Here is a 57,671-nt window from a genome sequence, read left to right on the forward strand (position 1 = left end):
TTCTCGGGAATCGGCACACTGCTGTTCCTGATCATCACCGGCAACCGCCTGCCGAGCTACCTCGGCTCGAGCTTTGCGATCATCGCCCCGGTGCTGGCTGCGACGGCGTCGAACGGTCAGTCGTCGGCGCTCGGCGGGATCGTCGTGGTGGGTGCGTTGCTCGCGGTGATCGGCGTCATCGTGCACTTCGCGGGCATCAGGTGGATCGACCTGGTGATGCCGCCGATAGTCACCGGCACGATCGTGGCGTTGATCGGGTTGAATCTCGCGCCGTCGGCGAAGACGAACTTCGAGAAACAGCCGGTGACCGCCACCGTGGTGCTCGTGCTTCTCGTCGTGTCGATAGCGCTGCTTCGAGGACTGCTCGGACGGCTTGCGATCGTGCTCAGTGTGGTGATCGGATACGTGCTGGCACTGATCCGCAACGAGGTCGACACCAGCGCGATCCACACCGCGAGTTGGATCGGGCTCCCCGATTTCCAGACCCCGACATTCCACATCTCGGTGATACCGACGTTCCTGCCGGTGGTGCTGGTGCTGGTCGTCGAGAACATCGGACACGTGAAATCCGTTGCGATGATGACCGGTTCGAACTTCGACGACCGGATGGGCAGGGCGCTGTTCGCCGACGGTCTGTCGACGATGATCGCCGGGTCGGGCGGAGGGTCGGCGACCACGACCTACGCCGAGAACATCGGGGTCATGGCGGCCACCAAGGTGTACTCGACGGCGGCCTACTGGGTTGCGGGCGCAGCGGCCATCCTGCTGGGACTCTGTCCGAAGATCGGTGCGGTGATCGCCTCGGTGCCGCCCGGAGTGCTCGGTGGCATCACGACCGCGCTGTACGGACTCGTCGCCATCATCGGTGTGCACATCTGGGTGACCAACCGCGTCGACTTCTCCAGGCCGATCAACCAGTTCACCGCGGCCATTCCGCTCATCATCGCGATCGCCGACTTCTCGTGGAGCATCGGTGATGTGAGCTTCGGTGGCATCGCGATCGGCGCGGTCTGTGCGCTGCTGATCTATCACACGATCCGGCTCATCGGTGGCTGGCGTGGGACGGCCGGAGTTCGAGGCTCCTGACGGCCGCTACCGCGGATGTGTCGACGCCACACGCCGTCGCCATGGTTGGGATACTGCAGACCGACCGCTGCCGATCCGGACCAACGCCTCCTCGTGTTGCGGTTGCGATCAGTCACGCTCAGCCAGACCGATCGCAACCCCATCGACATGGCCACGTACACTCTGCGTGTCGGTTTTCGCCTCCGTAGCTCAGGTGGATAGAGCAAGGGCCTTCTAATCCCTAGGTCGCAGGTTCGAGTCCTGCCGGGGGCACTGTGACACCTTCGCCGGCCTCCGGCCGGTGTGCGCCCACTGTGTTTGAAGGAGATTCACGCGGGCGCACTGTGACACCTTTGCCGGCCTCCGGCCGGTGTCGACATTCTTGCCGGCCTCCGGCCGGTGTCAGCGAATGCGATGAGCCGTGTTCTGCGCCGCTGGCCGCCCGTTACTGTCGCAGCTCCCGGTGCTGATCCACGTGGCGGGTTGTCCACAGACTTCCTGCACGCGCATCCCACGGGGAAGTTGTCCACAGATCGCTGTCGCGGCCGTTTCTGCCTGTGATTCTGCGGAATGCTCACCTGCAGCCACCTCAGCCGGGTTCGAGCCCGGCTTCTGCAGAGGTATGGCTCATCACGGCAGGAGCAGACCAATGTACGAAACGTATTCGACGATCATCGGGCGCGTGATCTCCGAGCCCAGGCGTAACCGGACGGCTGCAGGCGACGAGGTGATCTCGTTCCGGGTGGCGAGCAACTCGCGACGACGTGACCGGGCGACGGGCGAGTGGATCGACGGCCACAGCCTCTATGTGACGGTCTCCTGCTGGCGGCGTCTGGTCGCCGGTGTCGCCGGGGCCATCGACAAGGGGCGACCGGTGATCGTGCACGGGGCGATCCACACGAACAACTACACGACCAGTGACGGTGAGGCACGCACCGAGTTGGAGATGGTTGCCGACTCGGTCGGGCTCGACCTCGCGCGGTGCGTCGTCGACTACCGCGGTCGCGGCGACGGCGGTGGTAACGCGACGGCAGGCGCGGAACAGTCCGGCACGACCACGGTCGAGGAGTCAGATGCTGCGGCGTGACCGGGAATCCCGTTGCGGCGAGCGACAGAGGGGTTCGCTCGCCGCGACGGGGTCAGCGGCAGTAGCCGGTCACGGTTGCGCGACACTGTCTGCCGCACAGCGGAATCCGAGATGAGAGGTCGCTGAGTCGTCGGATTGTGGTGAGCGGGCAGCGGGCCGGTAGCGTCGACAGTACTGCGGCGAGCACAGGTGGGAGCCGCCTTTGGTGACACGGCGTACGCGTGGTGACGTGGTCGGGGCGAGGAGGTCCTGTCTGCCGTCGGGGGAGACGGTCGATAGTCCGGGCGGGATATGGCGCGGTGCGAACACATTCGACGTGCGTTCCCAGACGTTGCCGATCATGTCGAGAAGGCCGAAGCCATTGGGTGGATAGCTGCCGATTTTCGACGTCCCGGCCCACCCGTCGCTGGCGTACGGGAAATCGCCGATCCACGTGTTGGCGAGGATCTCGCCGTCGGGGTGCAACTCGTCGCCCCACGCGTATTCGTGTCCCGCGACGCCTCCTCGCGCGGCGAACTCCCACTCGGCCTCGGTCGGGAGTCGTCGCCCGATCCAGTCGGCATAGGCGACCGCGTCTGCATAGGCGATCTGGGTGACGGGGTGGTCCTCGTAGCCGACGAGGTCGCTGCGGGGTCCGAGTGGGTGCTTCCACGATGCGCCCGGTTCCCACCGCCACCACTGTCGCCAGTCGGCGAGGTCGACGGGTCCAGACGTCGGCGTGAACACGAGTGCACCGGGTACGAGGCTGACTGGGTCGGCGCCCGGAAAATCGGCCGGGTCGATCTCGCGTTCGGCGACCGTCACGTAGCCGGTGGCGGCGACGAATGCCGCGTATTGGGCGTTGGTCACGGGATGACGTTCGATGGAGAAAGCGCCTATTCGACGCTCGTGCGCGGGGCGCTCCTCGGGATAGAACCGATCCGACCCCATACAGAACAGACCACCGTCGAGTGCGACGAGCTCGGTCGGCTGCGGTGAATCGGTCACCCTCTCGATGGTGCCAGTCTCACAGCGACATGTCCGCAGCCCCGGTTCGCAGCAGATCGTCCTCGACCGTGTGGGAGCGTGGCGCGTCACGTCGATAGAGTGGTACGCGACGTTGCGCCCAGAGCCTGTCCTGTCATCGGAGTGCGCCACCCCGCACGAGGTTCACGGGATCGGGGCTCCGGCGCAGATGACCACAAAACCGCAGGTGAGGACAATACGTGGCTGGCGAGTTCATATACACGATGAAGAAGGTGCGCAAGGCGCACGGTGACAAGGTCATCCTCGATGACGTCACCATGTCCTTCTATCCCGGAGCCAAGATCGGCGTCGTCGGTCCCAACGGTGCCGGCAAGTCGTCGATTCTCAAGATCATGGCCGGTATCGACCAGCCGTCGAACGGAGAGGCATTCCTCGATCCCGAGGCCACGGTCGGCATCCTCCTGCAGGAACCGCCCCTCAACGAAGAGAAGACGGTCAAGCAGAACGTCGAAGAAGGCATGGGTGAGATCAAGGAGAAGCTCGACCGGTTCAACGAGATCGCCGAGCAGCTCGCCACCGACTACTCCGACGAACTCATGGAGGAGATGGGCAAGCTCCAGGAGGACCTCGACAACGCCGATGCCTGGGATCTCGACTCCCAGATCGACCAGGCCATGGACGCGCTCCGGTGCCCGCCGGGCGATTCGCCGGTCACACATCTGTCAGGTGGTGAGCGTCGCCGCGTCGCACTGTGCAAGCTGCTGCTCTCCAAGCCCGATCTGCTGCTGCTCGACGAGCCGACCAACCATCTCGACGCCGAAAGCGTGTTGTGGCTCGAGCAGTTCCTGGCGTCGTACCCCGGCGCAGTGCTCGCCGTGACGCACGATCGCTACTTCCTCGATCACGTCGCCGAATGGATCTGTGAGGTCGATCGCGGCAAGCTCCATCCGTACGAGGGCAACTACTCGACCTATCTGGAGAAGAAGGCCGAGCGTCTCGAGGTGCAGGGCAAGAAGGATCAGAAGCTGCAGAAGCGCCTGAAGGAAGAGTTGGCGTGGGTGCGCTCCGGCGCCAAGGCCCGGCAGACGAAGAACAAGGCACGCCTGTCGCGCTACGAGGAGATGGCTGCCGAGGCCGAGAAGACGCGCAAGCTCGACTTCGAGGAGATCCAGATCCCCACCCCGCCACGCCTGGGTGACGTGGTGGTCGAGGTCTCCAACCTCGACAAGGGATTCGACGGCCGGGTGCTGATCAAGGATCTGTCGTTCACGTTGCCGCGCAACGGAATCGTGGGTGTGATCGGACCGAACGGTGTGGGTAAGACGACGCTGTTCAAGACCATCGTCGGCCTCGAGGAACCCGATTCGGGTTCGGTCAAGGTCGGCGAAACGGTCAAGCTCAGCTATGTCGATCAGAACCGCGCCAACATCGACCCGAAGAAGAACGTCTGGGAGGTCGTGTCCGACGGCAACGACTACATCGAGGTCGGCCAGAACGAGATGCCCTCACGCGCGTACGTCAGTGCGTTCGGATTCAAGGGGCCGGATCAGCAGAAGCGCGCGGAGGTTCTCTCCGGCGGTGAGCGTAATCGCCTCAATCTGGCGTTGACGCTCAAGGAGGGCGGCAACCTGATCCTGCTCGACGAGCCGACCAACGACCTGGACGTCGAAACGCTCGGCTCTCTCGAGAACGCGCTCGAGTCCTTTCCGGGCTGCGCCGTGGTCATCAGCCACGATCGGTGGTTCCTGGACCGGACCTGCACCCACATTCTCGCGTGGGAGGGCAATGTCGAAGAGGGCCAATGGTTCTGGTTCGAGGGCAACTTCGAGGCGTACGAGGCGAACAAGGTCGAGCGCCTCGGGCCCGACGCCGCGCGGCCTCACCGGGTGACTCATCGGAAACTCACTCGCGACTGAGGCACGTCACTACCATCGCTGTAGGGCGTGTCATGGAGGTCGGCCCCGGCCTCCTCAAGAGAAGGTGAGTGCGGTGTCTCAAGTGAGTGCTCTGCTGCCTGCAGCGGTGGGTTGCTATCTGAACGCAAGCAATTCTCCTGGCAATGCACACGCCCAGACGGCCGCGACGGGGACCGGTTCCGCCGTCGACTCCGGGGCCTTCCCCGGAATCGACGAGGCCGATCTCGAGCGTGTGCGTCGGCACGTCGGGTTGGCGAGCACACGCGCACCGGGACAGTGCCTCGTCGACGTCAGCGCCGGGGCGGCGGGCACCGAGATCGTCGTCGTCAACGACGACATGCCGCTGCTCGTCGAAGCGGTGTTGACCGTCGTCGAGGCGCATGGGCTCACCGTCAGTCGTATCGACCATCCGGTCATGTCGGTCTCGCGCGACGACTCCGGCACGCTCACCGAGATCGGCGCGGGACCTGACCGCAGCACCGAGTCGTGGATCTACGTGGTTGCGGTGTCCAGCAGAGGCGACGTCGACGTCGACGCCCTGCGCAGTGCACTGGTCGATGTCATCGCGCGCGTCGGCGACGTCGACCGAGATGCCCTCGACATGCGCGGACGCCTCTCATCGTGTGGCGCCGACTGCGCCGTTGCACCGACCACGACACAGTCGGGAATCGCGGCCGTCGACCGCTACGAGTACTCGCGGTTGCTCGACTGGTTCGCCGGCAACCATTTCGTGCCGCTCGGCTACTGCAGGGTCAGCATTGACAGGCAGACGACGCAGGGGCGCGGCCTGTGGCGAGCCGGCTCGCTGGCCAACGGGTTCCCCGTGCTCACCGATCCGCCGCTGCTGCCGCGGGTGTCGCGGGTCTATCTCGAAACCGGCGTGCAGCGATCCAATTATCCGATCCTGATCCAGGTGCCGGAGTTCGACGCCTCGGGTGCCCACGTGGGAGAGCACCGGTTCCTGGGCACATTCACGTCGTCGGGCCTGCATCAGACGATCCTCGACGTCCCGGTGCTGCGCGGCAAGGTGCACGAAGTGATCCGTCGCGCCGGCGTCGAGGAGGATTCGTTCGCCGGGCAGTCGATGATCGAACTGCTGCAGAACTATCCACTTGTGGAGATGTTCGCCTCGTCCGACGCTGAGTTGAGCAAACGGATCGCGGAGATGCTCGACGCCGCCGCCACGCGGACGCTTCGCGCTTTCGTCCGCGTCAATCCGCAGGGCAGCACCGCCACCGCTCTGATCTATCTGCCGCGTGACCGCTACAACACGCAGAACCGACTGGCACTGCAGAGCGTCGTGTCCGAGAAGTTGCACGGCACCGCGCTCGAGTACTCGGCGCGTGTCAGCGAGATGCCGCTCGCCCTACTCCAGGTCATGGTGCGCGTCGACCGGGACGAGGCGGCTGGGCTGGGAACGTTCGACTTCGGGACGACGGAGCAGCGCGATATCCAGAGTGCACTCTCGAGCGCGATCCGCACCTGGGATGAACGATTCCGCGAGGCAGCGGGTGGACTCGACGCCGGGTCGACTCGGCTCCCTACGGGCGGAGTCGACGCACTTCTGCGATTGCTTCCCGCGTTGCCCGACGAGTACAAGGACCAGCGCGCGCCCGCCGCGGCCGTTGCCGACCTGATCCGCGTCGCCGACCTCGGCGCAGGTGACCTCACCGTCGCGCTCGGGCCTACAGACACCGAACCCGGTGCAGTCTGGAACTTCACGCTCTATCTGTGCGGCGAGGCGGCGACGCTCACCGATGTACTTCCGGTGCTGCACAGCCTCGGTCTCGACGTCGTCGACGAACACCCGTACCGTCTGGTCCGTCCGGACGGCCAGGTCTGTCACGTCTACGAGTTCAGCGTCACGCTCGCCGACGGGATGTCCGTCGATTCCGAGTCGACGTCGGATCTCGCCGACCGGTTCACCGACGCGTTCGTCGAGATCTGGCGGCAGCGCGCCGAGATCGACGCGTACAACGAGTTGGTCATCCGGTGTGGTCTCGACTGGCGTTACGCGGCAATGCTCCGCGCGTACGGGCGATATCTGCGACAGTGCGGGTTCTCGTACAGCAACACACTCGTTGCCAGGACACTCGGCGAACACCGCGACGTCACACGGGGTCTGGTCACCTTGTTCGAGACGTCCTTCGATCCGGCGCGCGCCGACGAGCTACAGCGCGAGAACGCAGTGGCTCGGCTGGGTCAGGACATCGGCAAAGTCCTCGGTCTCGAGGCCGACCGCATCGTCTCGGCGTTCTCGGCGGTCATCCGTGCCACCTCGCGTACCAATTTCTATGTCCGAGACGACGACTCCGACCGGCCGGTCATGTCGTTCAAGGTGCGGCCCAGGGAGATCCCGCAGACTCCCGAGCCGCGCCCACTGCACGAGATCTTCGTGTACTCACCGCGCGTCGAGGGAGTCCACCTGCGTTTCGGGGCGGTGGCGCGTGGCGGCCTGCGGTGGTCGGATCGACGTGAGGACTTCCGCACGGAGATCCTCGGCTTGGTGAAGGCCCAGGCCGTGAAGAACGCCGTGATCGTGCCCGTGGGTGCGAAGGGTGGTTTCGTCGTGAAGCGTCCGCCCGCGGCGACCGGCGATGCCGCCGCCGATCGCGACGCCACGCGCGCCGAAGGCGTTGCGCGCTATCGGGATTTCATCTCTGGCCTGCTCGACGTCACCGACAACCTCGACCGTCAGACCGGCACTGTCATCCCCGCGCGCTCGGTGATCCGTCGTGACGGAGACGACTCCTATCTCGTCGTCGCGGCGGACAAGGGAACGGCCACGTTCTCCGACATCGCCAACGACGTCGCCGCCCGGTACGACTTCTGGCTCGGCGATGCGTTCGCCTCCGGTGGGTCCGCAGGTTACGACCACAAGGCGATGGGTATCACGGCGCGGGGTGCGTGGGAGTCGGTCAAGCGGCACTTCCGTGAGATGGGTGTCGACACCCAGTCGCAGGACTTCACCGTGGCGGGCATCGGCGACATGAGTGGCGATGTCTTCGGCAACGGCATGCTCTTGTCCGAGCACATCCGACTCGTCGCGGCGTTCGATCACCGGCACGTGTTCGTCGATCCGAATCCCGACGCTGCGTCGTCGTATGCCGAACGCGCACGGCTCTTCTCGTTGCCGCGCTCATCGTGGGCGGACTACGACACCTCGCTGATCAGTGAGGGGGGCGGTGTCTGGTCGCGCGAGACGAAGTCGATCCCGGTCAGTGCTCAGATGCGCACAGCCCTCGGACTCGGTGCCGAGGTCGATGCATTGTCGCCGCCCGAACTGATCCACGCGATCCTCCTGGCCCCGGTCGACCTGCTGTGGAACGGCGGCATCGGTACGTACATCAAGTCGTCGTCGGAGTCCGATGCCCAGGTGGGCGACAAGGCAAACGATGCGATCCGCGTCGACGGAGATCAATTGCGCGCCAAGGTTGTCGGAGAAGGCGGCAACCTCGGCGTCACCGAGCGGGGGCGGATCGAATTCGATCTCGCCGGAGGTCGGATCAACACCGATGCGATGGACAACTCGGCCGGCGTCGACTGTTCCGACCACGAGGTCAACATCAAGATCCTGCTCGATGCCGCGGTCTCTGCGGGCCAACTCGAGCACGCCGACCGCGATCCGCTCCTGGAGTCGATGACGGACGAGGTCGGCGACCTCGTGCTGGCGGACAACGTGTCGCAGAACTCCGAACTGGGGTTCTGCCGCGCCTATTCGCTCGACCGGGTCGACGTCCACGCTCGTCTCCTGCACGAGATCGCCGCGCGCGGCGTGGATCTGAAACTCGAAGCACTACCGACACCGCAGGAGCTGATCAAGCGTCTGCACTCCGACGTGCACCGCGGGCTCACCTCGCCCGAGCTGGCGACACTGATGTCCCATGTGAAACTCATCGCGAAGGAGGACCTCCTCGGCGGGGATCTGCCGGAGAACGATGTGTTCGAAGGCCTTCTGGCGGACTACTTCCCGGTCCCGCTTCGTGAACGGTTCGCCGACGGCATCCACGCCCACCGTCTACACCGCGAGATCGTCACCACGGTCCTCGTCAACGAAGTGGTCGACCGTGCGGGCATCACACACCTGTTCCGGCTGGGTGAATCGACCGGAGCCACGACCGAGGAGGCGGTGCGCGCCTACGTCGTCGCCGATCGTGTCTTCGGTCTCTCGGAGCTGTTCGCGCGTATCGTGCACGCCGATGCTCCGGTGGAGGCCATCGACGAGATGATGCTGTATGCGCGGCGCCTGCTGTTCCGGGCGTCGCGGTGGTTGCTCGCCTTCCGCCCGCAACCCCTGGCGATGGCCGCAGAGGTCACCCGATACGGCCAACAGGTGGCAGACCTGACCGCTCTGATCGACAGTTGGTTCGGGCCGCAATCGGCTGCCGACGTCGAGCACCGTGTGACGCACTACCGTGAGCTCGGTGTCGAGACCGATCTCGCTCACGATGTCGCGATCAGTCTTCATCGGTTCTGCCTGCTCGACATCGTCGATACCGCCGAGATCGCCGATCGGGATCCCGTGGAGGTCGGCGAGCTGTACTTCGCGATCATGGAGCACTTCGGCCTGGAGGAACTACTCACCGCCGTGTCGACACTCGAATACGGCGACCGCTGGCATGCGTTGGCGCGCTTGGCTCTTCGTGATGACATGCACGGAGCGCTCCGTGCCCTCACGCTCACGATCCTGCAGAGCAGCGAACCCGACGAAGCCGCGGGCGAGAAGATCTCCGAGTGGGAGTCGTCGCATTCGTCACGGTTGGCGCGGGTGCGAACCATGCTCTCCGACATCGAGCACGGCCCCGACCTCGACCTCGCCACACTGTCGGTTGCCGCCCGACAACTCCGCAGCCTCATCAGGTAGCGAATCTCAGACCAGCACGAAGATCGACGCCCGAAGACGAAAGGAATGTCGTGCTCCACGAGGACGAAGGAATCAGGACCGACGACGGATACGTGGTCAAGGTTCCCGTCCGGTGGTCTGACATGGACGTGTTCGCACACATCAACCATGCGCGCATGGTGACCCTGCTCGAGGAAGCGCGCATTCCCTGGCTGTTCTACGACGAACGGCCGACCGCGCACCTGCGCACGGGGTGCGTCGTGGCCGACCTGCACGTGAAGTACCGCCAACAGGTGCGCCACGACGAGGGGCCGATCGCGGTCACCATGTTCGTCGAGAAGGTGCGCGCGGTCGACTTCGTCGTCGGGTACGAGGTGCGTCCTGATGCCGCGTCGCCCAGCGACAGGCCCGCGGTCACGGCGACAACGCAACTCGTCGCGTTCGATGTCGACGCACAACGACTGCGACGGCTCACCACAGGAGAACGTGAGTATCTCGAGAGTTTCCGCCGAACCCCGAGCGTCGACGCGTGACGGCACTACCCGAACGCTTCGTCATCGCCGCGGGACCCGGCGACCGGACCGACGCCACGGCTTTCGTCTCGCGGGCCATGCGGCTCGACGACGCGGCGGTGATCCGGGTGGTCGAGCGCTCAGACGGCCTACTCGCCCTGTGGGCGCACACCGGATTCGACGTCCTCGTCACCCGCTCGATCTTCGGGAGTGTCGCGCCGGCCGATCTCGTCGCCGATGCCGCGACCTTGGCCAGCCGGCTCGCGGAGGGGCGGCCGGGCGAACCGGTCGATCCCGGGATGTCGCTGGATTCTGCGTGGCGCGGTGCCCTCCCGATCCGTACCGGTTATCGCCACCTCGACGACGTCCCCGCACGCACCGTGGTCGAGCTGACCCGCGAGGGCGCTCGCCTCGCACGCGACGAGGGAAGCAACTTTGGCCCCGCGACCGGCCTCCTCGATCAGGGCGTCCTCGACGTCTCCTCCGGAGACGGAACGCTGACGGCGACGGTATCGCTGCGATCGCTGTTCGCGCTCACCGCGATGGGCTTCGTCCGGGATGCCGACGGACACGAGATCACCGAGACGTCGCCGATCGACGCGATCGGGGAGACCGAGCCCGTGCGGGTGCGGATGTCGGCAGCGTGGATCCGCATCGATGCGCGCTATGGCGCCGTTTATCAGCGCAGGCATCGCGACCTCGAGGTCACTGTGCTCTGACCGTGTGATCGCGGCCGACAGCACCGGCTCGCCGCCGATCAGATGGTCAGGATCAGATGGGGCCGATCAGATGAGCCAGGCCGCGGCGTTGGGTGCCAGCATGCCATCGACCAGGGGCGAGCTCGTCACGATGAGTTCGCCCGGCGGCAGACCGACCGGCTCGCTTGTGGTGTTGAGCGCGCACACGAGGTGTCCCTCCGAACGGCGGAACGCCAGACACCCCGCGGGTGCGCCGTACCACTCGATGCCATCTCCGGCGAACTCAGTTCTCTCGCTGCGTAACTCGATTGCAGTGCGGTACAGCGAGAGGGTCGAGTTCACGTCCTCGAGTTCACGCTCGACCGTGTACTGCGTCCACGACTCGGGCATCGGAAGCCACGTGTCGGGGTTGGTCGAGAAGCCGAACGGCGGTTCGGTGCCCTCCCACGGAAGCGGGACACGCGAGGCGTCGCGCCCGCGTTCGGTATGACCCGAGCGCTCCCACACCGGGTCCTGGAGTGCCTCGTCGGGGAGATCGGCGTTGGGTAGCCCGAGCTCTGCGCCGTTGTAGATGAAAATCGAACCGGGAAGGGCGAATTCGACGAGCGCCATGGCTCGTGCACGCGCAGTGCCCAGTGCGATGTCGCCGATGTCGGATGTCTCGGCGTCATCTTCTCGTGTGTCACGGCCGTAGCGCGTCACCTCGCGGTCGACGTCGTGATTCGACAACGTCCACGTCGGCGTCCCGTTGACGCTGTGCACAGCATCGAGCGAGTTCTCGATGGCGTCGCGGATGGCGTCGGCGTCGAAAGGTGCCTTGGCGAGGCGGAAGTTGAAGCCGAGATGCAACTCGTCGGGGCGGAGATACTCGGCGAACCGCTCGTTGTCGTCGACCCAGATCTCACCGACGTTCGCGGCGCCGGGGTATTCGTCGATGACCGCGCGGATCTTCCTGTGGATGTCATGGACTGCGTAGTTGTTGAAACGCGGGTCGTCATCGCGATTGACGAGTAGTCCTGCGGCCTCGACATCCATGTCGGGGAGGTCTGCGGGTTTGGCCATGCCGTGCGCGACGTCGATACGGAAGCCGTCGACGCCGCGATCGAGCCAGAAGCGCAGCGTCTTCTCGAGATCCTCGAAGACCTCGGGGTTCTCCCAATTCAGATCGGGCTGCTCACGCGCGAAGATGTGCAGATACCACTGGCCGGGAGTGCCGTCGGCCTCGGTGACCCTCTCCCAGGCGGACCCGCCGAAGATACTCACCCAGTTGTTGGGTGGCTCGTCGCCGTTCTCGCCACGACCGTCGCGGAAGATGTAACGCGCGCGCTCGGGACTGTCCGGCCCGGCTGCGAGAGCGTCGATGAACCACTGGTGCTGATCGCTGGTGTGGTTGGGAACGAGATCCATGGTCACGCGTATCTCGCGTGCATGGGCCTCTTCGATCAACTCGTCGAACACCTCCAGGTCGCCGAAGAGCGGGTCGATGTCTCGCGGATCGGAGACGTCGTATCCGTGGTCGGCCATGGGGGAGCGCATGATCGGGCTCAGCCACAGTGCGTCGACGCCGAGGAGTTCGAGGTAACCGAGTTTGTCGATCACGCCGGCGAGGTCGCCGACGCCGTCACCGTTGAGATCGGAGAACGACCGAGGATAGATCTGATAGAAGATCGCCGACCGCCACCAGGTGTCGTCGGCAGGGTCCAGTTGTGCTGCGGCGAACCCGGCGACACTGTCAGCCGTGGTCACGCTCTCGTCATCTGCGGTCCCGACGACGCCGGGCTCCACGGTGTCGACTTCCGCGCTGTCGGCCTCCACGGTGTCGACTTCCGGGCTGTCGACCTCGACGACACGGGGCTCATCGGTGGCGGTGTCGGGCGCGTCGTCGACGGTGTCGGATGTGTCGTCGACGGTGTCCGGCGCGCTGTCGGGTTGCTTTTGCGCGCCGAGCGCGGCCTCGTTGACATCGTCGGGTGTCTCGTCGCTCACCGCGACAATTCTGCCCTACCTGTGTTTTCCCGTAGAAGACCAGGTGACGTCGGCGCGTCGTGTCCGATGTGCCCGACTGACCTCGATCGGATCAGAACGGCGAATTGACCATCGACTGTGCGGCCATCTCCATGTAGTCGACGAGAGCCTGCCTGTGCGGTGCGTCGAGTGTGTCGTCGTCGATCGACGCGATGGCGGTGTGCATGCAGCGCAACCAGGCGTCGCGGGCCAGGGGACCGATGGTGAAGGGCTGATGGCGCATGCGCAGTCGCGGGTGGCCACGTTCTTCGGAGTACGTGCGCGGGCCGCCCCAGTACTGCTCGAGGAACATTCGGAGTCGACGCTCGGCGGGCCCGAGGTCTTCCTCGGGATACATAGGCCGGAGGATCTCGTCGGCGGCGACCTCGCGGTAGAAGACTCTCGTCAGCTTCTCGAAGGTCTCGTGACCACCGACCTCGTCGTAGAACGACCGGTGGACTTCGGTGCTGGCCGGCTGACCGCCGACGGGGATGTTGCCGCTCACCGGATCCATTGTCCCCACGGCCGGGTGTGGTCTCAACATCGGCGCCGCAGATTGTCTACGACAGTCTGTAGGGGTCGGTGCCCGAAGGGCGGTGGTGTGGGCTAAATTGATCACACGACCTGTGCGGCGTGAATGTGCGAGCGCGTGTTCACCGGCCGTGCGCAAGAGGTTTACCGATCGGAAGGGTCTCATGGACAACTGGATTGTCTACATCGGAATGCCGGTCACGGTCCTGGTGATTTTCTTCGCTGCGGCGTGCGTGGTGTCGATGGCATTCTCAAGCGGCGTCAAGTACCCCAAACAGCAGGAATACACGCTCGACCAAGAGTGGGACCGGGCTCCGCTGCTGCTGTCGGCAACGGACATGGAACCGATTGCGTTGCCGCGTCACGCGGAACCCAACGATGTGGATGGAGGCTCGGCCAGTGCCAAGTGGTGAGATTTCGCAGTCGACCGGTACCGAGCGGACACCGGAGGTCGCCGCGACCTCCGCGCTTCCGGTCGGCACGGTCATCACGAACAGCGGGCGTGTCTCGGCCACCCGGTTTCCGGGCCAGACCGCGACGACTCCGCCGTTCTCGCGTGACGAACTGATCGCACTCGACGACGCGCTGCAGGCTGCCAGCGAGAAGGCACTCGTGCGCTTCTCTGTCTACATCGGCGAGCTCGGCCCCGACCCGGTCGCAGACGCACGCGAGGTGCTGCTCAAGTCAGCACCAGAGCCCGCATACGGAGCCCTGCTGGCAGTGTCGCCCAACACCCACGACGTCGTCGTGGTGTCGGGTAGCGAGGTCGCCGATCGCGTCAACGACCGCGTTGCCGACCTGGGCGTGACCGCGGCAATCGGAAGCTTCCGCCAGAACGAACTCATCGACGGACTGGTCTCCGCACTGCACGTGATGGCGACCGCCGCCGCACCGATCTGAACTCGTAACGAACCGAACTGCACACACGAGAATGGCCCGGGAGCAACTCCCGGGCCATTCTCGTGTGTGCAGTTGGTCCCATAGGCGACCAGCCAGCCGGCATCAGCTATGGGGCAACCAGGTCTCGGGTAGCCGGTGCCTTCTCCGCCGGCCCGGTCGCGGTCGGTCCGTCGTGCGCCTCGTCGCTTCTGACGGGCGTCTTGCCGATACCGTCGTCCACCATGTCCTTCTCGTCGAACGGGACGCGACCCGTGAGCACGTCGTCGACCCGATCCTTGTCGACGGTCCCTGTCCACGACCCGACGAGCAGCGTCGCGACCGCGTTGCCTGAGAAGTTGGTGACAGCGCGAGCCTCCGACATGAAACGGTCGATGCCCACGATGAGTCCGACTCCGTTCAGCATCGCCGGTTGATGGGCCTGTAGGCCGCCGGCCAGTGTGGCCAGGCCTGCGCCGCTCACGCCCGCGGCACCCTTCGACGCGATGATCATGAAGACGAGCAGGCTGATCTGTGCTCCGATCGACAGGGGAGCGCCCATGGCGTCCGCGATGAAGATCGATGCCATCGTCAGGTATATGGCGGTGCCGTCGAGGTTGAAGGAGTATCCCGTCGGAACGACGACGCCGACGGTGGACTTCTCCACACCGAGGTGCTCCATCTTGGCGATGAGCCGCGGCAGGGCAGACTCGGAGGACGAGGTGGCGAAGATGAGTAGGTATTCGCGAGCCAGATAGCGGACGAGTCGGAAAATGGAGACGCCCGCGACCGCCCGCAGGATCGCCCCGAGTACACCGAAGACGAACACGATGCACGTCAGATAGAAGGCGATCATCAGGATCAACAGCTGTCCGACCGCCGCCCACCCCGTCTGGCCGACGACGTTGGCGATCGCGCCGAATGCTCCGATCGGTGCCAGCCACAAAATCATGCTCAGGATCTTGAACACGAGCTTCTGGATGTAACCGACAGCGACGAGGATCGGCTCACCGCTCGAACCCATTGCCTGCAGTGCGAAGCCGACGAGAAGCGCGACGAACAGCGCCTGCAAGACGTTGCCCGACGTCAATGCAGACAGGAGCGAGTCGGGAACGATCCCCTGGATGAATGCCATCATCCCGCCGGACTCGTGGGCCTTCTCGGCCAGTTCCGAGCCCTTGCCTGCGGAGGCGCTGACGTTGAGACCCTCACCGGGTTTGATCAGATTTCCGACGACGAGCCCGATAGCGAGTGCGATGGTCGACATCACCAGGAAGTAGACGAACGCGAGACCGCCGACCTTGCCGACGGTCGCGGCCTTTCTGACCGACCCGATACCGAGCACGATGGTGCAGAAGATGACGGGCGCGATCATCATCTTGATGAGGCTGACGAAGATGGTCCCCAGTACGCCAAGGTCCTTGCCGATTCCCGGGGCGATGAGTCCGACCGCAACGCCGCCGACCACGGCGACGATGACCGCCAGGTACAGCCAGTGCGTCTTGTCTCGCTTCTTGGGCGTTGAGTTCAGGGTCTCGTCGCTCGTCGACGCGACCTCGGCGTCGTGGGATCGTCGTCTCACATTCATCGTGCTGTCCTTCCTGTCCTGCAGGCCGACGTTGACGCGCACCCGCTGTGGAAGATTGTCGGACGACCTCGTGATGTGAGTCACCATTGAGTTCATTTCGTTCATGGGGTCACCGTGATGAACTCGATGTCGATCGCGTACCGCGCGATCCTGGAAGGGTGGTGTCTACATGCTCCGATGGCGTCCTCGGACCCTTGCGGGTCAGGCCGTGGCGCTGCAATTGGCCGTCGTCCTGGTGATCGTGGTGTCCGCCGCGGCGCTCGCTTTACTGGATGCTCGATTCGATGGACTACGTGCCGCTCGCGATCAGGTGAGATCGGTGGCGGTGAGCATCGCTGACGCGCCCTCCACCGCCCGTGCGCTGGAGTCTCCTGACCCGAGCACGAGTCTGCAACCGGTGACCGAGGAGATCCGACCCGTCACCGGCGTCTCATTCATCACCATCATGAACACCGCCGGCGTGCGCTACACCCACACGACGCCCTCACTGATCGGGCAGCGATATCTAAGATCGACAAGCCAGGCGCTCCGCGGTGAGGTCTACACCGAGACCTACACGGGGACGCTCGGTCCGTCGATCCGTTCCATCGCTCCGGTCCGGAACGGCAACGGCGTGATCGTCGGGATGGTTGCCGCGGGGATCACGCAGGCCACCCTCACCGACGAGTGGTTGGAGCAACTGCCGCTGATCGCGTCGATCGGTCTGGTGGCCATCGTCGCGGCGCTGGGCGGTCTCTGGCTGATCCGGCGACGATTGTTGCGTCTCACCGGCGGTCTGGCGCCGGGAGAACTACGGGTGATGTACGACCACCACGACGCCGTGCTGCATTCGGTCACGGAAGGGCTCGTGGTGATCGACGACGGCCGGATCGTGCTGTGCAACGACGAAGCGCGACGACTGCTGGCGGGCAACCCGGCTGGCGAGAGCGTGGAATTCGACGACATGCCCGACTTCCTACTCGGCACAGAACCCCTCACGGACGTCCTCTACGTCGATCAGGGCCGGGTACTGGTGGTCAATCGTGCTCCCGTGACGTCGCGGCAGGGTAGCGCGGTCGTCACGATCCGAGACAGAACTGAATTATCCTCCGCAATAGGCGAATTGGATTCGCTCTCACGCTTCGCCGAAGCGCTCCGGTCGCAGGCACACGAGTCGGCCAACCGGCTGCACACGATGGTCGCGCTCATCGAGACGGGGCACGCGGAGCGCGCGGCCGCCCTCGCCACCGCAGATCTTGTCGTGTCACAGAGATTGGTCGACCGTGTCTCGGAGATGATCAGCGATCCCACCCTGAGCGCGTTGTTACTCGGGAAGTCGGCGCAGGCAGCCGAACGCGGGATCTCGATGACCCTCACGGAGGAGTCCGCGCTCGACGACGACGACACGTCGCCGCTGACCACTGACGAGACCATCACCGTCGTCGGGAACCTGATCGACAACGCGTTGGACGCCTGCGATCCGGCGGACGCATGGGTGGAGGTCACGGTTGCCGTGGACGACGGATCACTGCTGATCGTCGTCGCCGACAGCGGCCCGGGGATGACCGACGACGAATTCGAGAGAGCGTGCGGTCGGGGATACTCGACGAAGCCCGGCGGCGACGCCACGGGCAGAGGACTCGGTCTCGCCCTGGTTGCAAACGTGGTCAGCCGACATGGCGGCACCGTGCGAAGCGAACACACCTACGGTTCGGTCATCACCGTGGAGATCCCGAGCAGGGGGCAAGTGTGATCCGCGTGATGATCGTCGACGACGAACCGCTTCTGATCCAGGCGCACCGCGACTACCTGGCTCGGATCGGTGGCTTCGACGTGGTGGCGACGGCCGGTACTGCGCGGGAGGCGCACCGCGCGGCGATGGCTGCGGCGGCGGGCGGTGCGCCTGTCGAACTCGTGTTGCTCGATCTCGGACTGCCCGACGCAAGTGGCATCGAACTCGCGTCCGCGCTGTCGGGTCTGCGGCCCGACCCGGACATCATCGCCATCACAGCGGCCCGCGATCTGCCGACGGTTCGCCGGGCGCTCACGCACGGTGCGCTGCTCTACCTGTTGAAACCGTTCTCATACGCCGCTTTCGCTGAGAAGATCGAGCATTACCTGCGCTACCGCGAGACCGTCGCCGGCGACGGTGATGCGGTGAGCCAGCGAGACGTCGACCGTGCCCTCGCCGCGCTGCGCACCGCCGACCCGCGGCGCGGTGCGCCGAAGGGCATGGCTCCCGAGACCACAGATGCCGTCGGCAGAGCGGTGCGCGATGCACCGGGCGGGCTGACCGCCTCGGAAGTCGCTGCACGGGTCGGCAGTTCGCGGGTCACCGCTTGGCGCTACCTGGAGCGGCTCGCCGACGCCGGCACGGTGCGCAGGGTCACCGAGTACGGCGGGGCGGGCCGCCCCCAGATCCGCTACGTCTGGGCCGGGTGATCCAACGACGTCACTCGGCGTCGAAGACCCTGGCGCGCAATGACCGTTCGACGCCCGCGCGGCCCTCGACGATCAGCCTTTTGAGCGCCGTCGGATGGTCCTCGGCGAGGAAGGCGTCTGCCTTGTCGAGCGCCTCGGGCGTGATCTCCCACGAGGGATACAGTCCGTTGACCACGGTCTGTGCGACCTCGCTCGAGCGCCGCTTCCATACCTCGGGGACCGCCGCGAAGTATTTGTCGACGTAGGGCGCCAACAGCTCCGACTGGCCGGGCCGAGCGAACCCCGCCACGACCGCTCTGGTGTAGATGTTCGAGAGGGTGTCGTCGTCGAAGGCCGACCACGCGTCTGCCTTCGCTTCGGCGAGCGGGCGGGCTGCACGTGCGGTCGCGGCCTGGCGTGTGCCCGCCGCGGTGTTGTCGCGCTGAGCTTCGGCGTCGATCACAGGAGTCGACGCCGGATCGCCGTCGATGGCTCCCGCAGTCGCCAGCGCGAGTACGAGCTTCCAGCGCAGGTCCGCGTCGACGGTCAGCCCGGCAAGACCGTGCTCGGCCGGGTCGTCGCCGTCGAGGAGCGCCCGCACCACCGCGATCTGTTCGTCGAACAGCCTGCCCGAGAGCAGTGTGTTCACGAACGCGAGCTGATGATCGGACCCCGACTCGGCAGCGCGGGCGAGTTCGAGGAGGCGCGAGCTGAACCCGGGCCATCCGACGGTCTGCGCCCACCCCGGATCGGCGTAGGACTCGATCGCGGTCGTGGCCTGAAGCAGTACTCGCTGCACGACACCGATTTCGGTCTCGGCGGCGATGCCGTGCTCGACGAGCGCGACGAAATCACGGGCTTTCATCTCCGCCTGCCGGGTCATCTCCCACGCCGCCGACCACACCAGTGTGCGCGGCATCGAGTCGGTGATGTCGCCGATACGCGCGGTTGCCGTCGCGAATGACTCGGGATCGAGACGCACGGACGCGTAGGTCAGATCGTCGTCGTTGAGCAGGATCAGCTTGCCGCGCGGAACGCCCACGAGATCAGGCACCTCGGTGACCGACCCCTCGACGTCGAGTTCGACGCTCTGCACGCGTTCGAGCTTTCCCTGCGTGGTGTCGTCGTAGATGCCTACGCGCATGCGGTGCACGCGCGTCTCGCCCGCGCCGGGCGCCGCGCCGTCCTGGACGATGGCGAAACGCGTGAACGCGCCCGAGTCGTCGACGTCGAAGTCGGGGCGGATGACGTTGATGCCGGTGGTCTTGAGCCACTGGCTACCCCAGTCGGAGAGGTCGCGTCCCGATGACTTCTCCAGTGCGGCAAGCAGGTCCGAGAACGTCGCGTTGGAGAACTTGTGCGCGGTGAAGTAATCGCGCAGGCCGGCGAGGAAGTCGTCGACGCCGACGTAGGCAACCAACTGCTTGAGTACGGATGCGCCCTTGGCGTACGTGATGCCGTCGAAGTTGACCTCGACCGCGGCGATGTCGGGGATGTCGGCGGCCACGGGATGCGTCGAGGGCAGCTGATCCTGGCGGTAGGCCCACGACTTCTCGACGTTGGCGAACGTCGTCCATGCGCTCGTGTACTCGGTGGCCTCCGACTGACACAGCACCGAGGCGAAGGTGGCGAACGACTCGTTGAGCCACAGGTCGTCCCACCACTTCATGGTGACGAGGTCGCCGAACCACATGTGGGCCATCTCGTGTAGCACGGTCTCGGCACGTCGCTCGTAGTTGTAGTTCGTCACGCGTGACCGGAACACGTAGTCCTCGAGGAACGTGACGGCGCCCGCGTTCTCCATGGCACCGGCGTTGAACTCGGGAACGAAGAGCTGGTCGTACTTTCCGAACGCGTACGGGATGCCGAAGTTCTTGTGGTAGAACGCGAATCCCTGTTTGGTCTCGGTGAACAGGCGCTCAGCGTCCATGTATTCCGCCAGCGACGCCCTGCAATAGATCCCGAGTGGGATGGACCCGTGCTCGTCGGTGTAGGTGTCCGTCCATTCCGCATACGGCCCCGCGATGAGTGCAACGAGATAGGTACTCATGACAGGGGTTTCGGCGAAACGGTGCACTCCGCCGTCGACGGACTCGGTCGGTGCGTTCGAGATGACCTTCCAGTCGTCCGGAGCGGTCACCGTGATCGTGTACGTCGCCTTGAGGTCGGGCTGGTCGAAGCAGGCGAACATCCGTTTGGCGTCGGCGGTTTCGAACTGTGAGTACAGGTACACGGAGTCGTCGGTGGGGTCGACGAAGCGATGTAGACCCTCGCCGGTGTGTGAATAGGCGCAGTCGGCGACGACGACCAGTTCGTTGTCGGCGGCGAGATCGAGAAGCGGGATGCCCACCGATTCGTCGAAGTCGCTCACCTCGAGCGCTTTTCCGTTCAGGGTCACCGAGCGGAGTGTCGGGGCGACCAGATCGATGAAGGTCTGCGAACCGGGGGTCGCGGTGAATGTGACGGTGCTCGTCGACCGGAACGTCTTCTCTCCGGGCTTGCCGTTACCGTCGGTGAGATCGAGTTCCACGTCGTAATGGGATACGTCGATGGTGGTGGCGCGCTCGCGCGCCTGGTCGCGGGTGAGGTTCGGGGCAGTCACAATCGCCAGCTTAGCCGCGTAACGTCGGCGTGGAATCGATGTGGACCGTCAACGGTTGGAAGACACGTCACCCAACCGACGCGTCGAGCAGTGCTCATGACGTGATGACTCGAAGGGAATGCGCGGATGTCGCAGAAGGATCGTGTTGATTTCTGGTTCGACCCCCTGTGCCCGTGGTGTTGGATCACCTCCCGGTGGATCCTCGAGACCGAGCAGGTCCGCGACATCGACGTGCACTTCCATCTCATGAGTCTTGCCGTGCTGAACGAGGGTAAGGACATCTCCGACGACTACCGCGAGGGGCTCAAGAACGCGTGGCGTCCGGTCCGCGTGATCGCGGCAGCCGTCGCAGCGAAGGGCGACGACATCCTCGGGCCGCTGTACACGGCCATGGGGACCCGAATCCACAACCAGGGCAACAAGGATTTCGACGTGGTCATCCGGGAGTCGCTCGACGAGCTCGGTCTCGATCCCGAACTGGCCAAGGCCGCCGACTCGACCGAGTACGACGAGTGGATTCGCACCAGCCACCACGAGGGTATGGACAAGGTCGGTGACGATGTCGGCACGCCGACCATCCACGTCAACGGGGTCGCGTTCTTCGGCCCGGTGCTGTCACGGATTCCGCGCGGTGAGACCGCCGGGACCGTATGGGACGGAGCGGTCGCGCTCGCGTCGTATCCGCACTTCTTCGAACTCAAGCGCAGCCGAGACGAGGACCCGCAGTTCGACTGAGCTCGCCCGCGCAACCGGGCCGATGCGGCCCGGCAGCGGTCACAGTCTGGGTGGCGTCTCCAAACCATTCGGCAACGATCCCTCGGCGACGAGGGCAGGGTGTGGCGGCGGTGTGACCGGAATCGCGTTGCCACTGCCGACGCCCCGGACGATGGTCTTCGGGCGGAACAGTATGGCTCCCGCGCGGGTACGGTCACGCAGCGCCGCCGCGCGCCATGTGAGAACCGGGTGCGAAGCGAGCAGGTTCACCAGGAAGACGAAGAAGCCTTTCTCGTGGGTTGCGCGGTCGGCCAATTGATCGAAGTCGACGGCACGCAGCATGTACTTGCCCGCAGAGAGCACGCCCATCGCTCTGGGCGCACCTGCCGGCTGCGTGTAGTACCCGAAGTTGTCGGCGGAGTACTCCTGTGCCCGCGACAGCAGTGACCCGAGTATCGGCACCTGCATGCCGATACTCGTCGCGAGCTGGCGCCAGTATGAGGTGTGGCCTGCGGCGATGTGGCCGACCTCGTGTCCGATGATGAAGCGCAATGCCTCCGGGTCGCGTGCGCGGCCTCCGATCTCGAACAGATCGGAGTAGATGACCACATACCGCCTGAAGCCGTGGCCGGATGCGAAAGCGTTGATCTGGCCGTTTCCCAGCACCACGTAGGCGTCCGGGACGTACTCGAGTCCGTAGCGTGCTGCCGCTTCCACGACCATCCGATACCCCTCGACGAACTGCGTCGGAGTCATCTGGACTCCGTTCACGCGGGGAGTGGCGTAGGTGATGCCGCGGATGAGGAACAGCAGCAACGGGAGCGCAAGGGCCAGAAGCGCGAACTGGTTGAAGACGCCGAGCATGACGAGGACCAACACCGCCCCGTAGCCGAGGGCGGAGATGAGGATCAGGACGACGAGCGTCGGGATCTCCCACGGATGCAGTCGTGGTGTGCCTGCGTACTTCGCCGGCGTGAGCCAGCGGCGGTTGGGGTCGTAGCGGCTTTCCGTCGGCTCCGGGTCGGCGAGTCCGGGAACATTGGGAATAGGCGATGAATCGTCCACGGCGTTCAATCTATAGTGGTCGCTATGCGCGTATACGTCGGTGGCGACCATGCCGGATTCGAACTCAAGGCCAAGATCTCCGAGTACCTGCAGGCGAACGGGCACGAAGTGATCGACTCCGGGGCCCATGTCTACGACGCGCAAGACGATTACCCGGCATTCTGTATCGCAACGGCCCAGAAGACCGTCGACGATCCCGGCAGCCTCGGCATCGTGCTCGGCGGCAGCGGCAACGGCGAGCAGATCGCGGCGAACAAGGTCAAGGGCGCACGATGCGCACTCGCGTGGAATGTCGAGATCGCCCAGCTCGCGCGCCAGCACAACAACGCACAGCTCATCGGCATCGGTGGCCGTATGCACACGACCGAAGAGGCATTGGCCATCGTCGACGCCTTCGTCAACACGCCGTTCTCGCAGGAGCCGCGGCATCAGCGGCGCATCGACATCCTCACCGAGTACGAGGAGACGGGCGTCGCACCTGCGCTGCCCGAGTCCTGATCGCTGAGAACGCCTGCTCCTCGCCGGTCGTTCAGAGCCTGTGCCCGAAGGTCATACGCTGCACCGCATCGCGCGGCGCCAACGAAAGCTGTTCGACGGTCTCCGCGTTGCGGTGAGTTCACCTCAGGGACGCTTCGCAGAAGGAGCCGCCGTCGTCGACGGCATGGTGTTCGACGACGCCCAGGCCTGGGGAAAACACCTCGTCCAGCGCTATCGCGACGGACGACGTGAGCAACTGCTGCACGTGCACCTCGGGCTCTACGGTTCCTTCACCGAGCTGCCTGTTCCGATGGGCGAGCCCGTCGGCCAGGTGCGGATGAGAATCGTCGGGGAGAAGGTCGGCGTCGACCTTCGTGGTCCTACCGCCTGCGAGTTGTACACGCCCGCTGATCTGGAGGCGCTCGTCGCCCGGCTCGGTCCCGACCCGTTGCGACCCGATGCCGACCCGGCGCGCGCGTACGCGGCGATCACGCGGTCGCGTCGACCGATCGGCGCACTGCTCATGGATCAGAAGGTCATCGCTGGCGTGGGAAACGTCTACCGCGCAGAAGTGCTGTTCCGCAACGGAATCGATCCCATGCGGCCGGGGACCTCCATCACCGCCGACGAGTTCGACGCGCTGTGGGCCGATCTGGTCGCGTTGATGAGGATCGGCGTCAGACGCGGACGAATACACGTGGTGCGTGCCGAGGACGATCACGGTGCGCCCTCGTATGCCACGGACCGCCCGCGCACCTACGTGTACCGGCGGGCCGGTGAGAAGTGCAGAATCTGCGGAACTCCGATCGCACACGGTGAACTCGACGGTCGAAACCTGTTCTGGTGCCCGACCTGTCAGACGTGACCTAAAGCCTCGGCGCAGGGATCGGACTCAGCGACCGGGCTCGCCGATGCAGCCGGATTTCAGTGCGTGCGCTCTTCGGCCCGCTGCGCCATGATCAGAAGTTCGTCGCGCTGAGATGCGGCGCTGACGCGCTGGATCCGGTCGTAGAGCCTACGGCGATCGGAGGAGTTGTGGAGCTGTGCACGGAATCGTGCGAAAGACATTGGTAACGCTGCTTTCTCGTATCGGTGGTCGTGTTCGGTGGTGATGGACGCGAGGTCGGATCACCTGAGTGTGCATCGGGTGGTGGTGGCCCTCGCTCGGAAGTGTCGCACCAGAAGCTGCTCACTCAATTGTTCGCGTCAATTTCATGTAAATCAACCTGCTTCGACGTGATCTGGACTACGTCTGACCTGGGCACTCGATGTCAGCGGCGTGGACCGGGGTGCAGCACGGCACGCGCAGCCAACATCTCGGCGCGACACCCTCACAGCAAAAGCTCAGTGTCGCGCAGCGCTTCTCTCATGGGCGACACGGAGCATCGATGACATGGAGACCATGAACAGCCGCGGTGCGCAGCCATGTGCGGCTCCGACGTCGCAGCCGCACCCGGTCGGTCTGATCACGGTGCTGGCCGTGGGTGGGACCGGGGAGTCCTATAGGGGTGACAGGCGGACGGCGGTCAGCGGGATGTTGGCGGCGGTCGTCGATGATCTCGACGAGCGTTTCGTGCCGCGTTGGGTCGGGTATCCGGCGAGCTACGGGCCCGCGACGGGCAGGCGCGGTATCAGTTACGCCGACAGCGTTGCCGAAGGTGTCCGTTCCCTGCGGCAGGCATTGACCGACACCGACGGGCAGGTTGTGATCGTCGGCTACTCGCAGGGTGCCGTTGTCGTCCGTCGATGTGTGCACGAACTCGAACTCGACGCTGATCTGTCGATCGATCGGGTGATCGGCCTCGGTTTCGTGGCGGATCCCCACCAGCCGCCCGGCGTGGTGACCGGTTGTTCGGGATGGGGCGTTGCGGGGGAGGGGCCACCCCTGCCCGACCGTATCCCCGCGTGGTGGGTGGGCGCCCCGACCGACATGATCTGCAACGCCGAGCCGGATTCGTTGATCCGCGACATCGCCGACCTCACCGCCTCGCTCGAGTTCAGTCGACCCCTCAACTGGATTCGCGACATGCTGGTCGTGTTGCGGGACAATGCGTTTCAGAACGCAGCGCGCACGTCGCTGCGTCCCGCACAGTGGGGCCGGGATGTGCACCGCCTGCGCGCGGCGTGGCGGGCGGTGCGCAGATATCTACCTGCACTCATCGTCTGGCACAGCCTCGTGATCACGAACCGTGACGGGGGCAGGCACACGGCGTATTGCCGGGAGCCGTATCGCCGTCTCGCGACCGCGCCGGACACGACAGGCTGCCAGGAGTTGGCCCAGTGGTTACAGGTCGGCGCAACCTTTGCGCCGATGCGCGCCTCGAGTCGTGCGAACCCCGCCGCTGAGCGACACTGATCACAGGCCCACGACGGGTCGTCAGGCGAGAGACGAGCGAAAGACTGGGCGCGTGGATCATTTCGACATCGTTGTCATCGGGTCCGGGCCGGCCGGACAGAAGGCCGCCATCGCAGCGGCGAAGCTCGGCAAGCGGGCGGCAATCGTGGAGCGCCGCAACATGGTTGGCGGTGTGTGTATCAACACCGGCACGATCCCCTCCAAGACGTTACGTGAGGCGGTCCTGTATCTGACCGGCCTCAGCCAGCGGGAGATGTACGGCGAATCGTATCGACTGAAGTCGGATATAACGGTCACTGATCTCTCGGCTCGGACCACCCATGTCGTGGGCAAGGAGATCGACGTCATCCAGAGCCAGCTCGCTCGCAACGGCGTGACCATGTTGCTCGGCAGCGCGTACTTCACCAGTCCGAACGAGATCGCGATCGAGGATGCCACCGGCGATCTCAAACACGTCAGCGCCGACAAGTTCGTGATCGCGGTCGGCACGAGGCCTGCCCGCCCGCCGTCTGTCGACTTCGACGGCACGACCGTCGTCGACTCCGACCAGATCCTGGCACTCGATCGGGTTCCGCGGTCGATGGTCGTGGTCGGCGCCGGCGTCATCGGCATCGAGTACGCCTCGATGTTCGCGGCGCTCGGCACAAAGGTGACCGTCATCGAGCAGCGTCCCACGATGCTCGACTTCTGTGATCGCGAGATCGTGGAGGCATTGCAGTACCAGCTGCGCGAACGCGGCGTGACGTTCCGGTTCGGCGAGCACGTGCAGACCGTCGAGACCCATCCCTCGGGAACGTTGACGATCCTGGCGTCGGGAAAGAAGATCCCCGCCGACACCGTGCTGTACTCCGCGGGCCGCCAGGGCGTGTCCGACGAGCTGAGGGTCGATGCGGCCGGTCTGACCGCGGACAAGCGCGGCAGGCTCGCCGTGGACGCCGACTTCCGTACCGAGGTCGACCACATCTATGCCGTCGGTGACATCATCGGCTTCCCGGCACTGGCGGCAACGTCGATGGAGCAGGGAAGACGTGCGACCTATCACGCGTTCGACGAACCGGTCGGGGCAACCGACGACAACCTGCAACCCATCGGCATCTATGCGATTCCGGAGATCAGCTTCGTCGGCAGGACCGAAGACCAGTTGACCGCGGCCAATGTGCCGTTCGAGGTCGGTGTTGCGCGATATCGGGAACTGGCGAGGGGCGCGATCATGGGCGATTCATACGGGCTGCTCAAGCTGCTCGTGCACGCGGAGGAACGCACCCTGCTCGGCGTACATGCGTTCGGCACCAATGCCGCAGAGTTGGTTCACATCGGTCAGACGGTGACGGGGTTGGGCGGAAAGGTCGACTACCTCGTCGACGCCGTGTTCAACTACCCGACCCTGGCGGAGGGCTACAAGGTGGCGGCTCTCGATGCGTCGAACAAGATGCGCGCGATCGCCCGGGTGCGGGCGGAGGGCAACAGGATGGATCTCGACGTCGGCAGCGGAAGTCTCGTCTGAACCGCGGTGACGCGGCGCGTCGGCGCCCGAATTCAGAAGACGGGAGAGGCCCGGGTCCGTATCGGACCCGGGCCTCTCCCGTATGTCTGTGAGATCAGACGTCAGACCGTTTGATCAGTTGCCGTCGTACTGGCCGCCGACGGTGCCGCGGACGACGATCGGGGTTCCCTGCGGGATCGTGTCGTAGACCCACTTGCCGTTCTCGGTGCTGATGTTGATGCAGCCGTGGCTCACGTTGCTGTTGCCCTGCTGGGCGACCGACCACGGTGCGGCGTGGATGAAGATGCCGTCGCTCGACATACGGGTGGCCCAGTAGACGTCGGTGCGGTAGCCCTCCGGCGAGTCGACCGGCACGCCGTAGGTGGACGAGTCCATCACGATGTGCTGGTACTTCTCACGGGTGTGGTAGACGCCGTTGGGCGTCGGGTGCGCGTTCGAGCCCATCGAGATCGGCATCTTCTTGACGAACTTGCCGTCCTTCCACCAATAGATGGTGTGGTCACCGTCGGTGGCCAGGGCGATCCATCCCGTCGAGGTCTTGACGTTGGGGATGCCCGGGACGCCCGGAGCCTCCTGCGTTGTCGCGGGAGGAGGAGTGGTGGTGGACGGCGCAGGCGCAGGCGCGGGAGTGGTCTGCTTCGGCGGAGTCGGCAGTCCCGGGATGTTGTCGGGAACCTCGACCGGCGGAAGCCCTGGCACCACGGTGACAGGCGTTGCCTGGGCAAGAGCCGGTGCGGCGAGCGCAACGGCGATCACACCGATCACCGCGGCGAGTAGTCCGCGGACGACGCCGCGACGGCGACGATGGGACGGAGTTGAGTTCAGCACGGGAGTTCGCAAACCTTCGCTCTTGGGACAATGTAGACGCACCCCCCCGAGGCGCCGCGACCATCGTTACACAACCGTTGTCTTTCGTTCAAAGGCAAAGCGTCGGACGGCCTCGTTGTTGTGTCGGATCGACGGTTCGTGAAGCCAAAAGGCGAGGTCGTCGCACGACCGTCACGAATATGTGACACCGGTCACAATATGTGCGCCGGGTTTCGGGTTCGGCTCGAACCGGCTGTGCTGCCGCGCGTTACGCGCGCAGGCCCTGGATGTCGGGATGCTCGGTCCGTAAATGAACGGCGGGCTCTGCGCACGATTCATTTCGGCATATGAGCATGGCGTCGACGCGCGGGGTGCCACTGTCGGACGTCGTCACATCACGTCGGAAAAACAATGGTGCGCCGCAGCTCGAACATCTGCGCGGGGTCTTCGAGTAACTGGAGGACATGAGTCAAGGCTACACCCGCTTGTGGCGTGGATCACACGCCGACGGGCTGCTCGCGGCACGAGAAAGGCCAGAGGGAAAAACCCTCTGGCCTGCGTCGGAGCGGGTGACGGGAATCGAACCCGCGTAGCTAGTTTGGAAGACTAGGGCTCTACCATTGAGCTACACCCGCGTGCTGCCGACATCGGCAGCGCATGTGACTGTACCCAATGGTGGGCTCGGATCAGAAATCGACCCGTCGATCGTGGGCTCGACGTACCGGTCGGACCCGCCGTCTGACCGGTACCGTCCACGCCGCGGGCGCGCCGGGGTGCGCCGACGGCGCCGATTCGCCAGGACCGGATTCGGTTACTGTCCGAGGGCCACGTACTATCGTCTGTTGGCCCTGCTCGTCGGGGACAGATGACCCAGCGAGGCGGGTTCATCGAGGCCGCGGTCCGCGTACCGAGGCCACCGGGATGTGGCGCAGCTTGGTAGCGCATCCGCTTTGGGAGCGGAGGGTCGCAGGTTCGAATCCTGTCATCCCGACCGATCAGGACACGGCCCACCGGACACGCACCGCGGGGCACGATCCGTGACGACAGCGTACGAGACGTATATATGAGGAGCATTCAGGCGTGAAGAGCACTGTCGAGCAACTGAGCCCGACCCGAGTCAAGCTCAATGTCGAGGTGCCGTTCGAGGAACTCTCGGGCGACTTCGACAGGGCGTACCGCTCGCTGGCACAGCAGATCCGCATTCCGGGCTTTCGCCCGGGAAAGGCCCCGGCCAAGCTGATCGAGGCGCGCGTGGGCCGCGACTCGATCCTGGCTCAGGTCGTCAACGACGCACTGCCGGGTAAGTACTCGGAGGCCGTGGCAGAAACCGAGACCAAGGCGATCGGGCAGCCGGAGATCGACCTGTCCGAGCTGAAGTACGGCGAGAGCATCAGTTTCACCGCCGAGGTCGATGTCCGTCCGGAGATCGAGTTGCCCGACTACTCGACGCTTGCGGTCGAGGTCGACGCCATCGCCGACGACGAGGACGCAGTCAACGAACAGCTCGAGGGCCTGCGCGGTCGGTTCGGCACGCTCAAGGGCGTCGATCGTCCCGTCGAGAACGGTGATCACGTGTCGATCGACCTGTCGGCGACCGTCGACGGTGAGAAGGTCGAGGACGCGTCCACCGAGGGACTGTCACACGAAGTCGGCTCCGGGCAGCTGATCGACGGCCTCGACGAGGCGCTCGTCGGTCTCAATGCCGGTGAGTCGACCACCTTCACGACCAAGCTGGTGGCGGGAGAGCATGCCGGCGCCGACGCCGAGGTGACAGTCAAGGTGAACTCGGTCAAGGAGCGCGAGCTCCCCGAACTCGACGACGAGTTCGCGCAGATGGCGTCCGAGTTCGACACCGTCGACGAGCTGCGTGAGTCCATCGTCGAACGCGTCGAACAGTCGAAGCGCTTCGAGCAGGCCAACGCCATTCGCGATGCCGTCCTCGACAAGCTGATCGAGACCGTCGAGATCCCGCTGCCGGAGAACGTCGTGCAGGCCGAGGTCGACGGACAGCTCGAGCAGGTGCTGCACAGCATCGGCCACGACGACGCTGTCTTCGAGCAGTTGCTCGAGGCGCAGGGCACCACGCGTGAGGAATTCGAGAACAACGCCCGCGAGTCTGCGGAGAAGTCAGTCCGTACCCAGCTGCTGCTCGACGCGATCGCCGAGCAGCAGGAGACCGAGGTCAGCCAGGACGAGTTGACCCAGCAGATCCTGTTCCAGGCGCAGCGTTACGGAATGGCTCCGCAGGAGTTCATCCAGCAGCTGACCCAGGCGAACCAGGTCGGCGCCGTGTACGCCGACGTACGCCGCGGCAAGGCCCTGGCCGGGATCGTCGACGAGGTGACCGTGACCGACTCCGACGGCAAGACCGTCGACACCGCCGAGTTCTTCGGCGGGGCCGATGCCGACGAAGCCGATGCCGACGCCTCGGACACAGCCGACGATGCGAAGACCGACGACAAGGGCGAGGACGCCTGACATCACGACGCAGGACGCGACAGCCGGATTCTGGGCAATGCCCGGGTCCGGCTGTTCTGCTCTCAGCGAATAGGGGTGTCATCGGCGGTATCGGAACCCGCCGATTGACTACTGTCGGAGAAGACGATCCCGAGCACTCGCGATCGCACCGAACGCGAGATCCCAGAAGACCAGAGGTCGAACGGGATTCGAGTTCTTCGAGTATTCGGGATCAACGAGCACACGGGCCCCGGCTTCGCTGGGGCGCCGATGACAGACCACAAACGACAGACAAGGTGGGAACCGTGAGCAAGCCGACCATTTACACACCATCGATGAGTTCAGGAGTCGCGGGGCTGAACCTGAGCGACTCGGTGTTCGAACGGCTGCTGCGCGAGCGGATCATCTTCCTGGGCACTCAGGTCGACGACGACATCGCGAACAAGCTGTGTGCGCAGATCCTGCTGCTCTCGGCCGAAGACCCGACGCGCGACATCCACATGTACATCAACTCGCCGGGCGGTTCGGTCACCGCCGGCATGGCGATCTTCGACACGATGGAACTCGCCGAGTGCGACATCGCCACCTACGCGATGGGCCTCGCAGCATCGATGGGTCAGTTCCTGCTCACCGCGGGTGCCAAGGGCAAGCGCTACGCGCTGCCGCATGCGCGCATCATGATGCACCAGCCGTCCGCGGGTATCGGTGGTACCGCCGCCGACATCGCCATCCAGGCCGAGCAGTTCGCAACCATCAAGAAGCAGATGAACGAGCTCAACGCCGAACACACCGGGCAGACGGTCGAGCAGATCGAGATCGACGCCGATCGCGACAAGTGGTTCACCGCGGACGCGGCCAAGGACTACGGCCTGGTCGACCGCGTGATCTCGCGTGCCAGGGCGGTCTCGTAGATCCGTTTTCGTCCCCAGGAACCGAGAACGACCACCGTCGAGTTCATTCGCCACCCACACTTTCACGGAGCAGATCATGACGAACATGTACGACTCGCTGCCGGCTGACGTCGCCGCAGGGATCCCCGCATCGGCCCTCGCGCTGAAGAACATCGAAATGCGGTACATCCTCCCGCAATTCATCGAGCACACCCCGAACGGGCAGCGTCAGTACGACCCGTACGCAAAGCTCTTCGAGGAGCGCATCGTGTTCGTCGGCACCCCTATCGACCAGACGGTCGCCAACGACGTGATGGCGCAGCTCCTCGTGCTCGAGTCGCAGGATCCCGACCGCGACATCACGATGTACATCAATTCGCCCGGCGGCAGCGTCCCGGACATGCTCGCCATCTACGACACGATGCAGTACGTCCACTGCGACATCGTGACCGTGTGCCTCGGCGAGGCGGCGTCGGCGGCGGCGATCCTGCTCGCAGGCGGCAGTCCCGGCAAGCGGGCCGCACTGCCGAACGCGACTATCCTCATCCACCAGCCACGCACCGGTGGAGCGTTCCAGGGTCAGGTGTCCGACCTCGAGATCCAGGCTGCCGAGATCGAGCGCATCCGCAATCGGCTCGACGAGATCCTTGCCGGACACACCGGGCAGACCAAGGAGAAGATTCGTAAGGACACCGACCGCGACAACATCCTGACCGCCGACCAGGCGAAGGAATACGGGATCGTGGACGAGGTGTTCGAGTATCGGAAGAAGTCGCTCAAGAAGTAGCGACACACCCGCGAGGTTCCCCGGGGCGGTGCGGGACAAGGGGCATGCTTGAGTGCCGCACCGCTCGGGCGGGCAGGTGGTCGGAGACGTCGAAAAGTCGTCGACGACATTTGCTCTTATCGGTCGAAGTTATGTCCACGCGCGGGTACCGTCGTGATATCGGGCGATCCTGCGTGAAGCGATAGTCCGCGTCCGACTGCCTCTGCAACGGGTTCTTTCGAGACGACACGACGACACGGCAGCACGGCAAGCAAGGGAAGTAGGTACAGCGCGCGATGGCACGAATCGGAGACGGCGGCGATCTGCTGAAGTGCTCGTTCTGTGGCAAGAGTCAGAAGCAGGTCAAGAAGCTCATTGCCGGACCCGGCGTGTACATCTGTGACGAGTGCATCGACCTCTGCAACGAGATCATCGAAGAAGAGCTCGCCGAGAACGGCGACGTGAAGCTCGACGAGCTGCCCAAACCGGCAGAGATCCGCGACTTCCTCGAGAACTACGTCATCGGACAGGACACAGCCAAGCGCACGCTCGCGGTCGCCGTCTACAACCACTACAAGCGCATCCAGGCCGGGGAGAAGAAGGACTCGCGCAGCGGTGAGGTCGTCGAACTCGCCAAGTCGAACATCCTGATGCTGGGACCGACCGGCTGCGGCAAGACCTACCTCGCGCAGACCCTGGCCAAGATGCTCAACGTGCCGTTCGCGATCGCCGATGCAACGGCGCTCACCGAGGCCGGCTACGTGGGCGAGGACGTCGAGAACATTCTTCTCAAACTGATCCAGGCCGCCGACTACGACGTCAAGCGCGCCGAGACGGGCATCATCTACATCGACGAGGTCGACAAGATCGCCCGCAAGAGCGAGAACCCGTCGATCACGCGCGATGTCTCCGGCGAGGGCGTGCAACAAGCATTGCTGAAGATCCTCGAGGGCACGCAGGCCTCCGTACCGCCGCAGGGTGGGCGCAAGCATCCGCACCAGGAGTTCATCCAGATCGACACGACCAACGTGCTGTTCATCGTCGCCGGTGCGTTCGCGGGTCTCGAGAAGATCATCTCGGAGCGCATCGGCAAGCGGGGGATCGGTTTCGGCAACGAGGTCGCCAGTCGCGAAGACGTCGACACCACCGATCACTTCGCCGACGTCATGCCTGAGGACCTCATCAAGTTCGGTCTGATCCCCGAGTTCATCGGTCGTCTGCCGATGATCGCTTCAGTGACCAATCTCGACAAGGAATCGCTTGTGTCGATCCTGTCGGAACCCAAGAACGCGCTGGTCAAGCAGTACACCAAGCTCTTCGACATGGACGACGTCGAACTCGAGTTCACCCAGGACGCCTTGGAAGCCGTCGCCGACCAGGCGATCCATCGCGGCACCGGGGCTCGCGGCCTGCGCGCCATCATGGAGGAAGTACTGCTTCCCGTCATGTACGACATCCCCAGCCGCGACGACGTCGAGAAGGTCGTCGTGACCGCCGAGACCGTCAACGACAACGTGCTGCCGACCATCGTGCCGCGGTCGAGCAACTCCGAGGAGCGTCGGGACAAGAGCGCCTGACACCTCTGATCCTTGAAACGCGGGTCATCGTCTCCGGACGGTGACCCGCGTTTCGTCGTCTTGCTGATTTCGACGCCGCGGCTGGTACAGACTGGGCAGATGACACGCAGCGAAGAAAAGACCGCGGGCATTGTGTTGGCGGGCGGCCGTTCACGCAGGATGGGCAGCGACAAGGCGGCGCTCGACTGGAACGGCGAGCCGATGCTCGCCGGGGTGGTCCGCACCATCTCGCAGCGCTGCGATCCGGTGTTCGTGGTCGCGACCGAGGACTCGGGAGCCTACCGGTTGCTGCACGGCACAGGCGGCCCGGAAGCCGTGTGGGTGACCGATGAGGAGCCCGGTGCCGGTCCGCTCGCGGGACTCGCGGTCGGCCTTGCGGCGGCGCGTGACGCGGGATGCTCACACGCGTTCGTCTCGGCCACCGACATGCCGCTCATCGAACCCGGCCTGATCGACGAACTGCTGGTCGCGGTGACCGACTCGGCGGGAGCCGTGGTCGCTCACGACAACGAGCGCGACCATCCCATGGCGGCGATCTACCGCACCGACGCCGCCGACGCCATCGCCGAACTCGTCTCAGCAGGGGAGCGTCGGATGACCGCGGCCCTCGAAGCGATCGGAACCTATCGGGTGACCGTCTCCGACCCTCTCTGGCTGACCAACGTGAACTCGCCCGAGGATGTTCATCGTGTCCGTGTTTCGGCCGATGCCGCGCGTGCCGAGGCCATCGGCTGAGCGCTCCGCGGAGAGGGTGTGAGTGTCGTCGGAGCGGTTCCCTAAGATTGAGGGGTGACCGACTCGACGCCTGCGCTGCCGAAGTCCTGGGACCCTGCCGACCACGAGTCGAAGCTCTACCAGGGCTGGGTTGACGCCGGATACTTCACCCCGGATGCCTCCAGCGACAAGCCTGCCTACTCCATCGTCATCCCACCGCCCAACGTCAACGGGTCGCTGCACATGGGGCATGCCTACGAGCATGTCCTGATGGACGCGCTGACCCGGCGTGCCCGGATGCAGGGCTACGAGACGCTGTGGCTGCCAGGTATGGATCACGCAGCCATCGCGATGCAGACGATGGTCGAGCGCAAGCTCGCCGCCGAGGGTTTGACCCGCGACGACCTCGGCCGCGACGCCTTCATCGAGCGTGTCTGGCAGGAGAAGGCCGAGATCAGCGGCAACATCGGTGAGCAGATGCGCCGACTCGGTGATGGCGTCGACTGGACCCGCGAGCGTTTCACGATGGACGAGGGACTCTCGCGCGCGGTCCAGACGGTCTTCAAGAAGATGTACGACGACGGGCTGATCTACCAGGCGGAGCGCCTCGTCAACTGGTCGCCGGTGCTCAAGACCGCCGTCAGCGATATCGAGGTCAGCTACGCCGACGTCGAGGGCGAACTCGTCAGTTTCCGCTACGGGTCCCTCGACGATTCACAGCCCCACATCGTCGTCGCGACCACGCGAATGGAGACGATGCTCGGCGACACGGCGATCGCAGTGCATCCCGACGACGAGCGGTACGCCGATCTCGTCGGCACCGAACTCGACCACCCGTTCGTCGATCGAAAGATCCCGGTCATCGCCGACGACTACGTCGATCCGGATTTCGGTACCGGCGCCGTCAAGATCACCCCGGCACACGACCCGAACGACTTCGCGGTCGGGACGCGACACGGGCTGCCGATGCCGACGATCATGGATGAGGAAGCGCACATCGCCGGCACCGGAACCGAGTTCGACGGCATGGACCGCTTCGAGGCCAGGGTCAAGATTCGCGAGGCGCTCGCCACACAGGGTCGGATCGTGAAAGAAGTTCGGCCGTACCTGCACAGCGTCGGGCACTCGGAGCGCACGGGCGAGCCGATCGAGCCCCGTCTGTCCATGCAGTGGTGGGTCAAGGTGGAATCGCTGGCCAAGGCCGCTGGTGACGCCGTGCGGGACGGGTCGACGGTGATCCACCCGACGTCGATGGAGCCACGGTGGTTCGCATGGGTCGACGACATGCACGACTGGACCATCTCGCGGCAGTTGTGGTGGGGACACCGCATCCCGATCTGGTACGGCCCCGACGGTGAGGTCGTGTGCGTCGGACCCGACGAGCAGGCCCCCGAGGGATACGTCCAGGAGACCGACGTGCTCGACACGTGGTTCTCCTCGGGCCTGTGGCCGTTCTCCACCCTCGGCTGGCCCGAGGACACCCCGGATTTCGAGAAGTTCTATCCCACATCGGTTCTCGTCACCGGGTACGACATCCTGTTCTTCTGGGTGGCGAGGATGATGATGTTCGGCACGTACGTCGGCAAGGATCTCGACGCCGACAAGAAGGTGCCGTTCCACAACCTGTTCCTCCATGGCCTGGTGCGCGACGAGCACGGGAAGAAGATGTCGAAGTCGCGCGGTAACGGCATCGACCCGCTCGACTGGGTCGACCGCTTCGGAGCCGACGCCCTGCGTTTCACGCTCGCCCGCGGCGCCAACCCGGGTTCGGACATCTCCGTCGGCGAGGACCACGCGCAATCGTCGCGCAACTTCGCGACCAAGCTGTACAACGCCACGAAGTTCGCGCTGATGAACGGCGCACAGGTGCCTGCCGATGGCGAACTGCCCGACGCCGCGGACCTGACCGTCGCCGACCGCTGGATTCTCGGACGCCTGGATGAAGTGCTCGCGGAGGTCGACGCGGGGTTCGACTCCTACGAGTTCTCGAAGGCCTGCGAGGCGTTGTACCACTTCGCGTGGGACGAGGTCTGCGACTGGTACCTCGAGCTCGCCAAGGTGCAGTTTGCCGAAGAGGATCCGAAACGCTCGAGGTCGACGGCCCTGGTGCTCGGCGCGGTTCTCGATCCGCTATTGCGTGCGCTGTCGCCGGTCATGCCGTTCGTCACCGAAGTGTTGTGGAAGACGCTGACCGGGGGCGAGTCCGTCGTGATCGCCTCGTGGCCGACACGATCCACGCGTGAACTGGACACCGCCGCGGCCACCGAGATCGATGACCTGCAGCGCCTGATCACCGAGGTCCGACGCTTCCGCAGCGATCAGGGGCTCCGTCCCGGGCAGCGGGTCGCGGCCGAGATCGACGGTCTCGACGTCGCGGGGCTGGGGGATACGCGGCCCTACCTGGATTCGCTTGCCCGTCTTGATCCCGCGGGCGACGGCTTCGCGGCGACGGCGACCATCGATGTGCGTCTGTCGTCGGCGACGGTCACCGTGCGCATCGACACCTCGGGAACCGTCGACATCGACGCCGAGCGCAAACGCGCGGCCAAGGATCTCGCCGCCGCCGAAAAGGAACTGGCCCAGACGACCGGAAAGCTCGGCAACGAGCAGTTTCTCGCCAAGGCGCCCGACAACGTCGTCGCCAAGATCCGACAACGGCAGCAGGTTGCGACCGAAGAAGTCGAGCGGCTCACGGCGAAACTGGCATCGCTGGGCGGGTCATGAGCCCGCGCGACGGCCGGTCCGACCGGTCGGACGACGACTACGTTCCCGAATCAGTCGACGGGGACGACGAGCCGATCTTCACATCCGCCGACTTCGCGGGATACGAGGACGGCGACGTCGAACCGGACCCGATGAACCTGGGCTCGCTCCTCGGTGACGACATCGACGACACACCGATCATCGTCGTCGACAGCCCGTCGGATCTCGCCGAGCTCGCGGATCTGGAGAACGAACTCGACACGCGGTGGCCGGAAACGCGAATCGAGCCGTCGCTCACGCGCATTGCGGCGTTGATGGATCTCCTGGGTTCGCCGCAGCACGCCTATCCGGCTATCCACATCGCCGGTACCAACGGCAAGACGTCTGTCACGCGGATGGTCGATGCACTGATGGTCGCGTTGCATCGTCGATCCGGCCGCTACACGAGCCCGCACCTGCAGCGGGTCACCGAACGCATCGCCGTCGACGGCCGGCCGATCTCGGCGCGCGACTTCATCGACACCTATCGCGACATCGAGCCCTACATCACCATGGTCGACGATTCGTCGACGGCGGCCGACGGTCCGCGGATGAGTAAGTTCGAGGTCCTCACCGCCATCGCGTTCGCCTACTTCGCCGAGGCGCCCGTCGACGTCGCAGTGGTCGAGACGGGGATGGGCGGGCGTTGGGACGCAACCAACGTCGTCGATGCGACGGTCGCCGTCATCACCCCGATCGCGATGGATCACGCCGACTACCTCGGCGATTCGCTCGCCGCGATCGCAGGGGAGAAGGCCGGGATCATCAAGCCGGCCAAGGACGATCTGGTGGTGACCGATCCCGTGACGGTGATCGCGCCGCAGGAGCCCGAGGTGATGGACGTTCTGCTACGCGAGGCCGTTGCACAGGACACCGTCGTCGCACGGCAGAACTCGGAGTTCGCCGTGCTCGATTCGATCACCGCGGTCGGCGGCCAGATGCTGCGGCTGCAGGGACTCGGCGGCGTGTACGACGAGGTCTTCCTGCCACTGCACGGCGAGCACCAGGCGCAGAATGCCTCGATCGCGCTTGCTGCCGTCGAAGCGTTCTTCGGTGCCGGCCCCGATCGACAGCTCGACATCGACGCCGTCCGTGCCGGTTTCGCCGCGGTCAGCAGTCCCGGAAGGCTCGAACGTGTGCGCAGCGCGCCGACGGTGTTCGTCGACGCCGCGCACAACCCGCACGGGGCGCACGCCTTGGCACACGCACTGACCGACGAGTTCGACTTCCGACGTCTCGTCGGCGTCATCGGGATGCTCGGCGACAAGGACGCCGAGGGATTCCTCACCGAGCTCGAGCCGGTGCTCGACGCGGTGGTCGTCACCAACAACGGATCACCCCGGGCGGTCGAGACCGAGGCTCTCGCCGAGACCGCACGCGAGGTGTTCGGCGAGGAACGGGTCCACGTGGAGCCGTTCCTGCCCGACGCCGTCGAGATGGCGATCGGACTCGCAGAGGAATCCGACGGCGAACCGGTCTCCGGAGCGGGCGTGGTGATCACCGGGTCGGTCGTGACCGCAGGTGCGGGACGTACCCTGTTCGGGAAGGACCCGTCATGAGCGAATCCGCAAGTGAGGCACCGAAGTTCACTCCACCGACAAACGATCCGTGGAAGGGCCTGCGCGGTGTCATGGCGGGCACGATGGTGCTCGAGATCATCGTGATGATCCTGACCTTCCCGATCGTGGCGCGGGTGGGAAACGGCCTGACGTGGGTTTCCGGAACGTACCTGGGTGTGGTGACGCTGCTCATGGTGCTCGCCGTCGGAATGCAGAAGCGACCTCAGGCACTGAACATCGATCTGGCACTGCAGGTGCTTGTCATCATCGGTGGTGTCTTCCACTGGTCCATCGCGGTGATCGGTGTGATCTTCGGTTGCGTGTGGCTCTACATCCGCTACATCAAGGGTGACGTCCAGAAACGGATCGACCGCGGACTGCTCTACGGTCAGGAGCCGATCGAGGGGTGAGGGCGTCGCCGCAATTGTCCGATTAGCGCGCGGCGCAACGGATTTCGCTACTGTGGCCTCCCGGGACGACGTTCGTCGTCCGAGTTGAGGGGGCCACCGACGTGAGTGATCTGTCCTACCCGCAAGCCGTCGTGCTCGGATTGTTGCAGGGTGTCACCGAACTGTTCCCGGTATCGAGTCTCGGGCATTCGATCCTGGTGCCTGCGTGGCTCGGCGGCGACTGGGCTTCGCTGGTCACCGAGTCGAAAAGCTCCGGTCACACTCCCTTCCTGGCATTCGTCGTCGCGCTGCACGTGGCGACCGCGCTCGCCTTGATCCTTTTCTACTGGCGTGACTGGGTGCGTATCGTCACCGGACTCATCCGGTCCATTCGGCGTCGCAGCGTCGTCGACGACAACGACGGTCGGCTGGCGTGGCTTCTCATCGCGGGCACGATTCCGGTGGGCGTTGTGGGCCTGATCGCCGAGAAGCCGCTGCGCGTGCTCTTCGCGACACCCATCGCCGCGGCCATCCTGCTGTTCCTCAACGGACTGGTGCTGCTCACGACGGAGCTACTCCGCAGAAGGCAGCGTCGGATCGGTCGCCATGCAGTCGCTCGTGAGGCACCTGCCCGGTCGGTCGCCTCGTTGTCGATGAAGGAGGGGGCGGCGATAGGGTCGGCGCAGATCCTGGCGCTCTTCCCCGGGATCTCCCGGTCGGGGTCGACGATTTCGGCTGGGCTACTGCGTGGACTCGATCACGAGGACGCCGCGCACTTCGCATTCTTGCTTGCCACGCCGGTCATTCTCGCTGCGGGTGTCCTGAAGATTCCCGAGTTGTTCGGCCCCGATGGTCAGGGCATCGGAGGGCAGGTGGTCGTGGGTTCGGTGTGCGCCTTCGTCGCCGCATTCGCCGCGGTGGCATTCCTGGCGAAGTACTTTCACACGCGAACGCTCTATCCCTTCGTGGTCTACTGCCTCGTCGCCGGTGCCATCAGCATCGTGCGGTTCGCCTGAGCTGCATCGACCCGTATCGCACTGCGGCCGATACGGCATATGTGATGTAGTCATCTTTCCATTCGGTGAGTGCTCTGTGACAATGGCGCACGCACCGGGGGCATGCGAGCGAGGCCTCCCGTGCCGCACGCACACCGACGGCGGGACATCCCGTCGCGCAGCGGGTGCCCAGTACGGCGTCAGACGCACATCCACCCGAGAGGAGCCGCGTGACCTTTCGCGCCCCGACCAGCCCCATCCACTCCCCGGCGACCGCCACCTCGCGACGTCTTCGAGTCGCGCTCACCGCGGCAGCATCGATCGCGCTGGTGCCGCTTGGTGCGATGAGCGCGCCGGAGGCCTCGGCCGTACCCGCGCCGTCGGCGCCGCACTCGACCGCACCGCACTCGACCGCACCACAATCCGGGCAGCCACATACGCCGGGAGCTCGTGGATCGTCAGAGTCGGACATCCCGCTCCCGACACCGGGTCCACCCATGCCCGTTCCGGACGACGCATACGGTTACCTCGCGACACACGATCTCACCGTGAGAATGAACGCGATGAATCTGCCGCAGGCAGTGGCCGCACTTCCGGTGCCGGACTCCTATCGACCCGCGAACCTCGCTTTCGCGGGCCAGTTCGACCGGGCGGTGACAGCGGCGCTGGCCGCGCCCGGCGGGTGCGTCCAGGTGATCATCAATTCGCACACCGCGGCGGGCAACCTCTTCGACTACGGATTCTTCCCGATCGAACCCAAGTACTGCCCGTGATCGTGCGTGCCGAACCGTCGGTCCGGGCGGAGAACCGGCGGTGCGCATGGAGAAGCGGCGTCGGGTCGCTACAGTGTGCTCGTGACTGAACGGACTCTGGTACTCATCAAGCCCGACGGCGTCTCCCGTGCGCTGGTCGGCGACATCCTCGCCCGCATCGAGCGCAAGGGTCTCACCTTTGCCGCGCTCGAACTCAAGAACGTCAGCGACGACCTCGCCGCCAAGCATTACGCGGAGCACGAGGGCAAGCCCTTCTACCCGTCGCTGGTGGAATTCATCACCTCGGGCCCGCTCGTCGCGGCCGTTCTCGAAGGCCCGCGTGCCGTCGCGGCGTTTCGGCAGATCGCCGGCGGGACCGATCCGGTTGAGAAGGCCGTACCGGGCACGATCCGCGGCGATTTCGCATTGAGCACGCAGTACAACCTCGTCCACGGTTCGGACTCGCCGGAATCGGCCGAGCGCGAGATCGCACTCTGGTTTCCCGACCTGACCGTCTGACAGATCCCCGCGTATCCGAGCGCGCGTCGACGGCAGTACACCCCGTTGACGCGCGCTTTCGCGCATAGTTTGCGGGATACGACGCACCGTATGGGATACTTGCTTGGTTATCGCGAACACACTCTGCTCGTGATGACGACGATGGCGTTCGGCGTCGGACGCAGCAGTGGAGATCGTTGCCAGTGGTAGCGGTCCACACGGCTCGCGTGCGACAGATCGCTTTCCCCATGGACGTCGAGAAGAGACTCGACGGGCGGCCCAGGCCGCCGCGCATGGCGTGGAAGGCATGACGGACCTCATCACCCAGCAAGAGCGCAACCTGCGGACTCCGGACAACGGAACACCAGGAGCGCGGAGACCATATAACACCGGTCCGGGAGGACCGGGACACACGAGAGACCCCCGCGTGGCCGCCGACAATGTCGCGCCCGGGGGTTCAAGGAGACATCAGTGACCGACAACGGGTCGCCGATCGACGCGAACGCTGCGTCAGGCTCGGCGGAGGATTTTCCCAGCAAGCTCCGGGTGCACGCGCTGGCGCGCACTCTCGGCCTCACGAGCAGGCAGGTGCTCGCGCATCTCGCCGAATTGGGCTGGCACAGTCGTAGTGCCCAGTCGAGCGTCGAGCGAAGCATGGCGCAGGCCGTCGCCGACCGCGTGCGCAACCATGTGGAGGTCGACGACGCCGGACTAGCCGTCGACGCACCAGCGCCGGTAGCCGAGCAGCCGGGCACCTCCGACTCGACTGTCGCGGATTCCGAGCCCGCAGGGGTGGCAGAGCCGACCGAGGCCCCCACAGCCGCCGAAGAGCCGCAGGCGGCCGATGAGCCTGCAGCCGCGGCGGCCGGGGCCGAAGCTCCGGCGGCGACGCCCGCGCAAACCTCGGAGGCCGCGGCTCCCGAGGGCACCACCGCCGACGTCGCGATCGCAGGCGCGGAGGGTTCACAAGAGGGGAACCCGGAGCCGACCGGGTCGGCCACAGAGGGGGAACCAGAGCCGACCGGGTCGGCGACGCTGTTCTCCGCGATAGAGACAGAGAGCCCACAAGCGCCGGCGGCTGCAGAAGCCGTCGCAGCAAGCCCGCTGTTTCTCCCGCCTCAGCCTGCGACCGTCACCGAGACCTCCGCCGGCCGTCACCGCAAGAACGCGGATGCGGATAGGGACGGCACTGACAAGGCGGGCTCGGATAAGGCCGGCGCGCCTGCCGCCTCCGACAGCGCGCCCGACGACGACCGTTCCGATGACGCTGCGCGGACAGACGCGAACACCGTGGATTCGGCCGACACCGACGACTCCGAGGGCTCCGGCGACGAAGGCGGCCGCAATCGTCGGCGTCGTCGTGGCCGTCGTGGCCGTGGCCGCGGCCGTGGTGATCAGAATGATCGCGACCAGGGCGAGGGCACGAGCTCTGCTGACTCGACGGACACAGTCGGGTCGGACCAGACCGACACCGCGGGGTCCGAAGCCGCGGAGTCCGACGCCGAAGATGGCCGTCCGTCAGGAAAGAAGCGTAAGAAGTCCGGCAAGGGCAAAGCGGCCGAGGGCAAGGGGACCGGAAGCTCCTCGGACGACACCGGCTCCGACGACGAGGCGGACGCGGACACGACTGACGCCGACGATGCCGACAACGGGTCCGAGGATGCCGACTCAGACGGTTCGTCGACCAAGCGCCGTCGCCGTCGCCGTCGTCGCAAGGGAGGCGGCGAAGGAGACGACGTCTCGCCCGACGATCCGCCGAACACCGTCGTCCACGAGCGCGAGCCGCGCAGCAAGCGCGCCCGCGACGAGGTGCAGGGAATCTCGGGCTCGACGCGACTGGAGGCCAAGCGCCAACGCCGTCGTGACGGACGCGACGCGGGGCGTCGCCGTCCGCCGATCCTGAGCGAGTCTGAGTTCCTCGCGCGTCGTGAGGCCGTCGACCGCGTGATGGTGGTGCGCGAGCGCAGTGCCAACGTGCGGCTCGCGCAGTCCGACGAACACGAGCACGTCACGCCCGTCGAGGACTACACACAGGTCGCAGTGCTCGAGGACGGTGTGCTCGTCGAGCACTTCGTCACCACGGAGACGTCGTCGTCGATGGTCGGCAACATCTACATCGGCCGGGTGCAGAACGTCCTGCCCGGCATGGAAGCGGCGTTCGTCGATATCGGCCGGGGACGCAACGGCGTGCTCTATGCCGGTGAGGTCAACTGGGACGCGGCGGGCCTCGACGGCGGTTCGCGCAAGATCGAGCAGGCTCTCAAACCGGGCGACCCCGTGCTCGTGCAGGTCAGCAAGGACCCGGTGGGCCACAAGGGCGCCCGACTCACCACGCAGATCTCACTGGCCGGTCGCTACCTGGTCTACGTGCCCGGCGGGACGTCGACCGGAATCAGTCGCAAGTTGCCCGACGTCGAGCGCAAGCGCCTCAAGCAGATCCTGGCGAAGCTGGTTCCCGACGACGCCGGAGTCATCATCCGCACGGCATCGGAAGGTGTCAGCGCAGACGATCTCGCCGCCGACATCGAACGCCTCGAGAAGCAGTGGAAGTCGATCGACGAGGCATTCGGCAAGGCCAACAAGGGATCGGTCTCGCCTCGCCCGCTCTACGAGGAACCCGACCTGCTGGTTCGCGTCGTGCGTGACCTGTTCAACGAGGATTTCAAGAAGCTCGTGGTCGAAGGCGACAAGGCGTGGAACCTGGTCGAGGGCTACGTCAGCTCTGTCGCACCCGACCTCATGGAACGCGTCGAGCGGTTCGAACGACCGCACGCCGACGCTCCCGACTCCTTCGTGGTGCATCGCATCGACGAGCAGCTGGCGAAGGCACTCGACCGGAAGGTGTGGCTCCCGTCGGGCGGCACGCTGATCATCGAGCACACCGAGGCGATGACCGTCGTCGACGTCAACACCGGCAAGTTCACCGGCTCGGGGGGCAACCTCGAGGAAACGGTGACGCGCAACAACCTCGAGGCCGCCGAGGAGATCGTGCGCCAGATGCGGCTGCGCGACATCGGCGGCATGATCATCGTCGACTTCATCGACATGGTGCTCGAATCCAACCGTGACCTGGTGCTGCGTCGGCTCACCGAGGCGCTTTCGCGTGACCGCACCCGCCACCAGGTCTCCGAGGTCACATCCCTCGGCCTGGTGCAGATGACACGCAAGCGACTCGGTACCGGTCTGCTCGAGGCGTTCTCGACGACCTGTACGACCTGCGGTGGCCGCGGAATCATCGTGCATTCGAGCCCGGTCGAGGTGACCTCCGACGACGGCGCGAAGTCGGAGAACTCCGGGACCAAGCGGTCGCGGCGTAACAAGAAGAAGACCGAACCGGTCGAGCAGAAGCCCGCGCACAACCCGGCAGAACACCCGATGTTCCGCGCCATGGCAGCACACGCCCACGACGAAGACGGCGAGGTCATCGACGTCGAGACGGTCGTCGACGAGGCCGTGACGTCCCCGACCGATGCGACGGCCGCACGGTCGGCGGACGAGAGCGCACAGTCGGGGGACGGGAGCGCCCAGTCGGCGGACGAGGGCGCACGGTCGGAGGACGAGGGCGCACGGTCGGTGGACGGGAGCGCCCAGTCGGCAGACGGGAGCGCCCAGTCGGCAGACGGGAGCGCCCAGTCAGCGGACGAGAGCGCACAGTCGGCGAAACGTCGACGCCGCGCGGTTCGCCGGGCAGCGTCGCCGACCGGGACTGCCGAGCCGGTGGTTCTCACCGACGAGGCGCCCGCCAGTGAACCGCTGACCACGTTCGGTCCGGTGTCGTCGGCCCCGACGACCGTCGCGGTGCGCCGCAGGCCGCGGCGGCGGACGGCTGGACGGCCTGCAGGTCCGCCGGTCGAGGACTGACCTGATCGGCGGCTGTGCTGACGTGGTATGGCGAGTTTGACCCAGCGGCGAGGCGTCCCGTAATCTTGATTGGTCGCCTTCCGCGGCGGGTTCGAGCTGTGCCGGTTATGCCATGGACACCGCTGACGAGACCCGCGGACAGGCCCTCTGGTGTGATCCGTGAGCATCCCGGGCAGTAATGCCCGATGCCGTGCGGCCCGCACCGGGACGCACACACCCACAACGCTCGTGCGCGACGGACGCGCAACGAGCCCGATGATGAGTAAGAGGACAGCTTCGATGGCAACGTACGCGATCGTCAAGACCGGCGGTAAGCAGTACAAGGTCGCTGAGGGCGACATTGTGAAGGTCGAGAAGATCGACAGCGAGCCAGGCAGCAGCGTGAGCCTGCCCGTGGCGCTGGTCGTCGACGGCTCGACCCTGACCACCGACGCGGACAAGCTCGCGAAGATCTCGGTCACCGGCGAGGTGGTCGAGCACGTCAAGGGCCCGAAGATCCGCATCCACAAGTTCAAGAACAAGACCGGCTACCACAAGCGCCAGGGCCACCGTCAGAAGCTGACGGTCCTCAAGGTCACCGGTATCAAGTAATTTCCGGGGCCACGGCCCTGATCCCCACCCAGACATCCAGGTAGCCAGGAGGACGAGAAAATGGCACACAAGAAGGGCGCGTCCAGCTCGCGCAACGGTCGCGATTCCAACGCCCAGCGCCTCGGTGTGAAGCGCTTCGGCGGCCAGCAGGTCAGCGCCGGTGAGATCCTGGTCCGCCAGCGCGGCACCAAGTTCCACCCGGGCGTCAACGTCGGCCGCGGCGGCGACGACACCCTGTTCGCTCTCGAGTCGGGCGCCGTGCAGTTCGGCACCAAGCGCGGCCGCAAGACCGTGAACATCGTTCCGGAGACCGCGCAGGCCTGACCGAGCGGTTTTCGAGCACAGCTCTCATCACAGGGCGGGCCAGGGGCATATGCACCCGGCCCGCCCTGTTGTTTGTTTCAGAAGTACGCGGTTTGTTTGAGAAGTACGCGGTTTGTTTCATAAGTACACGGTTCGTCAAGTAGAGATCAGGTTCGACGAGGCGTCCGCGGTAGGTGCGGAGATCATCGAACGAGAAAGGACGTCATGTCGCGGTTCGTCGACCGGGTGACGATTCACGTCGCCGCGGGCAATGGTGGCCACGGCTGTTCGTCGGTGCATCGGGAGAAGTTCAAGCCCCTCGGCGGCCCGGACGGCGGCAACGGGGGTAACGGCGGCTCCGTGCGGCTCGTCGTCGACCCGCAGGTGCACACACTGCTCGACTTCCACTTCCGGCCGCACGCGAAGGCCGGCAACGGGACGCCGGGTATGGGAGACCACCGCAACGGCGCCACCGGCGACGACCTGATTCTCCACGTACCCGACGGCACCGTCGTGCTCGATGAGAAGGGCACCATTCTCGCCGATCTGGTCGGGGAGGGGACGACGTTCGACGCCGCGTCGGGTGGACGTGGCGGACTCGGCAACGCCGCGCTGGCGTCGAAGGCGCGCAAGGCTCCCGGCTTCGCACTTCTCGGTGAGGAGGGGCAGCATCGCGATCTCGTCCTGGAACTGAAGTCGGTCGCCGACGTCGGTCTCGTGGGGTTCCCATCCGCGGGCAAGTCGTCATTGGTGTCGGTGCTGTCGGCGGCCAAGCCGAAGATCGCCGACTATCCGTTCACCACGCTGCAGCCCAACCTGGGCGTGGTGCAGACCGCAGGCGGCGTATTCACCATCGCCGACGTCCCCGGACTGATTCCCGGTGCGTCGACCGGTCGCGGTCTCGGACTGGAGTTCCTGCGGCACCTGGAGCGGTGTGCGGTTCTCGCCCACGTCGTCGACCTGGCGACGCTGGAACCCGGCCGTGATCCCGTGTCCGACATCGACGCGCTCGAAGCAGAACTCGCCGCGTACGAGCCCGCACTTCACTCCGATCACGGGCTCGGCGACCTCGCCGAACGCCCGCGGGTGGTGATCCTGAACAAGACGGACGTGCCTGAGGCCAACGAGCTCGCGGATCTCGTCGAACCCGAACTCGCAGAACGCGGTTGGCCCGTGTTCCGTATCTCTGCAGTTGCACACCAGGGTCTCAAGGAGCTGACCGACGCGCTCGCCACGATGGTCGAGGAGTATCGCCGAGCACATCCCAAGCCTGCGGCCCGTCGTCCCGTCATCCGCCCGAAGGCCGTGGACGACAGTGGATTCACGGTGGTCGCCGACCCCGCGACGCCCGGCGGTTTCATCGTGCGGGGTACCAGGCCCGAGCGCTGGATCGCGCAGACCCAGTTCGACAACGACGAAGCCGTCGGTTACCTCGCCGACCGTCTCAACCGGCTCGGTGTCGAGGACGAACTCGTCCGGCTGGGCGCAGAACCGGGCGCTCCGGTCACCATCGGCGACGTCAGCTTCGACTGGGAGCCGACGACACCGATGGGCGACGACGTCCCGATCACCGGCCGCGGCACCGACATCCGGCTCGATCGTTCCGAGCGCGTGGGCGCGGCGGAGCGCAAGGAGGCACGTCGTCTGCGCCGCGGACTGCAGGATGAGACCGACGGTGAGTGACGTACGCGAATCCATCGCCGCAGCGCGCAGCGTCGTCGTCAAGATCGGGTCATCGGCGATCACCGACCTCGACAGCGGCCTCGATCGTGAACGGCTCGGTCGACTGACAGATGCCCTCGAAGCGCGGATGCGGGCCGGTTCGGACGTCATCGTCGTCTCGTCGGGGGCGATCGGTGCGGGAATCGCACCGCTCGGACTGAAGAAGCGTCCGACCGATCTCGCCACCAAGCAGGCTGCCGCGAGCGTCGGGCAGTTGGCTCTCGCGCATGCCTGGGGGACGTCGTTTCACCGGTACGGGCGCACCGTCGGGCAGGTGCTGCTGACCGCAGACGACATCTCGAACCGCGCGCACCACGCGAATGCCCAGCGCACGCTCAACCGACTCGTGGCATTGCACGCCGTCCCGGTGGTCAACGAGAACGACACCGTGGCCACCAACGAGATCCGCTTCGGTGACAACGACCGTCTCGCTGCCTTGGTGGCGCATCTCGCAGGTGCCGACGCGCTCATGCTGCTCTCCGACGTCGACGGCCTGTATGACGGTGATCCCCGCAAGGTCGGTCCCGACGGTCAACGTGCGCGCTTCATCGACGAGGTGAACGGCCCCGAGGATCTCGACGGTGTGATCGCCGGTTCCGGCGGAACCCTGGGGACCGGCGGGATGGCGTCGAAGCTCGCAGCGGCACGGTTGTCGGCGGATGCGGGGGTTCCCGTGCTGCTGGCCGCGGCGTCCGATGCCGACCGTGCGCTCTCGGACGCGTCGGTCGGCACCGTGTTCGCCGCGCGACCGGAACGTCTCTCCGCCAAACGTTTCTGGGTCAGGCACGCAGCCGACGCGCGGGGGCAGATCGTGCTCGACGACGGCGCTGTCGCGGCTGTCGCCCGCAGGCGGCGGTCGCTGCTCGCGGCCGGCGTGGTGGGGGTGAGGGGTCGCTTCTACGACGGCGACGTGGTGGAACTCGTCGACATCGCGGGCAATCTACGTGCGCGCGGGGTGAGCAGTTACGACTCCGACGAGGTCGCCCGCATGGTGGGCCGGTCGACGTCGGAGCTGCCGAATGAGTTGCAACGACCCGTCATTCACGCCGACGATCTGGTTGCCGTCTGAATCTGTTGGCGCAGACTGACGGGAGTGCGTTCGCCGAGGAGTGGGGACGTATCGGTACAGGTCGAGTCCCGCTCGGACGCTGTCTTCTACGACGTCGCGCGGTCAGGCCGCTACGTCGCGCGTGAGGGCGGGGAGCACCTGGCCGCAGAAGTGGTCGATCTTGAGGTCCGCGATGTCGTCGGCCCGCGTCGTACCGCGGTTGATCACCACGAGCGGTTTTCCCGTGCGATGTGCGTGCCGCGCGAATCTCAGGCCGGACATCACCGTCAATGACGAGCCGACGACGATCATTGCATCGGCGTCGTCAACCGCTGAGAATGCCTGCTGCACGGTCGTTTTCGACGCGTTCTCACCGAAGTAGACGATGTCGGGCTTGAGGGTTCCCCCGCACGCCGCGCAGTCGGCGACGACGAAGTCGCTCGTGTCATCGAGTGTCGCGTCCGCGTCGGGTGCCACCTCGATCGCGCCGCGACTCGCCACGCGTTCGGCGAAGCCGGGATTCAACGCGTCGAGCGCGTCGGCGAGGCGTCGTCGTGAGATAATTTCTCCGCAGTCGAGACACCGGACGCGGCCGTAACAGCCGTGCAGTTCGATCACCCCGCGCGTGCCCGCCTTCGTGTGCAGCATGTCGACGTTCTGGGTGATCACCGTGGTGAGCCGCCCGTCGCGCTGCAGGTCGGTGAGCGCGTGATGGGAGGCATTGGGCCGAGCGGCATCCATGTGTCGCCAGCCGAGATGATTACGCGCCCAGTAGTGGCGTCGGAACTCGGCTGAGGACAGGAACATCTCGAGCGTCATCGGGGTACGTACAGGTGCACCGGGACTGCGATAGTCGGGGATACCGGAGTCGGTGGAGACACCTGCCCCGGTGAGTACGACGACACGTCGACCGTCGAGGAGGCCGTACAGCTGCTCGAGGCGGGAATCGAGATCGTCGTCGATCTGGGTCGGTTCGGCCGGCGTCCAGCCGATCTGTAGCCGCGTGCGCACCCTGTCCAGGATAGACCCCTGAAACGACTCTGCCGCGGCCTCGAGAGGTCGAGGCCGCGGCAGAGTCGTTGTCGATGAACCGCCCGAGAAGGGTCAGGCGTTGGCGTGTTTGCCGCTAGCCTGCTCGGGGACGGTCACGAGTGGGTAGATCCCGTTCTCGTCGTGCACCTCGGTGCCGACGACCGGTGGGTTGAAGACGCACAGCATGCGCATCTCGGTCTCGGCCGTCACCGTGTGACGATCGTGATCGTTGAGCAGATACATCGAGCCTGCCGCCAGGGGATAGGTCTCACCGGTGTCGCGGTTGAGCAGAGTGCCCTCGCCCTCAACGAGCCACACTGCCTCGATGTGGTTGGCGTAGTGGAAGTCGTTGACGCTGCCGGCCTTGATGGTGGTCTCGTGGAACGAGAAGCCGACGCCGTCGCCGCCGAGGACGATGCGCTTGGACACCCAATTGCCCTTGGGGTCGGCGACCTCGCGGTCGGTTCCGGTGATTTCCTGGGTGGTACGGACGATCATGCGATCACCTCCTCCACGGAGTCGACGAGGATGCCGAGTCCGCGGTCAAGTTCTTCGGTGGAAATGTTCAGCGGCGGAAGAAGTTTCACAACCTCATCCGACGGGCCGGACGTTTCTGCGAGCAGTCCGGCCCCGAATGCACGTGCGCACGCCTTGGCGGCGAGCGTCGGCTCGTCGAAGACGAGTCCGCGGACCATGCCACGTCCGCGCGTCGACAGACCTTCGTGGCGATCCGACAGCGCAGAGAACACCTCGTCGATCTGCCGGCCCTTGCGGTGGACGTCGCGGGTGAGCTGGTCGTCGGACCAGAATTCCTCGATCGCCTTCGTCGCGGTGATGAACGCGGGGTTGTTGCCGCGGAAGGTGCCGTTGTGTTCACCTGGCGCCCAGACATCGAGATCACGACGGATCAGCGTCAGGGCCATGGGCAGGCCGTAACCGCTGATCGACTTCGACATGGTGACGATGTCGGGCTTGATGCCTGCCTCCTCGAACGAGAAGAACTCGCCCGTGCGTCCGCAGCCCATCTGGACGTCGTCGACGATCAGCAGGATGTCGCGACGCTTGCACAGGTCGGCAAGTCCGCGCAGCCACTCGGCGCGTGCGACGTTGACGCCGCCTTCGCCCTGCACCGTCTCGACGATGACCGCGGCAGGGGTGTTGAGGCCGCTGCCGGAATCCTCGAGCACGCGCTCGAACCAACTGAAGTCCTCGACCGTGCCGTCGAGGTAGTTGTCGAAGGGCATCGGGGTGGCATGCACCAGCGGGATTCCTGCCCCCGCACGCTTCATGGAATTGCCTGTCACAGACAGCGATCCGAGCGTCATGCCGTGGAAGGCGTTGGTGAAGCTCACGATCGACTCGCGGCCGGTGACCTTACGGGCCAGCTTGAGTGCCGACTCGACGGCGTTGGTGCCGGTGGGGCCGGGGAACTGGACCTTGTAGTCGAGTCCACGCGGCGAGAGGATCTTGTTCTGGAAGGTCTCGAGGAACTGGCCCTTCGCCACGGTCGCCATGTCGAGGCCGTGGGTGATGCCGTCCGCCGAGATGTACTCGAGGAGAGCCTCTTTGAGGATCGGGTGATTGTGCCCGTAGTTCAGGGCACCCGCGCCCGCGAAGAAGTCGAGGTATTCGCGGCCTTCGGTATCGGTGATCCACGAGCCACGCGCACGGCCGAACACGGTGGGCCAGTTGCGGCAGTAGCTGCGGACCTCGGACTCGTTCTGAGTGAACACCGAGTCGTCGATGGTGGTTTCGAGAAGTTGCATCGTGCATCCTCCATAGTGGGAAATCTGTGTGCCGCAGCGCTGTCCGGACGCGAAGCCGTCCACAAGCACTGTGGGGACGCGCATCTGCGCGTCAGCGCGCCTGGTGCGCCGTTGTCGGACGGGTGACGTTGTCCGCATCGGGAACGCGCAGAGCGGCGAGCCGCGAGGTGAGAGCCGGAGCGACGACGGCGCGTCCGGCGGTCGGGTTAGGGTTCGCCGACCTTCGGCTCGAGCATGTAGAGATCCTCGGGCTCGTGTGCGTCGGGGAAGTCGCCGACGGCGAAGAGGTCTCGCCGGACGAAGTCGAGGCCACGATCGCGTGCCACTGACGCGAACAGGCGTTGCGACGCAACATTGTCGGGACTGATTGTGGTGTGCATGGCCACCACCGAACTGCGTCGAACACGATCGAACAGGTGGTGCAGCATCTTTGCTGCGATCCCATGTCCGCGGAAGTCGTCGTCTACGGCGACCTGCCAGACCATGATCGTCGACGGATCCGACGGACGTCGGTACCCGGTGACGAAACCTACTGCGCGGCCGTCGACTTCGGCGACAATTGATGTGTCGGCGTAGTCGTGGCACCACAGCACATAGGCGTAACTCGAGTTGACGTCGAGAACCTGTGAATCCGAGGCGATTTCCCAGAGTCTGGTTCCGTCGGACACCGTCGGCGTCCGATATTCGATCGTCAGGACAGTTGATGGGGCCGTTCTCGTTGAGGAAGGGCTCATAACGTTTTAAAGGTTAACAACGTGTGTCGGTGAAGTCATGCTGCTGCAGAAATCGGACATTGAAAGCGGGGCGTCGGCGCTGTTCAACCACCCAATGTGATAGGGGTCACAACGTTGTTGTTCGCGATCCTGCCGTGCCGAGGAGTCGGGTGCCAGGCCGGGGGATCATCGAGCAGAATACGACCAATGACGAGAATCATCGCCGGTGAGTTCGGCGGGCGTCGACTCAAGGTCCCGGACGACGGGACTCGGCCCACTTCCGACAGGGTACGTGAGGCGGTGTTCAACGTGCTCGACGCGCGGATCGATTTCGACGACGCCCGCGTCCTCGATCTGTACGCGGGTTCGGGGGCGCTCGCCATCGAGGCGATGTCGCGGGGCGCGGAACGGGCGACGATGGTGGACAGCCGTAAACGAGCCACGTCGATCATCGCTGCGAATGCGCGGTCGCTGGGTCTCTCGGCCCGGTCGCAGGTGGTGACCGCAGGTGTGGCGTCGTACCTCGACGGCGCGCAGCCGGAACAGTTCGATCTCGTCTTCTCCGATCCGCCCTACGCGCTCGAGACCGCCGAGGTCGAGGTCGACCTGCGGCGACTGGCGTCCGGGTGGCTGGCCGATGACGCTCTCGTCGTCGTCGAGCGTGATGTGCGGTCGCCGTCGCCGACGTGGCCGGAGGAGTTCGAGGTGATCGTCGAGAAGGTCTACGGGGAGACCCGGGTGCAGGTCGGTAGGTTTACGCCATGAGCAGCGCAGTGATTCCAGGCTCCTTCGATCCGTTCACCAGGGGGCATCGGTACATCGTCGAACGTGCAGCACTTGCCTTCGACGAGATCGTGGTCCTCGTGGTGGTCAATCCCAACAAGCACGGACTGTTCAGCATCGACGAACGCATTGCGCTCATCGAGCAGGACTGTGCCGACCTCCCCAACGTGCGGGTCGACCGCTGGACCGGTCTGCTCGTCGATTATTTGAACGAACAACACATCCGGGTCCTCGTGAAGGGGCTCCGCTCGGGCGTCGACTTCGACTACGAACTGCCGATGGCGCAGATGAACCGGGAGCTCGCCGACGTCGAGACCGTCTTCATGCTCACCGATCCGCGGTTCGCGCACGTCTCGAGTTCGCTGGTCAAAGAGGTGGCGAAGCTCGGCGGCGATGCGTCGCCGTACCTGGCACCGCACATTCACCAACGCCTCGAGGCCGTGCTGGCGGGGGAGCGCACCGCCTGATCTCTGGTGCCACAAATGCCACTGGCGACACGCCCATATCATTCAGCTCCTCAATCACAGCGACCCCATTCGGCACAATAGTCACATCAGTTTCACGCGGGGCTGCGTCACAGGACACAGGTCTGACTGACACAAGCAATGGCATGAGCCGGATTGGGGTAGCTGTGTACCGGGTATTTGAAGCTCTCGACGAACTCGTAGCCATCGTCGAGGAGGCACGAAGCGTTCCCATGACCGCGGGCTGCGTCGTGCCGCGTGGCGATGTCCTCGAACTCCTCGACGACATCAAGGACTCGATCCCAGGCGAACTCGACGACGCGCAGGACGTGCTCGACCAGCGCGAGAACATGCTCGGTGACGCTGCCGACCACGCCGACAAGGTGGTCACCACCGCCGAGTCGGAATCCGACGCGATGCTCGCGCATGCCCGTGCCGAGGCCGACCGCCTCCTCGCCGATGCCAAAGCGCAGGCGGATCGGATGGTCGACGAGGCAAGCGCGCACGGCAAGAACCTCGTCGACGAGGCGACCGCCGAGGCCCATCGGCTCTCGACGAGTGCCGCACGCGAGTTCGACGCGGTCACCGGTCGTGCCCGCGCCGAGGCTCAGCGGACCATCGATTCGGCGAACAACACCTACGACAAGTCCGTGGCGGACGGTATCGCCGAGCAGCAGCGGCTTGTGTCGGAGACCGAGATCGTCGCTGCAGCGAAGTCGGAGGCCGAGCGGATCATCGACGCCGCACACGCCGAGGCCGACCGTCTGCGCGGTGACTGCGACATCTATGTCGACGAGAAGCTCGCCGAGTTCGAGGAGATCCTCACCGGGACACTGCGTTCGGTGAACCGTGGTCGTCACCAGCTGCGCACCGGCGCAGGCATGCACGACTACGTCGAGTACCCGCGCAGCGTCGACGATGCGTCGGCGCGTCGGAACAGCTCTGAGCAGGCCCGATCGGCTTCTGCGGACGTACACGACCACAGCTCGCCGCTGGCCGTCTGACGGCCGTGTCGGGTGGTTCGATGAAAGCGCCACCCCAGCGTATGGTGCAGATGTGGCCGAGAATGCAGTGAATCAAAGCGCACCGTCACAGCAGGATCCGTTCGTGCTCGACATCCGCTCGATGGGCAGGCGTCCGGGAACGATGGAAGAGGTACATCGCACGGTCGTCACGCCCGAGCGCATCGGCGTCGAGATGATCGCGATTCCCGCGGGTTCCGACGTCGACCTCGACCTCCGGTTGGAATCGGTGTCCGAGGGGGTCTTGGTGACGGGCACCGTCTCGGGTGAGACCGAGGGGCAGTGTGCGCGCTGTCTGGAACCTGTCGACGGCACGGTCACGGTGTTCCTCACGGAGCTCTACGCCTACCCCGACAGCGAGACGGAGCAGACCACCGACTCCGAGGACATCCACCGCATCGTCGACGATCGACTCGACCTCGAGCAGGCCGTCATCGACGCCGTCGCACTGGAGTTGCCGATGTCTCCGCTGTGTAGCGACGACTGCGCGGGACTCTGTAGTGAATGTGGAGTGCGGTTGGCGGTTGCGGAACCGGGGCACTCCCACGAGATCATCGATCCGCGGTGGGCGGGGCTGGCCGACAAGTTCGGATCCCTGCCGCAGGATGGGGCGTCGGATTCGGCTCCGACGAGTCCCGAGGATGTCGGTGACGCGGACTCGACTGCCGGGGACGCCGGTGAGCGGGGCTCGGCGTGAGTGGTCTCGACGACGCGTCGTCTGCCACGGAGGGTCACGCGCATGAGATAGGGGCGTCGTCGGAAGGCGTCGGCTCGTTGTTGGCCGCGCTCGGTACGCCGATCTCCGACGAGCTGCTCACGCTGGCCCTGACCCACCGCTCCTACGCCTACGAGAACGGTGGCCTGCCGACCAACGAACGGTTGGAGTTCCTCGGCGATTCGGTGCTGGGCGTCGTCATCACCGAGCGGCTCTACCTGCGTTACCCGGATCGACCCGAGGGCGAGCTCGCGAAGATCCGGGCCAGCGTCGTCAACATGCACGCCCTGGCCGACGTCGCGCGCGGACTGGGGGAGGGCGGCCTCGGGCGACACCTCTACCTCGGGCGTGGCGAAGAGATGACGGGTGGACGAGACAAGGATTCGATCCTCGCCGACGGGCTCGAATCATTGTTCGGCGCAATGTATCTCGACCATGGCCTGGAGACGTCGCAACAAATCATCCTCAATCTCTTCGACGAGATCCTCGACCGCGCGGGTCAACTCGGTGCCGGCCTCGATTGGAAGACCTCGCTGCAGGAGTTGGCTGCCGAGCGCGGCTACGGGCCGCCGCAGTACCAGATCAGTTCTACGGGACCGGATCACAGCAAGGAGTTCACCGCGCGCGCGGTGATCGCAGGCGAAGAACTCGGTGAGGGCGTGGGGCGCACCAAGAAGGAAGCCGAACAGAAGGCCGCCTCACTGGCGTGGCAAGCGCTCGCAGAGCGTGGCCCCTCGAGCGATGCCTGAGCTTCCCGAAGTCGAAACCGTCCGTTCCGGTCTCGAGAAGCATGTCGTCGGCCGAACCATCACCGATGTCGAGGTGCTGCACCCCCGAGCGGTTCGCAGGCACGTCGGCGATGCCCCTGACCTTGTCGGAAGGCTGAGTGGCGCAACGATTCTCGCGGCTCGGCGACGCGGTAAGTACCTCTGGCTCGACGTTGCGGCGCCACAGGGTGATGATCGGTTCGCGCTCGTCGTCCACCTGGGCATGAGCGGTCAGATGCTCGTCGCACGGGTCGGCGCACCCGATCACACCCATCTCCGGGTGCGCGCGACACTCGATGACGGCAACGAGCTGAGGTTCGTCGATCAGCGGACCTTCGGCGGCTGGCATCTCGACGACTACGTCGACGCCGGTGAGGAACTGCCCGGCGACTCCGGAGCGCTGCCCCGCTCGATCGCCCACATCGCGCCCGACCCGTTCGATCCGGCATTCGACCGTGACGACGTGGTGCGGCGGATGCGCGGCAAGCACACCGAGGTCAAGCGGGCGCTCCTCGACCAGTCGCTGGTCTCGGGAGTCGGCAACATCTACGCCGACGAGGCGCTGTGGAGAGCCCGGCTCAACGGAACCCGTGTGACCGACGGTATCTCGAAGGCGAAACTCGCCGAACTGCTCGACGCGGCGACAGAGGTGATGAGCGATGCGTTGGCCGCCGGCGGCACGTCGTTCGACGCGCTGTACGTCAACGTCAACGGGCAGTCAGGGTACTTCGAACGGTCGTTGAACGCCTATGGGAGGGCGGGCCAACCGTGCCGACGCTGCGGGACGCCGATGCGACGGGAGGAGTTCATGAACCGCTCGAGCTTCTACTGCCCGGTCTGTCAGCGCAAACGCTAGCGGTGCGGTCGCATGCGCCGAGGCGCTGCAGTCTGGTGACCACGACCTCGGTCGGCGGTTCAAAGGAACTCTCTGGGAGATACGACGTGGTCACCTGGAAATACCGAACGCTGTGGCACCGTTTGAGCTATCACCAGACGAGACGACAAGGGGAGCGACGCCCGAGACAGCTGAGCGGAGCGTCGTCGATCACAAGTGTGAAGGGAGTCATCGCGAGATGACCAGTGAGAATTCGACCGTGGCCACGGCGGCCTCGGGTTCGCAGGAGCCGGACGCCGTCGCACACACCGAGTTGTGGGTGCAGCGGACCGGGACGCGTCGCTACACCGGCAAGAGTTCGCGTGGAGCAGAGGTGCTGATCGGCTCGCAGGACGTCGACGGCGTGTTCACACCCGGTGAGCTGTTGAAGATCGCGCTGGCGGCGTGCACGGGCATGTCGTCGGATCGACCGCTGGCGCGACGCCTCGGCGACGACTACGACGCGACGATCCACGTGTCGGGCGATGCCGATCGCGAGAACGAGGTGTATCCGCGCCTACGCGAGGTTCTCGACGTCGACCTGTCGGAGCTCGACCCGGCTGCCGCCGAGCGGTTGCTGGTCGTCGTGTCGCGTGCGATCGACTCGGTGTGCACCGTTGGTCGGACACTCAAGGCGGGTACCGAGGTCGAACTCGTCAT

50 protein-coding genes and 3 tRNA genes (1 of these 53 running past the window's edge) are annotated in these 57,671 nt (G+C 65.5%); 40 read left to right on the forward strand and 13 right to left on the reverse strand.

Annotated elements, in window-relative coordinates; genetic code table 11:
• From GOOTI_RS20735 to GOOTI_RS20745, 3 genes are all read left to right on the forward strand, one after another.
• Positions 1 to 1,086 (forward strand): uracil-xanthine permease family protein (locus GOOTI_RS20735; protein ID WP_007240572.1); only part of this gene is annotated, 1,086 nt, incomplete at its 5' end.
• A gap of 178 nt (positions 1,087 to 1,264) precedes the next feature.
• Positions 1,265 to 1,338 (forward strand) — tRNA-Arg (locus tag GOOTI_RS20740).
• Positions 1,339 to 1,714: 376 nt separating this feature from the next.
• The gene (locus tag GOOTI_RS20745) at positions 1,715 to 2,152 is read left to right on the forward strand and encodes a single-stranded DNA-binding protein (protein WP_007240573.1); all 438 of its coding nucleotides are present in this window, start codon (positions 1,715 to 1,717) and stop codon (positions 2,150 to 2,152) included.
• 69 nt (positions 2,153 to 2,221) lie between these two features.
• Here GOOTI_RS20745 and GOOTI_RS20750 read toward each other — a convergent pair whose 3' ends face one another.
• Positions 2,222 to 3,082 carry a formylglycine-generating enzyme family protein gene (locus GOOTI_RS20750; protein ID WP_217997296.1) on the reverse strand — a complete coding sequence of 287 codons (861 nt, stop codon included), beginning with the start codon at positions 3,080 to 3,082 and terminating at the stop codon, positions 2,222 to 2,224.
• Between the two features lie 275 nt (positions 3,083 to 3,357).
• Between GOOTI_RS20750 and ettA the strand changes: the two genes are divergently transcribed.
• From ettA to GOOTI_RS20770, 4 genes are all read left to right on the forward strand, one after another.
• Positions 3,358 to 5,034: an energy-dependent translational throttle protein EttA gene (ettA, locus tag GOOTI_RS20755; protein WP_007240575.1), complete on the forward strand. Its 1,677-nt coding sequence runs from the start codon at positions 3,358 to 3,360 to the stop codon at positions 5,032 to 5,034.
• Positions 5,035 to 5,098: 64 nt separating this feature from the next.
• Positions 5,099 to 9,898: an NAD-glutamate dehydrogenase gene (locus GOOTI_RS20760; protein WP_007240576.1), complete on the forward strand. Its 4,800-nt coding sequence runs from the start codon at positions 5,099 to 5,101 to the stop codon at positions 9,896 to 9,898.
• 50 nt (positions 9,899 to 9,948) lie between these two features.
• Positions 9,949 to 10,410, forward strand: a complete 462-nt coding sequence (locus GOOTI_RS20765) for an acyl-CoA thioesterase (protein ID WP_007240577.1) — start codon at positions 9,949 to 9,951, stop codon at positions 10,408 to 10,410.
• Positions 10,407 to 11,108: a DUF8010 domain-containing protein gene (locus tag GOOTI_RS20770; protein ID WP_007240578.1), complete on the forward strand. Its 702-nt coding sequence runs from the start codon at positions 10,407 to 10,409 to the stop codon at positions 11,106 to 11,108. The genes GOOTI_RS20765 and GOOTI_RS20770 overlap by 4 nt, the downstream gene beginning before the upstream one ends.
• Positions 11,109 to 11,174: 66 nt before the next feature.
• Here the strand turns inward: GOOTI_RS20770 and GOOTI_RS20775 are convergent, their stop codons facing one another.
• Both GOOTI_RS20775 and GOOTI_RS20780 read right to left on the reverse strand, forming a co-directional pair.
• Positions 11,175 to 13,073, reverse strand: coding sequence for a glycoside hydrolase family 13 protein (locus tag GOOTI_RS20775; protein WP_085949819.1), 1,899 nt, complete (start codon positions 13,071 to 13,073; stop codon positions 11,175 to 11,177).
• A gap of 91 nt (positions 13,074 to 13,164) precedes the next feature.
• A complete protein-coding gene (locus GOOTI_RS20780; protein WP_007240580.1) occupies positions 13,165 to 13,605 on the reverse strand; it encodes a globin in 441 nt (146 codons plus the stop codon).
• Positions 13,606 to 13,786: 181 nt separating this feature from the next.
• On the opposite strand from GOOTI_RS20780, the gene ctaJ reads away from it, so the two are divergent.
• Positions 13,787 to 14,035 carry an aa3-type cytochrome oxidase subunit CtaJ gene (gene ctaJ / locus GOOTI_RS20785; protein WP_007240581.1) on the forward strand — a complete coding sequence of 83 codons (249 nt, stop codon included), beginning with the start codon at positions 13,787 to 13,789 and terminating at the stop codon, positions 14,033 to 14,035.
• The gene (locus GOOTI_RS20790) at positions 14,022 to 14,522 is read left to right on the forward strand and encodes a DUF5130 domain-containing protein (protein ID WP_007240582.1); all 501 of its coding nucleotides are present in this window, start codon (positions 14,022 to 14,024) and stop codon (positions 14,520 to 14,522) included. Before ctaJ ends, GOOTI_RS20790 begins: the two co-directional genes overlap by 14 nt.
• Positions 14,523 to 14,628: 106 nt before the next feature.
• Here the strand turns inward: GOOTI_RS20790 and GOOTI_RS20795 are convergent, their stop codons facing one another.
• Positions 14,629 to 16,086, reverse strand: a complete 1,458-nt coding sequence (locus GOOTI_RS20795) for a C4-dicarboxylate transporter DctA (RefSeq protein ID WP_007240583.1) — start codon at positions 16,084 to 16,086, stop codon at positions 14,629 to 14,631.
• A gap of 169 nt (positions 16,087 to 16,255) precedes the next feature.
• Between GOOTI_RS20795 and GOOTI_RS20800 the strand changes: the two genes are divergently transcribed.
• Together GOOTI_RS20800 and GOOTI_RS20805 are read left to right on the forward strand one after the other, a co-directional pair.
• A complete protein-coding gene (locus GOOTI_RS20800) occupies positions 16,256 to 17,818 on the forward strand; it encodes a sensor histidine kinase (protein WP_007240584.1) in 1,563 nt (520 codons plus the stop codon).
• The gene (locus GOOTI_RS20805; RefSeq protein ID WP_007240585.1) at positions 17,815 to 18,507 is read left to right on the forward strand and encodes a response regulator; all 693 of its coding nucleotides are present in this window, start codon (positions 17,815 to 17,817) and stop codon (positions 18,505 to 18,507) included. Before GOOTI_RS20800 ends, GOOTI_RS20805 begins: the two co-directional genes overlap by 4 nt.
• Positions 18,508 to 18,517: 10 nt before the next feature.
• Here GOOTI_RS20805 and pepN read toward each other — a convergent pair whose 3' ends face one another.
• Entirely contained in the window at positions 18,518 to 21,088 is a 2,571-nt protein-coding gene (gene pepN, locus GOOTI_RS20810; protein ID WP_007240586.1) for an aminopeptidase N, read from the reverse strand.
• A gap of 126 nt (positions 21,089 to 21,214) precedes the next feature.
• Between pepN and GOOTI_RS20815 the strand changes: the two genes are divergently transcribed.
• Entirely contained in the window at positions 21,215 to 21,823 is a 609-nt protein-coding gene (locus tag GOOTI_RS20815; protein ID WP_007240587.1) for a mycothiol-dependent nitroreductase Rv2466c family protein, read from the forward strand.
• Positions 21,824 to 21,862: 39 nt separating this feature from the next.
• Here GOOTI_RS20815 and GOOTI_RS20820 read toward each other — a convergent pair whose 3' ends face one another.
• Entirely contained in the window at positions 21,863 to 22,918 is a 1,056-nt protein-coding gene (locus GOOTI_RS20820; protein ID WP_007240588.1) for a M48 family metallopeptidase, read from the reverse strand.
• Here GOOTI_RS20820 and GOOTI_RS20825 point away from each other — a divergent pair.
• Together GOOTI_RS20825 and GOOTI_RS20830 are read left to right on the forward strand one after the other, a co-directional pair.
• Positions 22,892 to 23,365: a ribose-5-phosphate isomerase gene (locus GOOTI_RS20825; RefSeq protein ID WP_007240589.1), complete on the forward strand. Its 474-nt coding sequence runs from the start codon at positions 22,892 to 22,894 to the stop codon at positions 23,363 to 23,365. The two genes, GOOTI_RS20820 and GOOTI_RS20825, sit on opposite strands and share 27 nt — an antisense overlap.
• 40 nt (positions 23,366 to 23,405) lie before the next feature.
• On the forward strand, positions 23,406 to 24,209 hold the full coding sequence (locus GOOTI_RS20830; RefSeq protein WP_007240590.1) for an Fpg/Nei family DNA glycosylase: 804 nt from the start codon (positions 23,406 to 23,408) through the stop codon (positions 24,207 to 24,209).
• Positions 24,210 to 24,268: 59 nt separating this feature from the next.
• Here the strand turns inward: GOOTI_RS20830 and GOOTI_RS26285 are convergent, their stop codons facing one another.
• Entirely contained in the window at positions 24,269 to 24,412 is a 144-nt protein-coding gene (locus GOOTI_RS26285; protein ID WP_169315845.1) for a hypothetical protein, read from the reverse strand.
• 325 nt (positions 24,413 to 24,737) lie between these two features.
• On the opposite strand from GOOTI_RS26285, the gene GOOTI_RS20835 reads away from it, so the two are divergent.
• Positions 24,738 to 25,700, forward strand: a complete 963-nt coding sequence (locus GOOTI_RS20835; RefSeq protein ID WP_007240591.1) for a PE-PPE domain-containing protein — start codon at positions 24,738 to 24,740, stop codon at positions 25,698 to 25,700.
• 52 nt (positions 25,701 to 25,752) lie between these two features.
• Positions 25,753 to 27,204, forward strand: a complete 1,452-nt coding sequence (gene sthA / locus GOOTI_RS20840) for a Si-specific NAD(P)(+) transhydrogenase (RefSeq protein ID WP_007240592.1) — start codon at positions 25,753 to 25,755, stop codon at positions 27,202 to 27,204.
• 114 nt (positions 27,205 to 27,318) lie between these two features.
• Here sthA and GOOTI_RS20845 read toward each other — a convergent pair whose 3' ends face one another.
• Together GOOTI_RS20845 and GOOTI_RS20850 are read right to left on the reverse strand one after the other, a co-directional pair.
• The gene (locus GOOTI_RS20845) at positions 27,319 to 28,032 is read right to left on the reverse strand and encodes a L,D-transpeptidase (RefSeq protein ID WP_039994495.1); all 714 of its coding nucleotides are present in this window, start codon (positions 28,030 to 28,032) and stop codon (positions 27,319 to 27,321) included.
• A gap of 543 nt (positions 28,033 to 28,575) precedes the next feature.
• Positions 28,576 to 28,646, reverse strand: a tRNA-Gly gene (locus GOOTI_RS20850).
• Positions 28,647 to 28,928: 282 nt separating this feature from the next.
• Between GOOTI_RS20850 and GOOTI_RS20855 the strand changes: the two genes are divergently transcribed.
• The 17 genes from GOOTI_RS20855 (at position 28,929) to proB (ending at position 48,896) form a co-directional block, all read left to right on the forward strand.
• Positions 28,929 to 29,002: transfer RNA gene (locus tag GOOTI_RS20855), tRNA-Pro, on the forward strand.
• Between the two features lie 89 nt (positions 29,003 to 29,091).
• Positions 29,092 to 30,489 (forward strand): trigger factor, encoded by a 1,398-nt coding sequence (tig, locus tag GOOTI_RS20860; protein WP_007240594.1) that lies wholly within the window; start codon positions 29,092 to 29,094, stop codon positions 30,487 to 30,489.
• Positions 30,490 to 30,773: 284 nt separating this feature from the next.
• Positions 30,774 to 31,379: an ATP-dependent Clp protease proteolytic subunit gene (locus tag GOOTI_RS20865; RefSeq protein WP_007240595.1), complete on the forward strand. Its 606-nt coding sequence runs from the start codon at positions 30,774 to 30,776 to the stop codon at positions 31,377 to 31,379.
• Between the two features lie 76 nt (positions 31,380 to 31,455).
• Positions 31,456 to 32,145: an ATP-dependent Clp protease proteolytic subunit gene (locus GOOTI_RS20870; RefSeq protein WP_039994496.1), complete on the forward strand. Its 690-nt coding sequence runs from the start codon at positions 31,456 to 31,458 to the stop codon at positions 32,143 to 32,145.
• A gap of 275 nt (positions 32,146 to 32,420) precedes the next feature.
• Positions 32,421 to 33,701 (forward strand): ATP-dependent Clp protease ATP-binding subunit ClpX, encoded by a 1,281-nt coding sequence (clpX, locus tag GOOTI_RS20875; RefSeq protein WP_007240597.1) that lies wholly within the window; start codon positions 32,421 to 32,423, stop codon positions 33,699 to 33,701.
• 99 nt (positions 33,702 to 33,800) lie between these two features.
• Positions 33,801 to 34,436 carry a molybdenum cofactor guanylyltransferase gene (locus GOOTI_RS20880; protein ID WP_007240598.1) on the forward strand — a complete coding sequence of 212 codons (636 nt, stop codon included), beginning with the start codon at positions 33,801 to 33,803 and terminating at the stop codon, positions 34,434 to 34,436.
• Between the two features lie 54 nt (positions 34,437 to 34,490).
• A complete protein-coding gene (locus tag GOOTI_RS20885) occupies positions 34,491 to 37,139 on the forward strand; it encodes a valine--tRNA ligase (RefSeq protein WP_007240599.1) in 2,649 nt (882 codons plus the stop codon).
• Positions 37,136 to 38,716, forward strand: coding sequence for a bifunctional tetrahydrofolate synthase/dihydrofolate synthase (gene folC, locus GOOTI_RS20890; RefSeq protein ID WP_039994497.1), 1,581 nt, complete (start codon positions 37,136 to 37,138; stop codon positions 38,714 to 38,716). The genes GOOTI_RS20885 and folC overlap by 4 nt, the downstream gene beginning before the upstream one ends.
• Positions 38,713 to 39,126 carry a DUF4233 domain-containing protein gene (locus GOOTI_RS20895; protein WP_007240601.1) on the forward strand — a complete coding sequence of 138 codons (414 nt, stop codon included), beginning with the start codon at positions 38,713 to 38,715 and terminating at the stop codon, positions 39,124 to 39,126. Before folC ends, GOOTI_RS20895 begins: the two co-directional genes overlap by 4 nt.
• A 101-nt stretch (positions 39,127 to 39,227) precedes the next feature.
• Positions 39,228 to 40,121, forward strand: coding sequence for an undecaprenyl-diphosphate phosphatase (locus tag GOOTI_RS20900; protein ID WP_007240602.1), 894 nt, complete (start codon positions 39,228 to 39,230; stop codon positions 40,119 to 40,121).
• Between the two features lie 209 nt (positions 40,122 to 40,330).
• Positions 40,331 to 40,873 carry a hypothetical protein gene (locus GOOTI_RS20905; RefSeq protein ID WP_039994498.1) on the forward strand — a complete coding sequence of 181 codons (543 nt, stop codon included), beginning with the start codon at positions 40,331 to 40,333 and terminating at the stop codon, positions 40,871 to 40,873.
• 81 nt (positions 40,874 to 40,954) lie between these two features.
• Positions 40,955 to 41,371, forward strand: coding sequence for a nucleoside-diphosphate kinase (gene ndk, locus GOOTI_RS20910; protein ID WP_039994506.1), 417 nt, complete (start codon positions 40,955 to 40,957; stop codon positions 41,369 to 41,371).
• A 450-nt stretch (positions 41,372 to 41,821) separates the two neighbouring features.
• Positions 41,822 to 45,211, forward strand: a complete 3,390-nt coding sequence (locus GOOTI_RS20915) for a translation initiation factor IF-2 N-terminal domain-containing protein (RefSeq protein WP_007240606.1) — start codon at positions 41,822 to 41,824, stop codon at positions 45,209 to 45,211.
• Positions 45,212 to 45,490: 279 nt separating this feature from the next.
• A complete protein-coding gene (rplU, locus tag GOOTI_RS20920) occupies positions 45,491 to 45,802 on the forward strand; it encodes a 50S ribosomal protein L21 (RefSeq protein ID WP_005176586.1) in 312 nt (103 codons plus the stop codon).
• Between the two features lie 60 nt (positions 45,803 to 45,862).
• Positions 45,863 to 46,126, forward strand: a complete 264-nt coding sequence (gene rpmA, locus GOOTI_RS20925; RefSeq protein WP_007240607.1) for a 50S ribosomal protein L27 — start codon at positions 45,863 to 45,865, stop codon at positions 46,124 to 46,126.
• A gap of 204 nt (positions 46,127 to 46,330) precedes the next feature.
• The gene (gene obgE / locus GOOTI_RS20930) at positions 46,331 to 47,788 is read left to right on the forward strand and encodes a GTPase ObgE (RefSeq protein WP_007240608.1); all 1,458 of its coding nucleotides are present in this window, start codon (positions 46,331 to 46,333) and stop codon (positions 47,786 to 47,788) included.
• Positions 47,781 to 48,896 (forward strand): glutamate 5-kinase, encoded by a 1,116-nt coding sequence (gene proB / locus GOOTI_RS20935; RefSeq protein WP_007240609.1) that lies wholly within the window; start codon positions 47,781 to 47,783, stop codon positions 48,894 to 48,896. The genes obgE and proB overlap by 8 nt, the downstream gene beginning before the upstream one ends.
• Before the next feature lie 102 nt (positions 48,897 to 48,998).
• Here proB and GOOTI_RS20940 read toward each other — a convergent pair whose 3' ends face one another.
• The 4 genes from GOOTI_RS20940 to ectA form a co-directional block, all read right to left on the reverse strand.
• A complete protein-coding gene (locus GOOTI_RS20940) occupies positions 48,999 to 49,886 on the reverse strand; it encodes an NAD-dependent protein deacetylase (RefSeq protein WP_007240610.1) in 888 nt (295 codons plus the stop codon).
• 93 nt (positions 49,887 to 49,979) lie between these two features.
• Positions 49,980 to 50,405 carry an ectoine synthase gene (locus GOOTI_RS20945; RefSeq protein WP_007240611.1) on the reverse strand — a complete coding sequence of 142 codons (426 nt, stop codon included), beginning with the start codon at positions 50,403 to 50,405 and terminating at the stop codon, positions 49,980 to 49,982.
• Entirely contained in the window at positions 50,402 to 51,673 is a 1,272-nt protein-coding gene (ectB, locus tag GOOTI_RS20950) for a diaminobutyrate--2-oxoglutarate transaminase (RefSeq protein ID WP_007240612.1), read from the reverse strand. The genes GOOTI_RS20945 and ectB overlap by 4 nt, the downstream gene beginning before the upstream one ends.
• Before the next feature lie 206 nt (positions 51,674 to 51,879).
• Positions 51,880 to 52,407: a diaminobutyrate acetyltransferase gene (ectA, locus tag GOOTI_RS20955; protein WP_039994499.1), complete on the reverse strand. Its 528-nt coding sequence runs from the start codon at positions 52,405 to 52,407 to the stop codon at positions 51,880 to 51,882.
• A gap of 186 nt (positions 52,408 to 52,593) precedes the next feature.
• On the opposite strand from ectA, the gene rsmD reads away from it, so the two are divergent.
• From rsmD to GOOTI_RS20990, 7 genes are all read left to right on the forward strand, one after another.
• Positions 52,594 to 53,151, forward strand: coding sequence for a 16S rRNA (guanine(966)-N(2))-methyltransferase RsmD (gene rsmD, locus GOOTI_RS20960; protein ID WP_007240614.1), 558 nt, complete (start codon positions 52,594 to 52,596; stop codon positions 53,149 to 53,151).
• Positions 53,148 to 53,636 (forward strand): pantetheine-phosphate adenylyltransferase, encoded by a 489-nt coding sequence (coaD, locus tag GOOTI_RS20965; RefSeq protein WP_007240615.1) that lies wholly within the window; start codon positions 53,148 to 53,150, stop codon positions 53,634 to 53,636. Before rsmD ends, coaD begins: the two co-directional genes overlap by 4 nt.
• Before the next feature lie 164 nt (positions 53,637 to 53,800).
• Positions 53,801 to 54,637 carry a DivIVA domain-containing protein gene (locus tag GOOTI_RS20970; RefSeq protein WP_373279040.1) on the forward strand — a complete coding sequence of 279 codons (837 nt, stop codon included), beginning with the start codon at positions 53,801 to 53,803 and terminating at the stop codon, positions 54,635 to 54,637.
• A 52-nt stretch (positions 54,638 to 54,689) separates the two neighbouring features.
• Positions 54,690 to 55,352: a YceD family protein gene (locus GOOTI_RS20975; protein WP_007240617.1), complete on the forward strand. Its 663-nt coding sequence runs from the start codon at positions 54,690 to 54,692 to the stop codon at positions 55,350 to 55,352.
• A 47-nt stretch (positions 55,353 to 55,399) separates the two neighbouring features.
• Positions 55,400 to 56,119, forward strand: coding sequence for a ribonuclease III (gene rnc / locus GOOTI_RS20980; protein WP_039994507.1), 720 nt, complete (start codon positions 55,400 to 55,402; stop codon positions 56,117 to 56,119).
• Positions 56,112 to 56,993: a bifunctional DNA-formamidopyrimidine glycosylase/DNA-(apurinic or apyrimidinic site) lyase gene (gene mutM / locus GOOTI_RS20985; RefSeq protein ID WP_007240619.1), complete on the forward strand. Its 882-nt coding sequence runs from the start codon at positions 56,112 to 56,114 to the stop codon at positions 56,991 to 56,993. The genes rnc and mutM overlap by 8 nt, the downstream gene beginning before the upstream one ends.
• Positions 56,994 to 57,210: 217 nt before the next feature.
• Positions 57,211 to 57,671, forward strand: the 5' portion of a protein-coding gene (locus GOOTI_RS20990) for an OsmC family protein (RefSeq protein ID WP_007240620.1). It continues 13 nt past the right edge of the window; only the first 461 of its 474 coding nucleotides appear in the window; its start codon is at positions 57,211 to 57,213; its stop codon lies beyond the right edge, outside the window.

This window comes from Gordonia otitidis NBRC 100426, from assembly GCF_000248075.1.
Taxonomy (GTDB): Bacteria; Actinomycetota; Actinomycetes; order Mycobacteriales; family Mycobacteriaceae; genus Gordonia; species Gordonia otitidis.

What these genes read in the sequence shown, in the direction of transcription:
- GOOTI_RS26285 (WP_169315845.1), bottom strand. Translation starts at nt 24,412, where the DNA reads ATGTCTTTCGCACGATTCCGTGCACAGCTCCACAACTCCTCCGATCGC.
- rpmA (WP_007240607.1), top strand. Translation starts at nt 45,863, where the DNA reads ATGGCACACAAGAAGGGCGCGTCCAGCTCGCGCAACGGTCGCGATTCC.
- GOOTI_RS20795 (WP_007240583.1), bottom strand. Translation starts at nt 16,086, where the DNA reads ATGAATGTGAGACGACGATCCCACGACGCCGAGGTCGCGTCGACGAGC.
- GOOTI_RS20800 (WP_007240584.1), top strand. Translation starts at nt 16,256, where the DNA reads ATGCTCCGATGGCGTCCTCGGACCCTTGCGGGTCAGGCCGTGGCGCTG.
- GOOTI_RS20880 (WP_007240598.1), top strand. Translation starts at nt 33,801, where the DNA reads ATGACACGCAGCGAAGAAAAGACCGCGGGCATTGTGTTGGCGGGCGGC.
- GOOTI_RS20745 (WP_007240573.1), top strand. Translation starts at nt 1,715, where the DNA reads ATGTACGAAACGTATTCGACGATCATCGGGCGCGTGATCTCCGAGCCC.
- folC (WP_039994497.1), top strand. Translation starts at nt 37,136, where the DNA reads ATGAGCCCGCGCGACGGCCGGTCCGACCGGTCGGACGACGACTACGTT.
- GOOTI_RS20945 (WP_007240611.1), bottom strand. Translation starts at nt 50,405, where the DNA reads ATGATCGTCCGTACCACCCAGGAAATCACCGGAACCGACCGCGAGGTC.
- GOOTI_RS20870 (WP_039994496.1), top strand. Translation starts at nt 31,456, where the DNA reads ATGACGAACATGTACGACTCGCTGCCGGCTGACGTCGCCGCAGGGATC.
- GOOTI_RS20750 (WP_217997296.1), bottom strand. Translation starts at nt 3,082, where the DNA reads ATGGGGTCGGATCGGTTCTATCCCGAGGAGCGCCCCGCGCACGAGCGT.
- coaD (WP_007240615.1), top strand. Translation starts at nt 53,148, where the DNA reads ATGAGCAGCGCAGTGATTCCAGGCTCCTTCGATCCGTTCACCAGGGGG.
- GOOTI_RS20835 (WP_007240591.1), top strand. Translation starts at nt 24,738, where the DNA reads ATGGAGACCATGAACAGCCGCGGTGCGCAGCCATGTGCGGCTCCGACG.
- ectB (WP_007240612.1), bottom strand. Translation starts at nt 51,673, where the DNA reads ATGCAACTTCTCGAAACCACCATCGACGACTCGGTGTTCACTCAGAAC.
- GOOTI_RS20895 (WP_007240601.1), top strand. Translation starts at nt 38,713, where the DNA reads ATGAGCGAATCCGCAAGTGAGGCACCGAAGTTCACTCCACCGACAAAC.
- rplU (WP_005176586.1), top strand. Translation starts at nt 45,491, where the DNA reads ATGGCAACGTACGCGATCGTCAAGACCGGCGGTAAGCAGTACAAGGTC.
- GOOTI_RS20780 (WP_007240580.1), bottom strand. Translation starts at nt 13,605, where the DNA reads ATGGATCCGGTGAGCGGCAACATCCCCGTCGGCGGTCAGCCGGCCAGC.
- GOOTI_RS20820 (WP_007240588.1), bottom strand. Translation starts at nt 22,918, where the DNA reads ATGGTCGCCACCGACGTATACGCGCATAGCGACCACTATAGATTGAAC.
- obgE (WP_007240608.1), top strand. Translation starts at nt 46,331, where the DNA reads ATGTCGCGGTTCGTCGACCGGGTGACGATTCACGTCGCCGCGGGCAAT.
- GOOTI_RS20815 (WP_007240587.1), top strand. Translation starts at nt 21,215, where the DNA reads ATGTCGCAGAAGGATCGTGTTGATTTCTGGTTCGACCCCCTGTGCCCG.
- clpX (WP_007240597.1), top strand. Translation starts at nt 32,421, where the DNA reads ATGGCACGAATCGGAGACGGCGGCGATCTGCTGAAGTGCTCGTTCTGT.
- ctaJ (WP_007240581.1), top strand. Translation starts at nt 13,787, where the DNA reads ATGGACAACTGGATTGTCTACATCGGAATGCCGGTCACGGTCCTGGTG.
- rsmD (WP_007240614.1), top strand. Translation starts at nt 52,594, where the DNA reads ATGACGAGAATCATCGCCGGTGAGTTCGGCGGGCGTCGACTCAAGGTC.
- mutM (WP_007240619.1), top strand. Translation starts at nt 56,112, where the DNA reads ATGCCTGAGCTTCCCGAAGTCGAAACCGTCCGTTCCGGTCTCGAGAAG.
- GOOTI_RS20825 (WP_007240589.1), top strand. Translation starts at nt 22,892, where the DNA reads ATGCGCGTATACGTCGGTGGCGACCATGCCGGATTCGAACTCAAGGCC.
- ectA (WP_039994499.1), bottom strand. Translation starts at nt 52,407, where the DNA reads ATGAGCCCTTCCTCAACGAGAACGGCCCCATCAACTGTCCTGACGATC.